This is a genomic window from Thermococcus sp. 5-4, assembly GCF_002197185.1.
Taxonomy (GTDB): Archaea; Methanobacteriota_B; Thermococci; order Thermococcales; family Thermococcaceae; genus Thermococcus; species Thermococcus radiotolerans.
Genome location: NZ_CP021848.1, coordinates 276621 through 329970, shown reverse-complemented (window position 1 = coordinate 329970; position 53350 = coordinate 276621). Strand labels below are relative to the sequence as shown.

At 56.8% G+C, this 53350-nt stretch carries 62 protein-coding genes and 2 tRNA genes (2 of these 64 only partly in view); 32 read left to right on the top strand and 32 right to left on the bottom strand.

The genetic code is table 11. The features are described 5' to 3' along the window. Window positions 1-476: the 3' portion of a 30S ribosomal protein S7 gene (locus CDI07_RS01905; protein WP_088179996.1), read on the top strand. The gene continues 172 nt to the left of window position 1, outside the view; only the last 476 of its 648 coding nucleotides appear in the window; its start codon lies off the left edge, out of view; the stop codon is at window positions 474-476. Window positions 477-528: 52 nt separating this feature from the next. Here CDI07_RS01905 and CDI07_RS01900 read toward each other — a convergent pair whose 3' ends face one another. The 5 genes from CDI07_RS01900 to CDI07_RS01880 form a co-directional block, all read right to left on the bottom strand. After that, window positions 529-1812, bottom strand: a complete 1284-nt coding sequence (locus tag CDI07_RS01900) for an FAD-dependent oxidoreductase (protein ID WP_088179995.1) — start codon at window positions 1810-1812, stop codon at window positions 529-531. A gap of 185 nt (window positions 1813-1997) precedes the next feature. Next, the gene (locus CDI07_RS01895; protein ID WP_088179994.1) at window positions 1998-3122 is read right to left on the bottom strand and encodes an alkaline phosphatase family protein; all 1125 of its coding nucleotides are present in this window, start codon (window positions 3120-3122) and stop codon (window positions 1998-2000) included. A 65-nt stretch (window positions 3123-3187) separates the two neighbouring features. Continuing rightward, complete coding sequence (locus CDI07_RS01890) at window positions 3188-4456, bottom strand: Nre family DNA repair protein (protein WP_088179993.1); 1269 nt, start codon at window positions 4454-4456, stop codon at window positions 3188-3190. Between the two features lie 893 nt (window positions 4457-5349). Further along, a tRNA-Cys gene (locus tag CDI07_RS01885) sits at window positions 5350-5424 on the bottom strand. 21 nt (window positions 5425-5445) lie between these two features. Beyond that, window positions 5446-5531: transfer RNA gene (locus tag CDI07_RS01880), tRNA-Ser, on the bottom strand. 176 nt (window positions 5532-5707) lie between these two features. On the opposite strand from CDI07_RS01880, the gene CDI07_RS01875 reads away from it, so the two are divergent. Beyond that, on the top strand, window positions 5708-5911 hold the full coding sequence (locus CDI07_RS01875) for a MoaD/ThiS family protein (RefSeq protein WP_088179992.1): 204 nt from the start codon (window positions 5708-5710) through the stop codon (window positions 5909-5911). A gap of 58 nt (window positions 5912-5969) precedes the next feature. Here CDI07_RS01875 and CDI07_RS01870 read toward each other — a convergent pair whose 3' ends face one another. Further along, window positions 5970-7169 (bottom strand): pyridoxal phosphate-dependent aminotransferase, encoded by a 1200-nt coding sequence (locus CDI07_RS01870; RefSeq protein WP_088179991.1) that lies wholly within the window; start codon window positions 7167-7169, stop codon window positions 5970-5972. 189 nt (window positions 7170-7358) lie between these two features. On the opposite strand from CDI07_RS01870, the gene CDI07_RS01865 reads away from it, so the two are divergent. From CDI07_RS01865 to CDI07_RS01855, 3 genes are read left to right on the top strand one after another with little or no spacing between them, the layout of a single operon-like run. Next, window positions 7359-7604 (top strand): LysO family transporter, encoded by a 246-nt coding sequence (locus CDI07_RS01865; protein WP_088179990.1) that lies wholly within the window; start codon window positions 7359-7361, stop codon window positions 7602-7604. After that, the gene (locus CDI07_RS01860) at window positions 7601-8182 is read left to right on the top strand and encodes a lysine exporter LysO family protein (RefSeq protein WP_088179989.1); all 582 of its coding nucleotides are present in this window, start codon (window positions 7601-7603) and stop codon (window positions 8180-8182) included. The genes CDI07_RS01865 and CDI07_RS01860 overlap by 4 nt, the downstream gene beginning before the upstream one ends. A 55-nt stretch (window positions 8183-8237) precedes the next feature. Next, a complete protein-coding gene (locus CDI07_RS01855; RefSeq protein WP_226996598.1) occupies window positions 8238-8423 on the top strand; it encodes an HTH domain-containing protein in 186 nt (61 codons plus the stop codon). On the opposite strand, the gene CDI07_RS01850 is transcribed toward CDI07_RS01855, so the two are convergent. After that, a complete protein-coding gene (locus tag CDI07_RS01850; RefSeq protein ID WP_088179987.1) occupies window positions 8405-8980 on the bottom strand; it encodes a hypothetical protein in 576 nt (191 codons plus the stop codon). The two genes, CDI07_RS01855 and CDI07_RS01850, sit on opposite strands and share 19 nt — an antisense overlap. 184 nt (window positions 8981-9164) lie before the next feature. On the opposite strand from CDI07_RS01850, the gene CDI07_RS01845 reads away from it, so the two are divergent. From CDI07_RS01845 to CDI07_RS01805, 9 genes are all read left to right on the top strand, one after another. Beyond that, complete coding sequence (locus CDI07_RS01845; RefSeq protein WP_014012391.1) at window positions 9165-9449, top strand: 50S ribosomal protein L44e; 285 nt, start codon at window positions 9165-9167, stop codon at window positions 9447-9449. A 3-nt stretch (window positions 9450-9452) separates the two neighbouring features. Then, entirely contained in the window at window positions 9453-9650 is a 198-nt protein-coding gene (locus tag CDI07_RS01840; protein ID WP_012571194.1) for a 30S ribosomal protein S27e, read from the top strand. A 102-nt stretch (window positions 9651-9752) separates the two neighbouring features. Then, window positions 9753-10580: a translation initiation factor IF-2 subunit alpha gene (locus tag CDI07_RS01835; protein WP_088179986.1), complete on the top strand. Its 828-nt coding sequence runs from the start codon at window positions 9753-9755 to the stop codon at window positions 10578-10580. Further along, the gene (locus CDI07_RS01830) at window positions 10577-10756 is read left to right on the top strand and encodes an RNA-protein complex protein Nop10 (protein WP_088179985.1); all 180 of its coding nucleotides are present in this window, start codon (window positions 10577-10579) and stop codon (window positions 10754-10756) included. The genes CDI07_RS01835 and CDI07_RS01830 overlap by 4 nt, the downstream gene beginning before the upstream one ends. A gap of 1 nt (window position 10757) precedes the next feature. Further along, window positions 10758-11558 carry a proteasome assembly chaperone family protein gene (locus tag CDI07_RS01825; RefSeq protein WP_088179984.1) on the top strand — a complete coding sequence of 267 codons (801 nt, stop codon included), beginning with the start codon at window positions 10758-10760 and terminating at the stop codon, window positions 11556-11558. 144 nt (window positions 11559-11702) lie between these two features. Further along, window positions 11703-12317 (top strand): energy-coupling factor ABC transporter permease, encoded by a 615-nt coding sequence (locus CDI07_RS01820; RefSeq protein ID WP_088179983.1) that lies wholly within the window; start codon window positions 11703-11705, stop codon window positions 12315-12317. Beyond that, a complete protein-coding gene (locus CDI07_RS01815; RefSeq protein WP_088179982.1) occupies window positions 12314-12562 on the top strand; it encodes a PDGLE domain-containing protein in 249 nt (82 codons plus the stop codon). Before CDI07_RS01820 ends, CDI07_RS01815 begins: the two co-directional genes overlap by 4 nt. Before the next feature lies 1 nt (window position 12563). Further along, window positions 12564-13223 (top strand): energy-coupling factor transporter transmembrane protein EcfT, encoded by a 660-nt coding sequence (locus CDI07_RS01810; protein ID WP_088179981.1) that lies wholly within the window; start codon window positions 12564-12566, stop codon window positions 13221-13223. Next, window positions 13220-14038: an energy-coupling factor ABC transporter ATP-binding protein gene (locus CDI07_RS01805; RefSeq protein ID WP_088179980.1), complete on the top strand. Its 819-nt coding sequence runs from the start codon at window positions 13220-13222 to the stop codon at window positions 14036-14038. The genes CDI07_RS01810 and CDI07_RS01805 overlap by 4 nt, the downstream gene beginning before the upstream one ends. Window positions 14039-14086: 48 nt before the next feature. Here the strand turns inward: CDI07_RS01805 and CDI07_RS01800 are convergent, their stop codons facing one another. From CDI07_RS01800 to CDI07_RS01740, 14 genes are all read right to left on the bottom strand, one after another. Next, window positions 14087-14641: a permease gene (locus CDI07_RS01800; protein WP_088179979.1), complete on the bottom strand. Its 555-nt coding sequence runs from the start codon at window positions 14639-14641 to the stop codon at window positions 14087-14089. Beyond that, window positions 14638-15075 (bottom strand): permease, encoded by a 438-nt coding sequence (locus CDI07_RS01795; protein ID WP_226996597.1) that lies wholly within the window; start codon window positions 15073-15075, stop codon window positions 14638-14640. Before CDI07_RS01795 ends, CDI07_RS01800 begins: the two co-directional genes overlap by 4 nt. Before the next feature lie 119 nt (window positions 15076-15194). Then, the gene (gene glmM, locus CDI07_RS01790; RefSeq protein WP_088179977.1) at window positions 15195-16565 is read right to left on the bottom strand and encodes a phosphoglucosamine mutase; all 1371 of its coding nucleotides are present in this window, start codon (window positions 16563-16565) and stop codon (window positions 15195-15197) included. A 9-nt stretch (window positions 16566-16574) separates the two neighbouring features. Then, window positions 16575-17003: a hypothetical protein gene (locus CDI07_RS01785; RefSeq protein ID WP_088179976.1), complete on the bottom strand. Its 429-nt coding sequence runs from the start codon at window positions 17001-17003 to the stop codon at window positions 16575-16577. After that, window positions 17003-18385, bottom strand: a complete 1383-nt coding sequence (locus CDI07_RS01780; protein ID WP_088179975.1) for a mannose-1-phosphate guanylyltransferase/mannose-6-phosphate isomerase — start codon at window positions 18383-18385, stop codon at window positions 17003-17005. The genes CDI07_RS01785 and CDI07_RS01780 overlap by 1 nt, the downstream gene beginning before the upstream one ends. After that, window positions 18382-19113, bottom strand: coding sequence for a mannosyl-3-phosphoglycerate phosphatase (mpgP, locus tag CDI07_RS01775; RefSeq protein WP_088179974.1), 732 nt, complete (start codon window positions 19111-19113; stop codon window positions 18382-18384). Before mpgP ends, CDI07_RS01780 begins: the two co-directional genes overlap by 4 nt. A gap of 2 nt (window positions 19114-19115) precedes the next feature. Next, window positions 19116-20297 (bottom strand): mannosyl-3-phosphoglycerate synthase, encoded by a 1182-nt coding sequence (gene mpgS, locus CDI07_RS01770; RefSeq protein WP_088179973.1) that lies wholly within the window; start codon window positions 20295-20297, stop codon window positions 19116-19118. Window positions 20298-20379: 82 nt separating this feature from the next. Then, window positions 20380-21744 carry an ADP-specific glucokinase gene (locus CDI07_RS01765; RefSeq protein WP_088179972.1) on the bottom strand — a complete coding sequence of 455 codons (1365 nt, stop codon included), beginning with the start codon at window positions 21742-21744 and terminating at the stop codon, window positions 20380-20382. A 70-nt stretch (window positions 21745-21814) separates the two neighbouring features. Then, the gene (locus CDI07_RS01760) at window positions 21815-22384 is read right to left on the bottom strand and encodes a glucose-6-phosphate isomerase (protein ID WP_088179971.1); all 570 of its coding nucleotides are present in this window, start codon (window positions 22382-22384) and stop codon (window positions 21815-21817) included. Between the two features lie 66 nt (window positions 22385-22450). Further along, entirely contained in the window at window positions 22451-23059 is a 609-nt protein-coding gene (locus CDI07_RS01755) for a site-2 protease family protein (protein ID WP_226996596.1), read from the bottom strand. Between the two features lie 21 nt (window positions 23060-23080). Then, window positions 23081-23260, bottom strand: a complete 180-nt coding sequence (locus CDI07_RS01750) for a KH domain-containing protein (RefSeq protein ID WP_058939157.1) — start codon at window positions 23258-23260, stop codon at window positions 23081-23083. Window positions 23261-23309: 49 nt separating this feature from the next. Then, window positions 23310-23486 carry a hypothetical protein gene (locus tag CDI07_RS10155; protein ID WP_168169229.1) on the bottom strand — a complete coding sequence of 59 codons (177 nt, stop codon included), beginning with the start codon at window positions 23484-23486 and terminating at the stop codon, window positions 23310-23312. Beyond that, window positions 23486-24187, bottom strand: a complete 702-nt coding sequence (locus CDI07_RS01745) for a TraB domain-containing protein (protein ID WP_088179970.1) — start codon at window positions 24185-24187, stop codon at window positions 23486-23488. The genes CDI07_RS10155 and CDI07_RS01745 overlap by 1 nt, the downstream gene beginning before the upstream one ends. Next, window positions 24184-25128, bottom strand: a complete 945-nt coding sequence (locus CDI07_RS01740; RefSeq protein WP_088179969.1) for a ribonuclease Z — start codon at window positions 25126-25128, stop codon at window positions 24184-24186. The genes CDI07_RS01745 and CDI07_RS01740 overlap by 4 nt, the downstream gene beginning before the upstream one ends. 201 nt (window positions 25129-25329) lie before the next feature. Here CDI07_RS01740 and CDI07_RS01735 point away from each other — a divergent pair, with 201 nt between their 5' ends. Continuing rightward, window positions 25330-28329, top strand: coding sequence for a PKD domain-containing protein (locus CDI07_RS01735; RefSeq protein WP_226996595.1), 3000 nt, complete (start codon window positions 25330-25332; stop codon window positions 28327-28329). A gap of 70 nt (window positions 28330-28399) precedes the next feature. Then, window positions 28400-29359: a lipopolysaccharide assembly protein LapB gene (locus tag CDI07_RS01730; RefSeq protein ID WP_088179967.1), complete on the top strand. Its 960-nt coding sequence runs from the start codon at window positions 28400-28402 to the stop codon at window positions 29357-29359. On the opposite strand, the gene CDI07_RS01725 is transcribed toward CDI07_RS01730, so the two are convergent. From CDI07_RS01725 to CDI07_RS01710, 4 genes are read right to left on the bottom strand one after another with little or no spacing between them, the layout of a single operon-like run. After that, the gene (locus tag CDI07_RS01725; protein WP_088179966.1) at window positions 29318-30103 is read right to left on the bottom strand and encodes an ABC transporter ATP-binding protein; all 786 of its coding nucleotides are present in this window, start codon (window positions 30101-30103) and stop codon (window positions 29318-29320) included. The genes CDI07_RS01730 and CDI07_RS01725 overlap by 42 nt on opposite strands. Continuing rightward, window positions 30100-31134: an iron ABC transporter permease gene (locus tag CDI07_RS01720; protein WP_088179965.1), complete on the bottom strand. Its 1035-nt coding sequence runs from the start codon at window positions 31132-31134 to the stop codon at window positions 30100-30102. The genes CDI07_RS01725 and CDI07_RS01720 overlap by 4 nt, the downstream gene beginning before the upstream one ends. Before the next feature lie 5 nt (window positions 31135-31139). Then, the gene (locus tag CDI07_RS01715; RefSeq protein WP_088179964.1) at window positions 31140-32261 is read right to left on the bottom strand and encodes an iron ABC transporter substrate-binding protein; all 1122 of its coding nucleotides are present in this window, start codon (window positions 32259-32261) and stop codon (window positions 31140-31142) included. Between the two features lies 1 nt (window position 32262). Continuing rightward, the gene (locus tag CDI07_RS01710; protein ID WP_088179963.1) at window positions 32263-32958 is read right to left on the bottom strand and encodes an FmdE family protein; all 696 of its coding nucleotides are present in this window, start codon (window positions 32956-32958) and stop codon (window positions 32263-32265) included. 144 nt (window positions 32959-33102) lie between these two features. On the opposite strand from CDI07_RS01710, the gene CDI07_RS01705 reads away from it, so the two are divergent. Further along, window positions 33103-33474, top strand: a complete 372-nt coding sequence (locus CDI07_RS01705; RefSeq protein WP_088179962.1) for a NifB/NifX family molybdenum-iron cluster-binding protein — start codon at window positions 33103-33105, stop codon at window positions 33472-33474. Window positions 33475-33518: 44 nt separating this feature from the next. Beyond that, entirely contained in the window at window positions 33519-34517 is a 999-nt protein-coding gene (gene tdt, locus CDI07_RS01700; RefSeq protein WP_088179961.1) for a tellurite-resistance/dicarboxylate transporter, read from the top strand. 12 nt (window positions 34518-34529) lie between these two features. Here tdt and CDI07_RS01695 read toward each other — a convergent pair whose 3' ends face one another. Beyond that, window positions 34530-35354, bottom strand: a complete 825-nt coding sequence (locus CDI07_RS01695) for a PD40 domain-containing protein (protein WP_168169228.1) — start codon at window positions 35352-35354, stop codon at window positions 34530-34532. Window positions 35355-35358: 4 nt separating this feature from the next. Here CDI07_RS01695 and CDI07_RS10150 point away from each other — a divergent pair, with 4 nt between their 5' ends. Genes CDI07_RS10150 through CDI07_RS01670 form a run of 6 tightly spaced genes read left to right on the top strand, consistent with a single transcriptional unit; the run spans window position 35359 to window position 39062 of the window. Continuing rightward, a complete protein-coding gene (locus tag CDI07_RS10150) occupies window positions 35359-35568 on the top strand; it encodes a hypothetical protein (protein WP_168169227.1) in 210 nt (69 codons plus the stop codon). Next, window positions 35547-36479 carry a cation transporting ATPase C-terminal domain-containing protein gene (locus CDI07_RS01690; RefSeq protein WP_088179959.1) on the top strand — a complete coding sequence of 311 codons (933 nt, stop codon included), beginning with the start codon at window positions 35547-35549 and terminating at the stop codon, window positions 36477-36479. Before CDI07_RS10150 ends, CDI07_RS01690 begins: the two co-directional genes overlap by 22 nt. A gap of 52 nt (window positions 36480-36531) precedes the next feature. After that, the gene (gene hypA / locus CDI07_RS01685; RefSeq protein WP_088179958.1) at window positions 36532-36951 is read left to right on the top strand and encodes a hydrogenase nickel incorporation protein HypA; all 420 of its coding nucleotides are present in this window, start codon (window positions 36532-36534) and stop codon (window positions 36949-36951) included. After that, entirely contained in the window at window positions 36948-37679 is a 732-nt protein-coding gene (locus CDI07_RS01680) for an Mrp/NBP35 family ATP-binding protein (RefSeq protein ID WP_088179957.1), read from the top strand. Before hypA ends, CDI07_RS01680 begins: the two co-directional genes overlap by 4 nt. A gap of 47 nt (window positions 37680-37726) precedes the next feature. Further along, window positions 37727-38206: a hydrogenase 3 maturation endopeptidase HyCI gene (locus CDI07_RS01675; RefSeq protein ID WP_088179956.1), complete on the top strand. Its 480-nt coding sequence runs from the start codon at window positions 37727-37729 to the stop codon at window positions 38204-38206. Further along, window positions 38190-39062, top strand: a complete 873-nt coding sequence (locus CDI07_RS01670) for a GNAT family N-acetyltransferase (RefSeq protein WP_088179955.1) — start codon at window positions 38190-38192, stop codon at window positions 39060-39062. The genes CDI07_RS01675 and CDI07_RS01670 overlap by 17 nt, the downstream gene beginning before the upstream one ends. Here CDI07_RS01670 and mobA read toward each other — a convergent pair. Next, window positions 39054-39638 (bottom strand): molybdenum cofactor guanylyltransferase MobA, encoded by a 585-nt coding sequence (gene mobA / locus CDI07_RS01665; RefSeq protein WP_088179954.1) that lies wholly within the window; start codon window positions 39636-39638, stop codon window positions 39054-39056. The genes CDI07_RS01670 and mobA overlap by 9 nt on opposite strands. A 101-nt stretch (window positions 39639-39739) precedes the next feature. Between mobA and CDI07_RS01660 the strand changes: the two genes are divergently transcribed. The 6 genes from CDI07_RS01660 to CDI07_RS01635 all read left to right on the top strand — a co-directional run bounded on the left by CDI07_RS01660 (window position 39740) and on the right by CDI07_RS01635 (window position 46126). Beyond that, window positions 39740-39964, top strand: coding sequence for a HypC/HybG/HupF family hydrogenase formation chaperone (locus CDI07_RS01660; RefSeq protein WP_014012431.1), 225 nt, complete (start codon window positions 39740-39742; stop codon window positions 39962-39964). Next, entirely contained in the window at window positions 39961-41079 is a 1119-nt protein-coding gene (gene hypD / locus CDI07_RS01655) for a hydrogenase formation protein HypD (protein ID WP_088179953.1), read from the top strand. The genes CDI07_RS01660 and hypD overlap by 4 nt, the downstream gene beginning before the upstream one ends. Before the next feature lie 92 nt (window positions 41080-41171). Then, a complete protein-coding gene (gene hypF, locus CDI07_RS01650) occupies window positions 41172-43490 on the top strand; it encodes a carbamoyltransferase HypF (RefSeq protein WP_088179952.1) in 2319 nt (772 codons plus the stop codon). 48 nt (window positions 43491-43538) lie between these two features. Beyond that, complete coding sequence (gene hypE, locus CDI07_RS01645; RefSeq protein ID WP_088179951.1) at window positions 43539-44549, top strand: hydrogenase expression/formation protein HypE; 1011 nt, start codon at window positions 43539-43541, stop codon at window positions 44547-44549. Window positions 44550-44639: 90 nt separating this feature from the next. Beyond that, window positions 44640-44933, top strand: coding sequence for a hypothetical protein (locus CDI07_RS01640; protein ID WP_058939149.1), 294 nt, complete (start codon window positions 44640-44642; stop codon window positions 44931-44933). After that, window positions 44930-46126, top strand: coding sequence for a cysteine desulfurase (locus tag CDI07_RS01635; RefSeq protein ID WP_088179950.1), 1197 nt, complete (start codon window positions 44930-44932; stop codon window positions 46124-46126). Before CDI07_RS01640 ends, CDI07_RS01635 begins: the two co-directional genes overlap by 4 nt. 49 nt (window positions 46127-46175) lie before the next feature. On the opposite strand, the gene CDI07_RS01630 is transcribed toward CDI07_RS01635, so the two are convergent. From CDI07_RS01630 to CDI07_RS01615, 4 genes are read right to left on the bottom strand one after another with little or no spacing between them, the layout of a single operon-like run. Continuing rightward, window positions 46176-47075 carry a hypothetical protein gene (locus tag CDI07_RS01630; RefSeq protein ID WP_088179949.1) on the bottom strand — a complete coding sequence of 300 codons (900 nt, stop codon included), beginning with the start codon at window positions 47073-47075 and terminating at the stop codon, window positions 46176-46178. Window positions 47076-47132: 57 nt separating this feature from the next. Next, the gene (locus CDI07_RS01625; protein ID WP_088179948.1) at window positions 47133-48263 is read right to left on the bottom strand and encodes an ATP-NAD kinase family protein; all 1131 of its coding nucleotides are present in this window, start codon (window positions 48261-48263) and stop codon (window positions 47133-47135) included. A gap of 4 nt (window positions 48264-48267) precedes the next feature. Next, complete coding sequence (locus CDI07_RS01620) at window positions 48268-49713, bottom strand: potassium channel family protein (RefSeq protein WP_088179947.1); 1446 nt, start codon at window positions 49711-49713, stop codon at window positions 48268-48270. A gap of 32 nt (window positions 49714-49745) precedes the next feature. Beyond that, window positions 49746-50696: a radical SAM protein gene (locus CDI07_RS01615; RefSeq protein WP_088179946.1), complete on the bottom strand. Its 951-nt coding sequence runs from the start codon at window positions 50694-50696 to the stop codon at window positions 49746-49748. 118 nt (window positions 50697-50814) lie between these two features. Here CDI07_RS01615 and CDI07_RS01610 point away from each other — a divergent pair, with 118 nt between their 5' ends. Together CDI07_RS01610 and CDI07_RS01605 are read left to right on the top strand one after the other, a co-directional pair. Beyond that, window positions 50815-51555, top strand: coding sequence for a Rossmann-like domain-containing protein (locus tag CDI07_RS01610; protein WP_088179945.1), 741 nt, complete (start codon window positions 50815-50817; stop codon window positions 51553-51555). A gap of 123 nt (window positions 51556-51678) precedes the next feature. After that, complete coding sequence (locus CDI07_RS01605) at window positions 51679-52923, top strand: MFS transporter (RefSeq protein WP_088179944.1); 1245 nt, start codon at window positions 51679-51681, stop codon at window positions 52921-52923. 6 nt (window positions 52924-52929) lie between these two features. On the opposite strand, the gene cdr is transcribed toward CDI07_RS01605, so the two are convergent. Next, window positions 52930-53350: the end of a CoA-disulfide reductase gene (cdr, locus tag CDI07_RS01600; protein ID WP_088179943.1), read on the bottom strand. The gene runs 905 nt beyond the window's last position; 421 of the gene's 1326 nt are visible here — the last part of the coding sequence; its start codon lies beyond the right edge, outside the window; its stop codon occupies window positions 52930-52932.

The window sequence follows — 53350 nt, the reverse complement described above, 5'->3', positions numbered from 1 at the left end:
AGGCCCAGGTTCACATCGTCGAGAGGCTCATCAACAAGGTCATGCGCAGCGGCGCCAGCGGCCACAAGGTCGGCGGCCACTTCATGAGAAGGGAGCACCGCTCGCTCATGAGCAAGAAGATGAAGGCCTACGAGGTCGTCAAGGAGGCCTTCATGATCATCGAGAGGAGAACCAAGCAGAACCCGATTCAGGTTCTCGTCAGGGCCCTCGAGAACTCCGCCCCAAGGGAGGACACGACCACCATCGCCTTCGGTGGAATCCGCTACCACATGGCCGTTGACGTTGCCCCGCTCAGGAGGCTCGACATAGCCCTCAAGAACATCGCTCTCGGAGCGAGCGCCAAGTGCTACAGGAACAAGACCAGCTACGCCCAGGCCCTTGCCGAGGAGATAATCGCTGCGGCCAACAAGGACCCGAAGAGCTTCGCTTACAGCAAGAAGGAAGAGATCGAGAGGATCGCCCAGTCCTCACGCTGAGGACTGGTTGTTTCCGCCTCTTCTTCATTTCCGCTTTCTGAAAAATTAAAAGTCAGTGGGCCAAGGTTTTTCCGAGCCATTTTGCCAGGGCCACTATCGTCAGTATCGGCGGCAAACCGGGCGCTTTCGGGAGAACGCTGGCGTCGCATACATAGAGGTTTCTTACCGACGTTTCAAGGTGCTCATCAACAACCGTCCCCACGGCCGCTGTGCCACCCAGATGTGCTCCCTCGGGCTTCGAGACAATGAACGAACCCGGATCGGCCCCGATGCCCTCCAGTATCTCCTTGGCTATCGCAACGCCGTCGTCTATCCGCTTTTGATCATTCCTAGTGACACCCTTTGAAACGCTCCCATCGGGATAGACCCTGCCGGTGGGATCGTCGGCCGTCTTTACCATAATCCCCACGAGCTTGTCCGTGGGCATCATGAATCCTTTCCTTCCCGCCTCCATGAACCTGACGGTCCGGTTAATGTTTAGGTAGGGGGACAAAATAAAGCCCCGTTCATCGTGAAACTCGTGGTCAACGAGTGCCATGCTCGGCTCCCTAGCCTGGTGAAGTCCCTCGGCCCTGCCGTAGACGTTCACGAGGATATCAACGAAAAGATTCCATCCGGCACCCTCAACCCCAGAGTTCTGAAGGATTACCGGGGTGCTCAGTGCACCGGCCGCCAGTATGACGTTCTCCGCCTCTATCTCAGTGTATCCATTTTTTCCGCTTCCCCGAACTCCCACGGCCCTACCATTCTCCACGATCACCTCGTTAACCTTGGTCTCGTAGAGCACACCGGCACCGTGGGCAAGGGCATCGTTCAGGTAATCCAGGGCCGTCCACTTCGCACCCTGAAGGCAGCCGAGGGTGCAGCAGCCGCAGCGAACGCACTTCGAGAAGTCCAGAAACTTCGGCATCGGCTCCATCCTGTAGCCTAGGTCGGCAGAGACTTCCAACATCTTCAATGACGCCTCAGCGAGGAGGCTCTTCGGGGTTGGGGCTATCTTCATTTCCTCCTCGGCTTCCCGGAACTCGCTCTCCAGGTTTATCCCCGCGTCATTGAACTCCTCCTGAAGGCACCTTACCCCGTTTGCACATGAAACAACCGTTGAACCGCCCGCCATCATAGCCCTCCACAGAATCACTCCCTCCTTGGAGGTCCTTGGAGTTTTGTATCCAGTAGTCTCGAAGTACCGAAGGGAATCCCTGAAAGTTCCCACGTGCTCCTCGTACTTTCCGGCTTCTACGATTAGAACGTCCTTACCTGCCATACTCAGCTCTCTCGCCAGGGTGGCCCCACCGGCCCCAGAACCAACAACCACATACTCAGCGCGCTTTTTCATAGAAACCAACTCCAAGCCCAAATTGATTGGAGAAGAGTTATTCTCACTCCGTTTTACGCGCCCAAGGTATATATGACTTTGGATTCACATTTAAGCCGGTTTGGTTGCAGCCTGCAATTTACGAGATTGCGTTTATTCCCGGCTCACATGAATCGTTAAAGGAGAGCGGCATACATTTGGGGTTCTCACACTACGAGCAGGCTCTTCCCCACCATGTTCCCAGGCTTCTCTATTCCAAAGAACCCTAAAATCGTTGGCGCTATGTCCATAAGCGAGGGGTTTTCAAGATTAACCTTCTCAAACCCCCAAAGGATCAGTGGGACTCTCAGAACCGGTTCGTTCATCGAGCCGTGCATCCCCCTAACCCAGTGGCTCACTCCCTTTATGCCCTTGCACATCCTGTGGGAGCAGAACCAGTAGCCGGGCTTTGCTGAGACTATCAGCTCCCCGCTGTTCGGGGTGTTGAGGTGCGGCAGATCATCACGGAAGAAGACGGCCTTAACTCCCGGTGCCTTCCTGAGGGCTTCAAACGCTTCTTCGGCATCGTTCGGATTTCTGAGGTACACGTGAACCCCACCACCGGAGGAAACGCGGAGAGTCTCGATCCCGTGCTTTCTCAGGTAGGTCCTCAGGTTCACCCAGGTGTGCACCTCCTCCTGTCCATGGTCCGCAAAGATTATGAAGGCGTATTCGTCCTTCAGCCTCTCCCAGAGGGTTCTCACGGCGGTATCAACCGTCTCGACGGCCTTCAGCGCCCCCTCGCTCAATGGCCCGTGGTCGTGGCTCATGCCGTCAATCGAGGCAAAGTGGACGAGCAACAGATCAGGTCTGCACTCCTCGTAGAGGTACAGAGCGGAGCTGAGAACCCAGGCGTCCTTCCTCCAATCCCTCCCGTGTTGGCGGTACATCTTGTCGCTTGAGAAGAAGGGAGGAAAAATCCTCACGTCGGTGCCGCTGAATGGTGGCATGGTGTATCCGGAGACGCTGGCGGTTCTAACGCCCCTGGCACGGAGAATATCAACCACCGTTTGAGCCTTAATGACCCTGTGGGGATTGAACGCTATTTCGTAGTCGTAGAAATTGACCTTCCTGTCAGCGAGGCGGTCGTAGTAGCCGTTCTCAACGACGCCGTGGTCTTTCGGCCACACACCGGTCATGACGCTCGTGTGAACTAGGTCGGTGAGCGTTGGGAAGATGGAATCAACGATGGCAAAATCACCGTTTTCCGCCAGCTCACTGAGGAAGGGCATGTGACCAAGGTTGTAGACTCCGTTTCCGTCGAGACTTATGAGGGCCAGCTTCTTCCGCATTTCGAAACCTCCAGGTGGTGTCAGCCTGACGTGCACTCATCACATTCAGTGGGATGGAGTGGTCATCATCCACCGGGTTTCTCTCCGCCGAGGCGGTATAAATTCTTTCCGAGCCACTCGTCCAAAGTTTTCTGTCTCGCGAGACTTCCGAGGATGTAGCTTCTCGCAAGGTATTTCTCGAAGGGATGCTCAAGGCGCCTCTTTATGGTATCGAGGGCCTCGTTGAGCGTCTCGAAGCGTCCGATCAAGTTGCCCATCGCCTTCTTCACCCCGAGGCGAATCTGCCAGACGCCGACCGGTGCGTAGTACTCGGGGGTAACCTCACGGAAGACGACCGCTCTCGCCTGCCTCCTCCTTGCCCTGAGGGCTTCGAGAACGCTCAAACGGGCGGCATGATAGGCACCGGCGGTCTCCTTGACGTACTCCTTCCTCCCGCGGAAGTCCTCGTAGTCGTGGATTACACTCGGCTCGCTCGCACCGAAGAGCGAGCCCTTAAGCCAGACCTCAAGGAGTTCGAAGGCGTAAGGCTCCGGCATCAGGAGAACCGCGTAGCGGTTACCCATGAACCGGTAGAAGTAAACCTCGTAGTCGTTTATCTCCGGGTTGTGCAGAATCTCACGCCGCAGGTTCTTTCCAATGGTGTCCTGAACGGCTGTAATGCTCCATCTCGTTGGGACGAGCCTCTTGTCCAAACCCAGAAGACCTGCGGAGAGGAGCCTTATGATGTAGTACTCGTCGAAGCCCCAGTTGTATAGGCGCATTATAGCCGCTTCCGCCTTCAGCTCATCACTCACGACGTAGTCCGTCCTCCTCGGAATCTTGGGGTTCTCAGTGAGTTCGAAATCGAGGAGCTCGGCCTTCGGCCCGATAGGCGGTGCAAACTCACTCGGAAGGACTTTGAGAACCGGCTTCCTCTTGAGGAGTACCTCGCTGTCAACGGGCTTTATCGACATTGCCAGCTCCTGAACCTCGCCGAGGATTCTACCGCTCCGCCTCACGTGGACGTCAGCCTTCGTCTCACCCATGACGAGAAGCGAACGATAGTAGAGGATGTCCTTTATCGTCTTGTCCTCCCACTTCATCGGACTGTCGAGGTGACTGGTGTTTCCCTCAATAGGGGGCACCAGGGGTCCTATGCGGACCTTTGGATAACCGTACTCCCCAACGAAGATACTCGGAGGCGAGGAGCCGAAGAGGTGGCGTTTGTTCAATCTCTGTTCGACGGTGCGGGCTACTCTAAACCTCTCAAGAATCGGACAGGTTGGCCTGCCACAGAGGAGCTTTCTGCCCTTGCAGATCGCACAGAGTTTCGAGTTGAAGACCGGGGCACTCATCGAAGGTAGGTAAGCGGGGAGGTATTTATGGTTTGTTCCCTAGGAAACTTTGCTGGGCAAAGTTTCATCAAAGTTTGTGATTCCCCCACCAAATGCAGCTTGAGGGGTGTTGCAGTCTCAACAAGAATTTCAAGCAGGAATTCACTCTCAAAGAGGCACCTCAAAAAGGAATCACAACTTTTGATCAGACTTTTCGCCAGCAAAGTTCCGGGGTGGGGGGCGTTAGCCCCCCCGGAGGATTAAGAAATAAGGAAGGTGGGGAAACGTAGTTTCCAGGTTTTTAGAGAAAAAACGGGGCGCGGGGTGGAACCCGCATCGGGGGTTTGAGAGTACAGAGCAAGCTTTAACAAAGCTTGACCAAAAGTTCCTTTCCTGTTAAATTGTCACAAGATAAAGCGTGCGCTCTGAAATTCGCCTGTGATAGAGGTTTAACTTTAAAACAGGATGTTGAACGGGTTTCATTTTTATTCTGGCGTCCTTAGGACGCCTCGTGGAGAGTGAAACGTTGTAAAAGTGGCAATTGGAACATAAACCCACTTGAGAACCCAGCACGTTGTAATTGCACGCCATCTTTCCGTCAACACTGAAGCTTTTAGAAAAAGCTTCACCAAAAGTTTGTGATTCGTGGTAAGGCTTCGTTATAGAAGGGATTTCAAGCCCAATCCAGACCCTTAGACAGTTGGGTCAGCGAAAATAAGCTTTTTCCAGGTGGGCTCTACTTGAACCGCGCTCCAAAGGAGCGCCAAAAACGCTTGAACCCTCCTGAAAACACCTCCCGGAATGAATACCCTTTCTACTCAAAAAGTGGTTCTTGAAGAAATCCACTCCAGAGCACGCTTTTCAAAAGGAATCACCAACTTTTGATCAAACTTTTGCCCTGCAAAAGTTTGTTATGGAGCCGGGAGGGGGATTCGAACCCCCGTAAAGCGGATCTGCAGTCCACCGCCTCACCTCTAGGCTATCCCGGCATTTGAACCCCAGAAAGATTTTGGCGCCGCGGAGGGGATTTGAACCCCTGTGGCCAACGGCCACCGGCTTAGCAGGCCGGCGCCCTACCAGGCTAGGCTACCGCGGCACTCCAGTGCCCAGGTTATATGAGCCGGGGAGGGTTTTTAAGTTTTTTGGACCGAGACTCCCCATGAACGGCCGATGCGCTCCGCTCCCTTCGGGCTGAGAGGCTGGCCCAGCATCGAGCGGTGCGGCCGCTCGGTTTATAAAGGAAGATGGGCAACATCGAGCCGGTGGTGAGCGATGATCAGGGTAAAGGTCCTTGGCAGAGGCATCGAGAGGGAAGTGGAATGGCGAAAGGGCATGAAGGTCTCCGACCTGCTCCACGAGATAGGCTTCAACACGGAGAGCGCCATAGCCAAACTGAACGGCCGCGTTGCCCTCGAAGACGAGAACCTCAAAGACGGAGACTACGTTGAGGTAATCCCTGTCGTCTCCGGCGGGTGAAACGCCTAGAACTCAGTCTACTATTTTTAAACGGCTCAAGAAGGTTAAAAGGAAAGGCTCACTCGGAGAGCCTCTTCCTCATGAAGGCCTCGAAGTTGTTCATAGCCTCCTCGAGTATCTCAACCGGCGGCAGGAAGACTATCCTGAAGTGCCACTCGCCGGCGTATCCAAAGCCCGAGCCGTGGACGAAGAGCACGTGGGCCTCGTTGAGGGCGTCGAGGACGAACTCCTTGTCGTTCTTCCACTTCGAGCGCTCCTCAATGCGCGGGAAGATGTAGAACGCTCCCTGGGGCTTGGTGGTGCTTATCCCCGGAATCTCCGTGAGGCGCTTGTAGATGTAGTCCCTCCTCTCCTTGAGCTTGCCCATGTACTCGTCGAGATAGTCCATCGGTCCTGTTAGGCCGGCTATCGCGGCGAACTGGGCCGGCGTGCTGGGGCATATCCTTATCCTGGACATCTTGTCTATCGCTTCCCTGACCTCCTCGAGCTTGCCCTCCGGGTCGACGTAGTAGAAGTAGCCGAGGCGCCAGCCGGTGGCGAAGTAGACCTTGGACATGCCGTTCATGACTATAACAGGGACATCCTTCGTGAGCGAACCGGGGGAAACGTGTTGTCCCTCGTAGGTCATAAGGTCGTATATCTCGTCGCTGATGACCGGAAGGTCGTACTCGCCGGCCAAATCGAGTATCTCCCTCACGGTTTTCTTCTCGTAGAGGGCTCCGGTTGGGTTGTTGGGATTGATGACCGCTATGGCCTTTGTTCTCTCGTTAATCTTCTTCCTCATGTCGTCTATGTCTGGCTGCCATCCGTTCTCCTCAACAGTCAGATACTCGTTGGCGATTCCGCCGTAGAACTTGACGAGGCCAACGTAAGGCGGGTAGCTGGGACTCGGGACGAGGATGTTGTCCCCAGGGTTGAGAAGGGCGCCGAATATGAACTGTAGAGCCTCGGTAACGGCCGCAGTAACGCGAACATCCTCGGGCGTTATATCAACACCGTTCTTCCTCTTTTCCCTCGCGACTATGGCCTCCCTAAGCTCCGGAAGCCCCTCGCTGGGGCCGTAGTAGTTGTGGCCGTCCTGAATGGCCTTACAGTAAGCGTCCCTCATGTGCTTCGGCGGCTGGAAGTCATATTTTCCCGGATCGCCTATGTTGAGGCGGATGACCTTTATTCCCTTCTTCTCAAGCTCCCTTGCAGGCAGAACAACGTCCCTGATGGCGTACTCAATTCCCATGGCCCTTTCGGATGCACGAATCATGTGGATCACCATTTGAATGATGAGAGGTTTGTAGTAAAAAGCTTTGCCCACATAGGTTTAAAAAGAGGCGAGGATAACGGATTACGGGCGATGACGACTAGCAAGCATGCTGAAGAGATGCACCATGATGACGTGAACACCCACCGAGCCCCTCGATACGTTTATTAACCTTCAGAGGAAGGTTTTTGCATGAACATCTTTATCCCACTAATCGCAGGGGTTCTCATAGGCTACGTTCTCCGCAGGAAAGAGCGCAAGGTAAACGTTGACGCCCCCATGAGCATCGCACTTCTGCTACTGATATTCTTCATGGGCGTCGAGGCGGGGAAGGTGAAGATAGACGCCCTGTGGCTCTTGAGCTCATCCATCGTCTTCGCGGCCCTGACCATCGCGGGAAGCGTTGGAATCGCCCTTCTAGTGGGGGGAAGGGGATGAGGTTTCTGGTCTACGTTTTGGTGGCTCTGATTGCCGGCATACTCACAGGCCACTTCTACGCCCCGGAGTTCGGCAACCTCTACGAGGTCATGCTCTACCTGCTGATACTGATAATCGGAATAGATTTGGGCCAGAGCTTCCGGCTTGCGGAGATTAGGAAGCTCGGAAGGCTCGCCATAAAACTGCCTCTGGGGACGCTCCTCGGTTCTCTGCTCGGTGGCCTCGCCGCTTCCCTTCTCCTGGGGATAGAGCTCAGGTGGGGGCTTGCCGTCGCTGCCGGTTGCGGCTGGTACAGCCTCACAGGGCCACTGATCGCCCAGTACTCCGCCGTCTACGGCACCCTAGGCTTTCTAGCCAACCTCACCAGGGAGATATTCACCGTTCTGCTGTACCCCGTTGCCATCGGGAAGATGCGAAAGGAGCTGGCGGTTTCCATGGGCGGTGCAACCACGATGGACACGACGCTACCGATAATGACGAAATTTGGAGGAAGCGAGGTCGCGCTCATAGCCTTCGTCCACGGCTTCGTCCTTACCGCACTGGTGCCCTTCGTTGTCCCATTCATCCTTCAGTTCTAACCAATAATCTTTTAAGTTCAAACATTCTAGGTTCCATGAACAAACCAAAAGGGTGATGAGGATGGCAGAGGTTGAGGTTGTTTTCAAGGTTCTGAAGGAAGCCGGGAAGCCCCTCAAGAGCAAGGAGATAGCCGAGCTCGCCGGCATAGACAAGAAGGAAGTGGACAAGGCCATAAAAGTGCTCAAAACGGAGGGTAAAATCATTTCACCGAAGCGCTGCTACTATGCTCCGGCGGAGTGAGAGTACTTCTCAACGAGCTTTTTGAGGATGGCCTCGTGCTGTTCCTCGTTTCTCTTTATCTCCCTGAGGAGCTCCCTAACAACCGGGTGGAAGGCCCTCCTTGAGAGCCTGTCGTACAGTTTCAGCATGTTCTCCTCAAGCTCGATGTAGTCCCTAAGCAGCTCTCCAATCCTTCCATCGCCGTCCTCTGGCAGGACGACCTCCGTCGGGAAGTCCTTGAGGTACTCCTCGATTATTTCCTCAGGCGGGACTCTGGCACCAATCGCACCGAAGCCCAGGGGCATCACCATCGTCGGCAGACCCGGGATGAGAGCCACCTCCTCCGCACCTTCATCGGTTCCGTACTCCTCGATCAGCCTCACGGAGTCGTGGTATGCCTTCTCAAGGGCCTCCATCAGGTGTTTGTGGAAAGCCGCGTCTATGGCCATCCTAAGGATGAGGGCCCTGAGGTCCGCGTATTCCGGATCGCTGAGCCTCTTGAGGAGCTTTCGGTACTCCTTCTCGGCCTTCTCCTCCAGCCTTTTCAGCTCCTCCACGGTTGTTATCATCCGCTCCATGGCCCTCACCCCCGGAGCACTTTAATAACATTTGGTTATTTAAAAATTTTGGTTCAAACCGCAAAAACTTTTTTAAAGCCTCACGCTTACCGAAGCCTGCAGGCACTATCATGCCTCACGGCTCGGGGGTGTCCGAGGCAGGGGCGAGTAGGAACCCACCGGGCCTCTGCGTGGAGGTGAGAGAATGAAGTATCCGAAGCAGATAAGGACTTACTGCCCCTACTGTAAGAAGCACACAATCCACAAGGTCGAGAAGGTCAAGAAGAGACCGAGGAGCGAGCTCAGCCAGGGTCAGAGGCGCTTTAGGAGAATCATGAAGGGTTACCGCGGTTTCCCGAGGCCGAACCCGGCCGGAAGGGAGAAGCCGGTCAAGAAGCTCGACCTCCGCTTCAGGTGCACCGTCTGCGGCAAGGCCCACACCAGGGGACAGGGCTTCCGCGTTAAGAAGTTCGAGCTGGTGGAGGTGTGAAGCATGGCGCTCCCGAAGAACCTCATCCCGATGCCGAGGAGCAGGTTCCTCCGCGTCAAGTGCATTGACTGCGGCAACGAGCAGATAGTCTTCAGCAACCCGGCGACTACCGTCCGCTGCCTCGTCTGCGGCGCGACCCTCGTCGAGCCGACCGGCGGAAAGGGCGTCATCAAGGCCAAGATACTCGAGGTTCTCGAGTGAACATTTTCCTTTCCTTTGCCTCCGTTCCCGGAGGCTTCTGCTAAACTTTAAATACCTCTTTTCGTAACTTACCCCGGCAGAGAAAATTTTGAGGTGGTTAAAATGCCGAGGAAAGCCAAGGAGTACCCCGAAGAGGGAGAGTTTGTGGTTGCCACTGTCAAGAGCATTCACCCTTACGGTGCGTTCCTCAAGCTTGACGAGTATCCAGGCAAGGAAGGATTCATGCACATAAGCGAGGTCGCCTCCACCTGGGTCAAGAACATCAGGGACTACGTGAAGGAGGGCCAGAAGATAGTCGCCAAGGTCATCCGCGTCGACCCGAGCAAGGGGCACATAGACCTCAGCCTCAAGCGCGTCAACCAGCAGCAGAGGAAGGCCAAGCTCCAGGAGTACAAGCGCGCCCAGAAGGCCGAGAACCTTCTCAGAATGGCGGCCGAGAAGATAGGAAAGGACTTCGAGACGGCCTGGAGGGAGGTCTGGGTTCCCCTCGAGGAGGAGTACGGCGAGGTTTACGCCGCCTTCGAGGACGCGGCCCAGAACGGGATGGACGTTCTCAGGGGGCTCATCGGCGATGAGTGGACCGAGGCCCTGAGGCCGATAATCGAGGCCTACGTCGAGATTCCGACCGTTACTATCGACGCCGAGTTTGAGATAACCGTACCCAGCCCGAACGGGGTTGAGATTATCAAGGAAGCCCTGATAAGGGCCCGCGACAGGGCCAACGAGGAGAAGGAGATAGAGGTCAAGTTCTCCTACCAGGGAGCGCCGAGGTACAGGATAGACATAACCGCCCCGGACTACTACAAGGCCGAAGAGGTTCTTGAGGACATAGCCGAGGAGATACTGCGCGTCATAAAGGAAGCGGGCGGCGAAGCGACGCTCATCCGGAAGGAGAAGAGGATCAAGAAGATAAAGAGGAGAGGGGCATGAGGTTCCGCATAAGGAAGTGTCCCGAGTGCGGGCGCTACACCCTCAAGGAAACCTGTCCAGTCTGCGGGGCTAAAACAAAAGTAGCCCATCCGCCGCGCTTCTCGCCGGAAGACCCGTACGGCGAGTACAGGAGAAGGCTGAAGCGCGAGCAGCTGGGCATCGTCGGGAGGGATTGAGATGAAGGAGTCAGTTATCCACGTCTACGAGAGGCCCCAGCTCAGGGACCCCGTTTTCATTGAGGGGCTGCCCGGCATAGGCCTGGTGGGAAAGCTCGCCGCCGAGCACCTCATCCAGGAGCTCAACGCGGTCAAGTTCGCGGAACTTTACTCACCGCACTTCATGCACCAGGTTCTCATCAAGAAGAACTCCGTCGTCGAGCTGATGAAGAACGAGTTCTACTACTGGAAGAACCCCGACGAAAACGGCAGGGATATCATAATCATCACCGGCGACCAGCAGGTTCCGCCCACAGACAGCCCCGGCCACTTCGAGGTCGTCGGGAAGATGCTGGACTTCGTCAACGAGTTTGGCGTTCGCGAGATAATCACGATGGGCGGCTACCAGGTGCCGGAGCTTCAGGGGGAACCGAGGGTTTTGGCAGCGGTTACCCACGAAGAGCTCGTTGAGTACTACCAGAAAAAGCTGGAAGGCTGCGGCATCGAGGTTATCTGGCGCGAGGACGAAGGGGGAGCGATAGTCGGCGCCGCCGGCCTTCTGCTCGGCATGGGCAAGCTCCGCTCGATGTACGGGATAAGCCTGCTCGGCGAGAGCCTTGGCTATATCGTTGATGCGAAGGCTGCAAAATCCGTCCTCCTCGCGGTGGCGAAGATACTCGGCCTCGAGCTCGACATGACCGCCCTCGAAGAGCGCGCCAAGGAGACCGAGGAGATACTCAGGAAGGTTCAGGAGATGCAGAGGGCCATGCTGGAGCAGCAGATGCCCCCCACCCCGGAGGAGGAAGACAGGGGCTACCTCTGAGCCCATCCCATTTCTTTTCCGTAAAGAGCCTCACAATCACCCTTCTCAACCTTTGGTTGGTAATACGCGGTTTAAAAAACACTTTTATTTCGTGTTACTCGTTATTCAACTGATAACACAACAAAACCACCGGAGGTGTTTGGGTTGCATATCCCGGATGGACTGTTGAGCACTCCTGTGATAGTCATAACCTACGCGATAACGATAGCAGGAATAGCCTACGCGGTACGGAAGCTGAGGGACTTCCCAGAGGAGAAGATACCGCTCCTCGGGCTCTTCGCAGCCGGAATCTTCGCGGCGCAGATGGTCAACTTCCCGATAATAGGCGGCGTCAGCGGACACCTGCTGGGGGCAACGCTGGTTGCGATAATGCTCGGACCCTACGCGGCGGTAATAGTCATGACCGCGGTTCTGCTCATCCAGACTCTCCTCTTCGGTGACGGCGGAATAACGGCAATCGGCGCAAACATCCTCAACATGGGGCTGATAGGGGCATTCATAGGCTACGGCCTCTACACCAAGCTCAGGAACATCAACGAGACCTTTGCAATGGGTTTTGCCGCCTGGCTCTCCGTCGTTCTAGGAGCTGCCCTCGCATCGGTCGAGATAGGCCTCAGCCACAGCCTTCCGTTCCTCAAGGTCCTCACCCTGATGGTCGGCTACCACTCGATAATCGGAATCGGTGAGGCTGTACTCACCGTCCTGATAGTCTACGCCGTAAGGGCAAAGCTTCCGTCGGTGGAGGGGGTGCCCGCATGAGGACGGTTTTCAAGGGTCTGATCGTTATAGCCGTCGTACTGGCTCTTGTGCTGCCGCTGGCCTCAAGCAACCCAGATGGACTTGAGGCAACGATGGAGAAGGTCGGCCTCGAGGAGAACCCCGTCTACCACGCTCCCCTTGACTACGGAGAGACCTGGGGCCAGAGCGTGGTGATGGGTCTGCTCGGCATAGCACTGGCGTTTGGAGTCGGCTACGGTTTAGCAAAGCTCGCAAAGGGTGCCTGAGGTGTACCTGCCCTTTATTTTCCTTTATGCGATTGGAGTTGTGACGAGAGAGAGCCTAACGGAGTTGGCCTACTTTGGACTCCTCTTCATCGTTGTTGTCCTCACTATGAGGCCGAAGAGGGGGGTTTTCAAAAAGCTCGGCTTCCTCCTCGGCTTCGAGGGACTTCTGTTCATGATGGCGCTCTTCAACCCGGGGCAGCCACTTCTGGAGACCCCCCTCGGCCCGATAACCCACGAGGGAATTTACTCATTCTTCATGCTCCTCGGAAAGGCCTTCCTCTCCGCGGGAACCGCCGTCGTCGTGACGAGCTCGGTGGGTTTCTCAAGGATTCTCGCCGAGATGGAAGCTCTGAGGTTCCCGCGGATACTCACCCTTACGCTGGCGTTCACCTACCGTTACCTCGACCTCTTCGCCGATGAGGCGACGAGAATGAAGCGCGCCCTCGACTCAAGGGCCTTCGGCATAGGCAGGAGGGAGTACTACGGAAAGCTCGGCTCCCTCATCGGCGAGATATTCGTCAGGGCCTACCTCAGGAACGGAAGGATATACCGGGCCATGCTCGCTAGGGGCTTTGGGGAGTTCCCGAGCCTGGAAGAGCCAAGGCCAAACGTCCAGACGGCGATGCTTGCCCTGCTCGCTCTGGGGGGACTGCTGCTATGATAGAGCTAATGGACCTTCACTTCTCCTATTCAGGCAGGGAAGTGCTCAGGGGAATAAACCTCACGATTGAAAGGGGAGAACTCTTCGGCTTCCTCGGTCCGAACGGCGCCGGAAAGAGTACCCTCATGCTGCACCTCAACGGAATCCTCAGGCCACAGAGGGGTAGGGTTCTCGTGGACGGTCTCGACCTGAGGAAAAAGCCGAGGGAAGTCAGGAGGAAGGTAGGGATAGTCTTTCAGGACCCCAACGATCAGCTCTTCTCGCCGACCGTGTTCGAGGACGTGGCCTTCGGTCCCTACAATTTGGGCCTGAGGGGAGAAGAGCTGAGGGAGCGCGTTCTCTGGGCGCTTGAAAAGGTGGGAATGCTCGAATACGCCGGAAGGGAAACCAAGGAACTGAGCTTCGGCGAGAAGAAGCGGATAGCGATAGCGACGGTTCTGGCAATGGAGCCGGAAGTTATAGCCTTCGATGAGCCCTTCGCCAACCTCGACTTCAAAGGCAAAAGAATTATGAGGGAACTCATCATGGGGCTGAAGGGCGAGGGAAAGACCGTGATTCTGGCCTCCCACGAGGCGGATTACCTGGCCATGTGCGACAGGATAGCCCTGATGGACGGGGGAAAGATAGTAACCGTCGGAACGCCAGAGGAGATACTCGGAAACCCGGAGCTTCTGAGGAGGCACAACCTGGATGTTCCGCCCCTCGTTGAGCTGTTTCTCAGCCTAAACATGGGCGTTCCAAGGAGCCTCGAGGATGCCAGGGAAAAAATAATCAACCTGCTAGGCAGTTCAGCTCAAAAGCCAAAGGAAAAGTAGAAGAACACGAGATGCCGCACCTCCAACTTACAGGGAAACTCGGCAGGTTTAGGAAGCCTGTCCCTGTTCCTCCGTCCCCTCGCTCCACAGGATTATCCGTTCTATCGCCATTCCCATAATAATCACAAAGAACACGGTCAAAAGGAGCCTCGTTATCATGAACTTCAATCCAAGGAACTGGAGCTCTACTAGCTCCTGGGGAATCTTGATACACGCCCACGCCGAGAGGAAGACAATAATGTTGGAGATACGAGCGCCCTTTTTAAGCAAAGTTGCGGCTATTGGGAAAGACACATAAAGGGGACCCGTAGGAAACGCCCCTAGGAGTATGGCGATGAACATGCCCTTTATCCCGGAGCTCCTTCCAAGATACCTTACTATTACATCGTTTGGGACGAATACCGCAAAAAGCCCCATCAAAATCATCACGGCGGGCAGTATCAGAATCATTTCCACAAAGAATCCTTCCGAGGAGGAAACTACAGGCTCCCTCTTTTCGGGAAACATTAACAGCAGGACCCCCGCAACCACTAACACAGCCGCCAGAAAGAGTATATCTTTTACGAGTCCCTTTTCCTGTTTTTCCTTCGGCATCTTTTTCATAATATTGCCCCCATGAGAAGTCCTATAATGATCGCAATGATAAAGCTCAATCCGTTTCTAAGCAACGCCATCTTTTTCCCCAGGATTCTTATCTCAAGGGGCAGGGTGACCATTCCAATCATCGTCAGTGTGGTTATGAAGACTGCCACTGATGTGACCGACGCCCCCTTTTCAAGGAGAGACGCCGCCAGCGGGAAGGATATCAGCGAGGGGATGTGCAGTATCGCCCCCAGAACTGCAACGGTGAGAACTCCTTTAAACCCGGCGTTTTCACCGATGATGCCGGAAATCCAGCCTTCCGGCACGAAACCAAAGAGCAGGCCTATGATGACTATTATGGCAAGCATCGTGGGCATGATTCTGAAGAACGACCTCAAGGCTATCTTTAACGCCCACTTCGTTTTTGTGCGGTCTTTTATCAGGGCAAGGCCCAAGCACAGGGCAGTTAAAGCGTTTATAAATATTGCAGTCGTACTCATTGAAATTCCCTCCGTGACAGGAAAAGATTCGAGGTATACACCATAAATTTTGGGATAAGAAAAGCTTGGAGAGATTACCCCTCCAACACCCCTTCCAAAAGGCTCAATCCCAGCTCAAGGTACTCCTTAGCTTTCTCCTCGCTCTTGGCCTCGCTGAAAATCCTGATTATCGGCTCCGTCCCGCTGGCCCTGACGAGAACCCAGCCGTCCGGGAAGAGCACCTTCGTCCCGTCGGTGGTGTCAACGGTGTAGCCTTTGGCCCTGGCAAGCTCGGCTACCCTGGAGACTATCGCCTTTCTGTCGCCCTCGACTTTCCTCTTCGTCTTGAACTGATAGTATTTCGGCAGTTCGTCAATCAGCTCGCTGAACTTCTTGCCTGATTTTGCGAAGATCTCGACTATCTTTGCCGCCGTCATCGCCCCGTCCCTGCCGAGGACGAAGTCCGGGAAGATAACGCCGCCGTTCTCCTCTCCTCCTATCGTCCCGTTGTGCTCAAGGAGAGCCCTCGCAACGATGAGGTCGCCGACCTTTGTGCGCATGACTTCCGCGTTGTTCCTCTTCGCTATATCGTCGAGAAGGTTGGAGGTGGCTATCGTCGTGACGAGAAGCCCCCCGCCGTTCTCCCTCAGAACTGCATCGGCAACGAGCGCGAAGGTCTTGTCGCCCTGGATGAACCTGCCGTTCTCGTCTATGAACACCGCCCTGTCGGCGTCGCCGTCCTGGGCAACCCCAAAGTCGGCACCGAGGGCTTTCACAATCTCCATGAAACCCTTCAGGTTCTCCTCGTTCGGCTCGGGATTTCTGGCCGGGAAGTGGCCGTCCGGATGGGCGTTGACGCTGACGACCTTGCAGCCGAGCTCGCGAAGGAGGTAGGGGAGCGTTAGGCTTCCGGCACCGTTGGATGTGTCCACGACCACGAAGGGTCTCCGTTTTTTGATGGCCTCAACGTCAACCCTGCTCTTTATCGCCTCGATGTAGGGCTTGATGACGTCCTCCTTCCTGACGTCGCCTATCTCGTCCCATCTGGCCCTGTCGAAGTCTTCGTTGAAGAAAACCTCCTCCACAACGGCTTCGCGCTCCTTCTTCAGCCCCATGCCGTTGGGTTCGAGCAGCTTTATGCCGTTGTACTCGGGCGGGTTGTGGGAAGCGGTTATCACAGCGCCGCCGTCGGCACCGAAGTGTGCCGTTGCGAACTGTATTGCTGGGGTTGGGGCTATTCCGACGTCTATGACGTCGCAGCCGGTGCTGAGAAGGCCGCTTATAAGAGCGCCCTTGAGCATCTCCCCGCTGACACGGGTGTCCATGCCAACCACTACGAGGGGCTTCTCCCTCCCCTCGCGCTTGAGCATCGTTCCAAAGGCCATTCCCATCCTGAGGGCAAAGTCCGGGGTTATCATTTCGTTGGCTATCCCCCTGACGCCGAAGGTACCGAAGAGCTTCCCCATGCTATCACCTCACATCAGAGCGCTGGCAAAGTTGATTATCATCATCACGAAGATGTAGAGCCCGTAGACGAACGCCCCAGCCTGAATCAGAGAGACGAGTATCTTCAGCGGCTTCCACTTGCCGGAGAGCAGGGGCACTGGGATGCCGATCAGTATCGCCGCGAAGAGGTATATCACCGCGTTCTTTATGGCGGCGTAGTCCACAGGTATGTTTATCTGCGGGTAGGTTATGGTGACCTCCTGTCCCTGGACCGTGAACGTTATATCCGCGTTCTGAAGGCCCACGACGATTATGTAGGACATTATGAGCACGAAGAGCAGCGTGGGCAGGAGACTGAGCGAAAGGGAAGATATCGAGCTGCTGAACCGCTCCCACTCATCCCCACAGTTCTTGACTTTCTCCTTCTTTTCCTTCTTTTCAGATTCTTCAGCCATCATCACTCCCTCCCAAAATCGTCCGCAAAGCGGACTATATCATCCTCACCCAGGTACTCCCCGATCTGGGTCTCGATGACCTCAAGAACTACCTTGCCCGGGTTCTCAAGCCTGTGGATGACGCCGGCGGGTATGAACGTGCTCTCGCCCGGCCGGAGGAGGATTTCCTTCTCCCCGACGCGGACCTTTGCGGTACCCCTGACCACTACCCAGTGCTCCGAGCGGTGATAGTGCATCTGAAGGGAGAGCTTCTTGCCGGGCAGAACCGTCAGGCGCTTTATCTTGTAGCGATCGCCCTCCTCCAGGACCGTGTAGCTTCCCCAGGGCCTGTATGCAGTTCTGTGGACCATGACACGCTCATCGTTCATCTCCTTGAGGCGCCTGTAGACCTCCTTCACCCTCTGTCCCTCGCCGCGGTGGGCGACGAGTAGGGCATCGTCGGTGTCTATGATTATCAAATCCTCAACACCAACCGTGGCCGTTAGGCGGCTCGTCATCACGAGGTTGTTGCGCGAGTTAACACCGATGTGGTAGCCCTTCTTGCCGCCGACCTTGACGGCGTTTCCACTATCGTCCTTCTCCATTACCTCATAGATGGCGTCGAAGCTGCCCAAGTCGTTCCAGTAGGCGTTGAGCGGAACCACCGCGGCCCTGTCGGTTTTCTCCATGACGCCGTAGTCAACCGAGACCTCGGGAACTAGCTCGTAGGCCTTCTCGATGGTATCCGCCGTTTCAAAGGCCTCGTAAACGTCGGGGGCGTGCCTCTTCACCTCCTCGGTGAAAACCTCCGTGTCGAACATGAACATGCCACTGTTCCAGTAGTAGCCGTTCTCGACGTAGCGCTTCGCGGTCTCAAGGTCCGGCTTCTCCTTGAATTCTGCCACCAGATAGCCGCCCTCGAGCTTCTCCCCGGGCTTTATGTAGCCGTAGCCGGTGTGGGGCTTGGTCGGCTTTATCCCGAAGGTCACGAGGTAATCCCTAGCAAGTTTCTCCGCGTTTCTGAAGGCTTTTACGTAGTTCTCGTCGGCCTCTATCAGGTGGTCGGAGGGGAGCACCGCGACTATCGAGTCTCCAAAGGTCTCCTCGATTCTCTTTATTCCCCAGAATATGGCCGGCAGGGTGTTCCTTCCCTTGGGCTCGAGGAGGATGTTGTTCTCGGGCAGCTCAAGGCCGAGCTCCCGCAGGTCGTCGAGAACGCGGAAGCGGTACATATCGTTGGTGACCACGAAAATCTCCTCAGGCTTTGAAAAGGTAAGCGCCCTCTGGACGGTTTTCTGGAAGAGGGAGTACTCGTCGAACATCCTTATGAACTGCTTGGGCATCAGCTCCCTGCTGAGGGGCCAGAGCCTCGTTCCCTTTCCCCCGGCAAGAATCAGCGTCTTCATAACACCACCTCCAGTAGTTCGGTGGCCGAGCTTATATTTTTAGCCCTCCGATGTCTGAGGCTTCCAACGATGAACGGATGGTCAACGACGTCCAAGAGGGGGAAATCGTTCTCCCCATCCCCCAAAGCGTAGCTCTCGACCCGCTTCAGGCGGGAGTAGAGGTTCAGCAGCTCCACCGCGGCCCGTCCCTTGTCGGTGTCTCCTGTAACGCCCAGGAATCTGCTGCCCCTCGACACCCTCAGGCCCATGCCCTCGAGTGCTTCCTCGAAACCTGAGCTTTCCCACTTGAATATTGTCTCGCTGTAATCGCGCTCCATCGCCAGCCTCGCCAGGCTCTCCGGGAGTCCCGTGAAGGCCACGACCTCTTCAAGCGTGCAGTTGCCGTAGTACTTGAGGCCGTATTCCCCTGCGAGACCATCGAGGGCAGCCTTTATCCTGCCGTATTCCTCCCCCAGCTCGACGATAACATATTCCCCCCGCTTCCTTCCGTTGACCTCGAAGGGGAAGTAGCCCTCGGGAATCACGATAGCACTTCCGTTCTCGACTATGAACGGACCCTTCAGCCCCCAGGCCTTCCTGTAGTACTCCTGCTCCGCGAGGGTCTTCGAGGAGTTGAGCACAACCTCAAAGCCCGCCTCGAGAAGTGATTTAAGGACCGGCCTGGCCGGTTCGGGGGAGTAGTCGTCGCCGAGCAGTGTTCTGTCGAGGTCGAGGAAGAGCACCCTCATCGTCACACCTCGAAGCGCAGGAGCGTTTCGGCGTTGTCCTCCAGGGTCTCCATCCACCGGTTCACGTCTATGTTCTCTATGGGGGGCATGATCCTCGGACTCGGCGGTTCCTCGTTCTCACCCAGGAGACCGTGGAGACGAAGCTCCTTAAGTATCTGGTTCCTCATGGATTCCGTCGCCAGCTTGGAGTGGTATATCGTCCCCAGGGAGCTGAGAATCATGTTAACGACGTGCTCCTGTCCCTTGTCCTCGTGCAGGTGGGGATTCAGCGTTTCTATCTGGAACACCTCAACTCCCTGGTCGTAAACGTCAGTATGGGGATCCTCTCCCCACCTCCCGAAGGTCTCGAAGAGGTACACCAGCTCAAAGGGCTCTATCGAGTAGCCCGTCGAAAACGGCATTATCTCGGCCAGCTTTATGCTCATCGCGTGCTCGCCGGCGTTTCCCGTCACTATGATGCTGGTCTCAAAGTTCGTGGCCACGCCGAAGAGGGCGTTCATGTAGCGGTTCGTTATCTCGCTCACGCGGCCCCACTTTCTGAAGTACAGCCCCTTCGTGCTGACTTTGGGCTTGTGGCGCCAGCTCAGGCGAACCATCGCGTATTCGCTCTCGCTCATCAGAAAGCCAGCCGCGTAGTCCTTCACGTACTCGTTGACGGAGCCAGGGATGTAGTTGTCGGCATCAACGAAGCCCACGTACTTGGCCCCTATAGCCTTCGCCAGGAGGATTCCTATCAGCATCCCCTCGCCCTTTCCACTCCGCACGCTTCCGTTTTCGTCGAGGATGTCCGTGTACCCCACCTCACGGAAGGCCTCGGCGACCCCCACGTCCTTCTGGTGGACCATTATTATGCGCGAGTGGGTGAGGTTGTAGAAGTGCTTTACGAGGTCAACCTCCTGCTTGAAGAGGTTTGGCCCCTTCCTCTTGCTGTTCGAGACGATTATTATCGGGCACTGGTGCGGTATGGCCTTCAGAACACCGTCGACAAGCTGGAGCTTCTCGTTCTTCATCGGGACGACTATCGCGATGTTCTCGAGAATCCCGTAGATGTCCTCGCGGGGCACGTTCGTGACGGTGAAGCTCCCCACGTCTCGCGTCTGGGTGTCCAGCTTGATGACCTTCTGAACCTCGTAAATCTCAACCGCTCCAAACAGCTCCTTGTAAACCGGAGCCTCCAAAAGCAATTCAACCACCCCTTGACAATTTTCGAAGATGAAAAGGAAACCCCGTAAAAAATTTGGGAACACGAAAATAAAAAGGTTTGTTTTACGGGCGCAGTGCGAACTCACCAACGAAGGCCGAACTCGATATGGTGTCGCCGATTCCGACGGTGCTCTTTGGCCTCGCCACTATCTTCGTCGGGGCGAAGGAGAGCTGATAACCGTCTATCTCAGCGATGCCGTCCTTCATGCCGTACTCCCCGGTAAGTCTCTCCTCCACCGCCCCAGCCTTCTCGTTCACTGGGACGTCTATGGCCTTGACCACGTCGTCTATCGAGCGGACGTCGCCGAGCTTCGCCTTGGCGGCGGCAGCCAGTGCCGCGAAGAGCAGCGCGTCGCGGACGAAGTCCCCCCCGTAGTCGGTCAGGGCGAGGTAGTAGCCGTAAGTGTGGAAGTGTATCCTCTTAACGCCTGTTCTCTCGGCGAGCTTGAGTATGGCCTCGGTTACCGCGACTGGATCCACTGGGTCGTCGGCGAGGAGCTTCCCGGCGAGGCCCTTCTCACCCATGACCTCCATTATCGAGGCGAGCTCGACCTCGTTGAGGCCGACGCTGTGGAAATTGCCCAGGACGTCAATCAGGGCCCTTCTTACGGTCTCATCCGCGGTGAAGGCGAACTCAAGGTGAACCGGAACATTTCTCGCGTTCAGAATTTCGAGGTGCCGCACCATCTCCTCGAAAGGCTCGCGGTAGTTCTCCCTCGTCAGGGTCTGGAGACCGCTGATGATTCCCAGCTCGGCTTTTTTCGCTATCTCCTCAAAGTGTTCAGTGAACTCGGGCCTTATGTAAACGTTTGGGTTGTAGTCATCGGCGGCGCCAATGAAGCGGTTCTCGCGGGGCGCCTCGAAGTCAAAAACCCTGAACCCGCGCGGGAACTCGTAGATGTAGTGGATGCAGTTCTCCTCGTCGGCCCGGAACTCCTTCGGATGGACGAGGTTAAGCTTCCCATTCTCGAGCTTAGGGACGTAGATCGGTCCGTCCTTGAAGAGAGCCGCCTGAAGCCTCGAAATCTGGGGAACGTGGGCTATTACCGGAACGTTGTAAACGCCGCCGAGGAGGTTGGCCATTATTCCGACCTGACCACCCATCCTGAGCTCGTCCCAGCCCCACTGCTTCATGTAGAACCTGACGGTGCAGCTCTCCACGAAGAGTTCCGCCGCCTTACCCCGGCGAATGCTCCAGAGAATCCCGCCGAGGAGATGTTCAACGGAGGTTATCTTCTCCGGAAGCTCCTCGGAGTACCTCAGAACCCCATCCTTTCCGACCCGCTCTATCCTCCGCTCCAGATCCACAGAGTCAAGGTACTTTATGGCGTCGATGTTCGTGTTGTACGCGAGGAGAACCCCATCGATTTTCCCGATGTTTTCGCGAACTTTATCGAAGGCCGATGAGTAGAGAGCGTCCCAGGACATTGTATCACCGGGAGTGATGTAACTACTGAAAGTTAATAAGGGTTGCGGTGAGGAGAGAAAAATCAAAGGCTCACTCCTTCCACTTCGGGTTGTCAACGATTCTGACCTCACCGTTCTCCTCGACCACGAGTTTGGAGAAGCCCTTCTCGGCTATGCTGCCGTAGTCGTGGCCGGCGTCGGCGGGATAGACCGCCAGGAAGATGAAGGGCTCGTCGCCCGTGTTAACGGTCCTGTGCGCCCAGTAGGGGGGAACGTAGACAACCGTTCCGGGCTTCATCTCTATCCATTCGGCCTTTCCTTCGGGCGTCTGAAGGAGCATTCCGCCCTTCCCCTTAATGCCGTAGTATATCTCCGCCCTGTCCGCCTTGGAGTGATAGTGCCCCTTGGTGAAGAAGAACTCCCTTCCTACCTTACCCGGGTGGAGGACGGTGGTTGCGAAGTTGAGGTCGCCGTCCTTCTCATCCTGCTCAATCGCGTAAACCTCGTAGACAACCGGGTCCTCCTTGAGAAGCTCTTCGTAGGCTTTTTCATCGACGAAGTACCCCTTCAGATCGCTGAGCCTTCTGACGAGCTTTTTGGCCCCGGGAATGACGCCGGTTTCGAGGTCAATATCAACACCCAGCGGGTTCTTGTACTCCATTGGAATCACCGTGATAGAAGTGAGGGCGAGCCTATTTAACCTTTCCCTTCTGTATCACCGAAAGTGTTACAGCAGTCTGAAGAGTAGATAGGCGACGCCGATGGAGACCGCCCAGTAGCCGGCGTTCCAGCGGACGACCTTGGAACCGTCCAGCGGGGGGAACGGGAGCAGGTTGAAGAACGCCAGCCACAGGTTGACCGTTGCCGTAGTCTTGATGACCCACCAGACGGGCGTGAACGGAGCCACTGCCCTCAGGGCCACCAGCGCGGCAGCGCCGACGGCTATGTTGGTAAGCGGACCCGCGAGGGCTATCTTTCCGAAGGCCTCCCGGGAATCCACAGCGTAGGGAGCGTAGACCTGAACGGCGCCGAGGGCGGCGAATATCCACGTCGTTTCTGTGAGAAGGCGCGTCGCTACCCCCATGAGGAGCGCCAAGAGTATTCCCGTGTCCCAGCGTTTGTAGTACGCCCTGTAACCGTAGTGCCGCGCCACCTGCCTGTGGGCTATTTCGTGGAAGATGAAGGCCGTCAGAACGGCGATGATGGAGTAGGGAATCGCGTAGGGGTCAAAGTTGGAAAACAGCAGAGCGAGGACTAGAAAAGAAATCAGTAAATCCTCGATCTCCCTCCTTCCCATGCCGCTCCTGTGAACTCCCTTCCACGGTTCGTAGCCCATCGGAACGCCCCGCGGGGAGGCTCACTTGCCCTTTACTTCAATCTTCTTGCCGATTACAAGCTCGGCGGCTTTAACGGCGGCACCGCCGCTTCCCACCGCTATCCTCACCTGATCCTCCGGAACGTAAACGACTATCTTGTCCTCAAGCTCCTCGATTTCAAGGATCTTGACGTTGAGCATCTTCTCGAGTCTGTCCTTCATGGTGAATCCCCAAGAATGCTGTGGCGGTTCTAAATATAAAAGTAACGAATCAGTCGAAGTCCCAGATGGTTCTCCCCTTGTGAAACATCATGACGTAGCCGCAGTTCCTGCAGATGACTATCTTAACCTTGTGAGCCGTAAAGCCCCATTTACTGTCTATCTTCCCCTCCTCAACCTTGAAATCCATTCCGCCGCATAGCGGGCAGACCAGATGCTTTCTCTCCATCACATCACCCCCGCAGTCCAGTAGGGTGAGAGAAACCTCCGCTCCTTTGCCCTGTCGAGGAGGTGCTCTATCCCGGGCTTGTGGCCAAGGCCAACCACGGCTATAACCTTCGGCCTCTTAACCCCCCTGAGCTTAAGATTTTCAACTATAGAGACGAGGTTCCTCGCCATGACCTCATTCCTCTCCTCGACCAGAACGCGGTAGAGGTATGGATAGCGGCGCTTGAACCCCACCATCATGACCCTGTACTCCGCCATTGGGTCGGAGGGCTCGCCGAGCCTAACGGGCAGGAATATCCCCAGGGCTTCCAGGGCCATTAGGAGCTTCTCCCTCCCAGGGGCAGCGGCTATCTTGGAGAGTATGACGTTGATATCCTCATCTATGAGGTAGAGGGGGACGCCGAGGGCTTGGGCGGCGCTTATAGCCGCTTTCATCTCCTCGCCGGGCTTCATCCCAAACTCTTCTCCCAGTTTCTCCTCGACCTTCGCGAGTGCGTAGTTTATCAGCCCCTTTCTGCCGAAGCGGAGGGCCTCCTCGAGGGTCATCTTCCGGTTCTCGTTCATGGCAAGGAAGCGCGCCCTGTCGAGCTCTATCGCAACGGCATGGGGTCTCTCATCGAGTATCGTTCTGATGACCTCTTCCCTGCTCTTCGGCGAAACATGCATCGTGCCTATGAGCTTGACGTAGCGAAGATAGCTCATCCTCTCTCCTCCAGAAGGTTTCTCACACTGAATTTGCCCGATTTAAACTCCAAGACGTCGAAGTCCCTCGGGACTATGAACTCCAGTCCAAAATCGCGGCATATCCGCGAGGCTTCGCTCAGGTATTCATCGTAGGTGTAGCGGAAGGCCCTGTGGAAGAGTGCCAAAAGCTTAACCTTGGCCTTCTTAGCGACCTCGCAGGCCTCCTCAACAGTCGAGTGATAGCTATCTCCCCTATCCTCAGAATTCAGATAGGTCGCCTCGTGGATGAGGAGGTCGGCGTTTTCGGCGAAGAGCCTCACCCTTTCACACGGCTCCGTGTCGCCGGTGTAGACGACCTTGAGGCCTTTCCTCCTCGGCCCGGTAACGTCTTCGAGGCGAATTATCCGGCCGTTCCACTCGATTTTACCTTCTCGCTCAAGCTTTCCAAGTATCGGCCCCTCGCTCAGCCCGTACTCGGCGAGTTTCTCCGGGAGAAACTTTCCACGCCTGTCCTTCTCCCTGAAGACATAGCCTAGGGCGGGAACGCCGTGCTCGACCTTGAAGCTCCAGATTTCGTAGTCCCCGAACTTCAGCCTCGTCTCGCCGAGCTCGTGGACGTGTATATCGAAGCCCGGCCTGAAGAAACCGCTCTGGAGAAAGTGCTGAACGAACTCGAAGGTGTACTTGGGACCGTAGATGTGGAGGGGCTTTTCCCTGTCCCAGAGGTTCATCGTCTGTATCAGGGCGGCCAGGCCGAGGTAGTGGTCGCCGTGGAAGTGGGTGATGAAGATTTTCTCCACCTTCATCGGACTGAGCTTTGCAGTGTTCATCTGCCTCATCGTGCCCTCTCCGACGTCGAAGAGTACAATCTCACCCTTGTAGCGGAGCGCAATGGCTGGAACGTTTCTCTCCCTGGTGGGCATTATGCCGCCGGTGCCAAGGAAAATCACTTCAATCATGTTATCACCTCCGAGGAGAAGTTTAAAAAGCTCCCGGGGCCTTCACCGCCGGAGACTTTCTGAAAATTCTTCTAGTTATCCACCAAAAATGTAAGATATATTTATGAAAATCGTTTTATATTTTGAAGTGTAATAAGTATTGGGTTTACGTAGGTTACCATTCTGGGAACCTTCGTGGGCTCAGCTTGAGGGGGCATTTGTATGAAACGAAAGACTGCTTTGTTTGTTATCCTGCTTCTGGCCTTTTCGGTATTCCTCATGCCGGGTCACAGGGTCACCGCGGAGGAATCCGACCTCGTTGACGGTTATGGTGGTATGGTCATAGCCGACGAGGAGATAATCATCGGTGACCGTGACGACTACTTCTGGGCATATGAGAACGAGAGTGGGAACGTCATCGGGAAATTCCACACCGGATACGAAAAATGGGACGAGATGGCGGCCTGTGACGTTAACGGCGATGGGAAGGCCGAGATAATCCAGGGCGACAGGAGCACGGACAAGATATACATCTACACGATGGAAGGAACCGAGCTGGGCAAGCACGACGTCAACTTCGAGGCCGGGGACGACCTGGCCTGCGGAGACCTCACCGGCAACGGGAAGGCAGAGATAGTCCATGCAGACAGGAACAACTGGATACACATATTCGACGAGAACTTCAACCTCCTGAACCAGTTCAAGGTCGATGACTTCGCGGATGGCGATTCAATAGCCGTCGGCGACCTCGACGGCGACGGAAAGGCCGAGATAGTGCACGCTGACGTGAGTGCAAACATCATAACGGTCTATGACATGAACGGCAACGTCAGGGGAAGTCTCACAACGGAGGACTACTTCGAGCTGACGTCGAGGGACGAGATAGCGATTGGGGACGTCAACCTCGACGGACTGAACGAGCTGGTCGTGGCCACCCAGGATTCGGACGACTACCAGGAGAGGGGCATGCACGTCTTTGGCTTCTCAAAGAAGGGCGCCCAGCTGGAGGGGAGCGAGTTAGCGACCTTCGTGATGCCCTTCCAGAAGGGAGACAGGATGGCCGTTGGGGACGTTAACACCGACGGGCTCGACGAGATAGTCTGGGCCTCTCAGGACGGCTACGTGAAGGTCTACAACCTCGGAGGCGACCTGCTGAACGGACCGAAGGGCCTGAAGACGGAGTTCAGTTACGGAGCGGGCCTCGCAGTTGGCGACGTGAACGGCGACTCGATAGTAGTCGGACCGCCAAGGAAGGGAAGGATGCACGTTGAGAACCTCGTGATAGCCGTGATAAACGCCCCGCCGGTCGACTACGACGTCATAAACAAGACGGGGGTATTCTACTCGGAGTTCACGACCGAAAAAACCCAGGCAACGAAGTTCTCGGTGAAGTCCACCCACGACGTCAAGATGAGCCTCGGAATGAAGGCGGTCATGGGCAACAAGAAGGTCGCCTACGCTGAGGTCAACCTGAAGGTGAGCATGGGGTTCCAGCTCCAGAGGGAGAGGGGACGGAGCTACGAGGAGAGCATAACCTATGGACTGACGTCCGACATGGGCGACGGGGCGCTCTACGTGACCACGGACTACGACGTCTACGAGTTCCCGATAATAAGCCCGCCGGAGCTTGCCGTCGTGAACGGCGAGCAGCAGTACATACTCGTGACGGTTCCCAAGGGGCCACCCCACGTCCACTTCCAGAACTACAAGTCGGACCTCCACGAGATTGGAGATATAAACACCTACCCCGAGAACCTGAACGAGCTGAAGAACTACGAGCCCGGAAACCTTCTCGACATGTTCACCATAGAGGTTGGCCAGGTGGGGAGCTCCTACGAGAGGTCCGTCAAGGAATTGAGATGGACAAAAAGCAAGAACACCTTCAACGTCGGCGTTTCCATCGGTATCGGAGGTGGCTACACATCACCCACGTCAAGCCTCGACCTGAAGATGGAGGGCAGCTACGGATACGAGAAGGTAACGACCCACGAGGTGACCGTTTCCAACGAGACCAGCGTCAAGGTTGTCTACGAGGGCGGCATAAGCGACCCGAGCATGTGGTACAACGCAACCGGCGTTATCTACCTCGACGGTGAGGACGGACACTTGGTTCTCGACTTCCTCGTGCCGAGTAAGGGGGAGCACTACGAGGCGAGGAGCGGAAGCCCGATACTGATAAACTTCGGCTTCTTCACGATAGACTACCAGGCCCTAATACTGATGAACAAACCTCCGGAGTGCTCGATTTCAGCTTCTCCAAGCTCCGGGAAGCTTCCGCTCGAGGTGGGCTTCGCCCTGAACCTAAACGACCCGGAGAACGGCTCCATGAGATGGGAGATTGACTTCGGGGACGGTTACTCCGCAGAGGGCAACGGCACTGAAGTTGGCCACGTCTACCGCGAGGAGGGGAACTACAAGGTCACCCTGACGGTCTACGACCCCTGGAACGCCAACGCCACCTGCAAGGCATCCGTAAACGTCAAACCCAACGAGAAGCCAACGGCGCTCTTCAGCTACTCGCCCGCCGAGATCAAGGCCGGGGACGAGGTGCTCTTTACCGACAGCTCCACGGACCCGGACGGAAGCGTTGCCAAGTGGAGCTGGAACTTCGGCGACGGAAGCACTTCAACCGAGAGGAACCCGAGGCACACGTACACGAACCCCGGCTCCTACACGGTTATGCTGACCGTCGAAGACGAGAGCGGACTGAAGGGAACCTACTACAAGGAGATAACCGTGGAACCGCGGAACTATCCTCCGACGGCTGACTTCACGTTCCTGCCAAAGGAGCCGAAGGCCGGGGAGGAGATAAGCTTCGCGGACAAGTCCTACGACAAAGACGGAGACATAGTTGGCTGGAGCTGGGACTTTGGAGACGGGAGCACATCCAGCGAGGCTGAACCTGTTCACACCTACTCAAGCGCCGGCAACTACACGGTGACCCTGAAGGTGAGGGACGACGGTGGCGGAGAGGACGTCAGGAGAATCACCATCACGGTTGGAGCCGCGGAGAGCCCCTCGCCAACCGAGACGACATCAACCGAAGCCCCAACTACCACCACACCATCCGAAACGACGTCGAGCACACCGAGTGAGACAACCGGTTCTCCGAGTCCAAGTTCCTCCAGCGCCCAGCCATCCCCGACCGAGTCAGGGGGCACGTGCGGACCGGGAATAGTCGTCATCCTAGCGGCACTCGTTGCCCTTCGGAGGAGACGCTAGTCTTCTCCATTTAATTTTGACCAAAGCGTTAAATACTCCCGGACGGCTAATTATTCTGAGGTGTTCTGAGATGGAGGAGATTCTGAAGGCAATCGAGGAAAAGGATTGCAAAAAGGTTGCAACCCTTCTGTACCACAGGGTTGACGAGCTGGGCGACGAGGAGCTTAAGGAGGCCCTCGAAAAGGCCGAAAAGCTCGCCCTGGAGTGTGGTGATTTCGAACTGTACAAGCTCACCGTTTACTACTTCCACGAACTCCTCGGTGTGGACAAGCTGAGCGAGTTCGAGAAGATGGCCGAGGAGAAGGACACATTTGAGATAAAGTTCGAGCTGGCCGACCTCTACTACCTCATCGGGGAGCTGGAGAAGAGCCTCGATCTCTACAGGGCCCTCCTCGAGGAGGAGACCGAGAAGGGCAACAAGGGGAACATAGCGAAAATCTACTACGCCATGGCGCTCATCCACGAGGAACTTCAGGAGTACGAGAAGGCCATCGAACTCATGGAGAAGGCCGAGGAGATACACCGCGAACTCGGAAACAAGGATGAGGTTCTGAGGATAGCCATCCACAAGGCCTACGTGCTCTTCGAGTCCGGTGAGACCTACGAGGCAAAGGCCATGCTCGCAGGCCTTCTCCCGAAGGTTCTGGACAAGAGCGACCTCCTCGTTGAGATACACCTCAGCTTCGAGGAGATATTTGAGGAGGACGAGAACTACGACGCGGCTTTGCAGGAGTGTCTCTACGCCCTCGTCCACGCGAAAGGAAGCGACTACGAGGACATAGCCTTCGGCTCGCTGATGGACGTCCTCTGGCAGCTGTTCCTCGAGGACGATTTCGAAACGGTTTACCTGCACATGGACATGTTCGCAAAGGCCCTTCCGGAGCTGGCGGACTTCTTCGAGGCCGTAAAAGCGATAGCCCTCTACAAGGACGGCAAGATTGAGGCGGAGGAAGCAGGAAAGGCCATAGAAAGCGTCAAGGACCCGCGCCTACTCGACCTGCTCGAGTTCCTCGGCGAGGCTGAGATGTGAGAGGGGAACCACGACGGGGATTCCCCCCACCTCTTCTATTCTAACCTTCACGTCATAGACCTCCTCGAAGAGAGCCGGCTTCAGTATCTCCCTCCCACCGTCGGCCACGATTCTTCCATCCTTCATGAAGACGAACCTCCTGGCGAAGCGAAGGGCCAGGTTGACGTCGTGCATAACCACGATCGACGTTCCCCCTTCCTCCGCGAACTTCCTCGCCGTTTCCATGACCTCCAGCTGGCTCTTGATGTCGAGGTTGTTGGTCGGCTCGTCCATGAGAAGTATTCTGGGCTCCTGAGCCAAAGCCCTCGCGATGCTCACCTTCTGGAGTTCTCCACCGCTCAGCTTGTTGGTGGGCTTCAGCGCAAGGTGACCTATGCCCATCATCCTCAGAACCCTTCTCACGGTCTCAACGTCTCGCTTCGACGGCCTCAGCCCCATGTAGGGCCTCCTGCCGAGCAGAACCGTATCAAAAACCGTCATGAAACCCGGCTCGCACCTCTGGGGCACGTAGGCGAGAACCCTCGCCAGCCCATCCCTGGAGTAATTCGCTACCGGGCGTTCAAGCACTTCAACCGCCCCGCAGTCCAGGATGCCCCCCACGCACTTGAGGAGGGTTGACTTTCCGGCACCGTTCGGCCCGAGTATCGCCACGAATTCCCCCTCTTCAATCTCCAGATCAACGCCCCTGAGGACCTCCGAGCCGTTGTAGGTGAAGTGGAGGTTCCTTACCCGTACGGCCTTCATCTCCGTCCCTCCATCCTTATCAGGAGGTATATGAACGCTGGGGCACCGAGAAAAGAGGTCACTATGCCAACCGGAAGGATCATCGGAGACAGTACCAGCCTGGCGATCGTGTCCGCGGCCACCAGTAGCAACGCGCCGGCAAGGGCCGACAGGGGAATGAGGAAGCGATAGTCGCCACCGGCGACGAGCCTGATGGCGTGGGGCGCTATGAGGCCAACGAAGCCTATGACACCGACAAAAGCAACGCTTACGGCTGTTATCAGCGCCGCCAGGAAGGTCGAGATAAGGCGAACCCTCTCAACGTCAACCCCAACGCTCTTGGCGACGTCGTCCCCCATAACGGAGGCGTTCAGATCCCAGCGCTTAACGACGAAGTACGCGAAGATTGGAACGAACACAACGAGCATTATCGCGTTTTCCCGCCAGGTGGCCCTTCCGAGGTCCCCAAAGCTCCAGTAGACCATGGCCGCCAGCTGAAGCTCGTCAGCGAAGTACTGAACGAGGGTCGTTAGTGCAACGAAGAGTGAGCTCATTGCGACTCCGGCCAGAATTATGGCCTCGGGGCTGAGTCCCTTCAGCCTCGCCAGTGCAAGGATCACAGCCGTAGCGCTTATGGCGCCGATGAATGCGAAGAGCACAACGGCGTAGGGGTTGTCAAGCGAAATCCTGCCGGAACTCTCGGCGTAGCCTGCCCCCAGGAGGATCGCGAGGGAAGCGCCGAACATCGCCCCGTGGGAGACGCCCATTGTGAACGGCGTGGCCAGCGGATTCCGCAGAAAGCCCTGCATGACGGCACCGGCTATGGCAAGGGAGGCACCGACCAGAAGACCGGCAGCTATCCTCGGCATCCTTATGTTCCAGACTACCAGCCTGGCACTATCCGTTCCACCGCCGAGGAGTGCATCAACGACCTCCCTCACCGAGAGGAAGTAAGCGCCGTGGGAGAGGGAGTACAGGCTAACCGCGAGAATGGAAAGAAGAAGGAAAATGCCGATGGACAGTTTCCTGGCCACGTAGCCCTCGTAGTCCATTCCCATCACGGTGAGGTCGGCAGTGAGTATTTAATCGTTCCGTTGGAGAGGTCTATCTTTCCGAAACCGCCGAACTGTTCCTTCATGGTGCCGTAAACCGGCTTTCCGAGCAGGAAGGCGTATATCTCGTCGGCCTTCTTCGCCGGGTCAACGTCGCTGAACCTCTCGGGATAGAGCACCTTTCCGATGAAGTACGCATCGGCCAGGGCCGTTCCAACGTTGGTGGTGTAGAAGTTGTAGGGGAGTATGCCGTAGACGTTGCCTTCCTTGACGGCCTTAAGCGAGGCGTAAAAGTCCGGGTTCTTTGAGTAATCGTCGAGGATTAGCTTAAGACCGCCCTCGTCGATAAATATGTACTCAGGCTGCCATTCGAGAAGCTTCTCCTTGTCGATGAACTGGTGGCCGCTCCCAAGCTCGTCGGCAACGTTCTTGGCGTGAACGACGATGAACGGCGGATAGCTGGCCTCCGTGCTCTCAATCCCGTGGGCGCCCTTGTAGCCGATTCCGCCGACGAAGACGGTCTTCGGTTCAACGTCGGCCGTGCGCTTCATCAGGTCATTCTGGGTTGCATTGATGAAGTTTATGACCTCCCTAGCCCTATCCTCCCTTCCGAGTATCCTGCCCGCCAGTTCGAGGGACTTGAAGAGCTCTTCGTCCTCGAAGGTCGCCAGCTGGCCGTAGCTGAGGACGATGACGGGGATTCCGGTCTTGGCCTGTATATCGTCGGCCGTCTTCTTGTCCACGTAGGTTATGAAGATAACGTCGGGCTTCAGCTCTATGAGCGCCTCGAAGTCCGGCAGCTTGCCCGGTCCGCCCGGCCCGACGGTCGGCAGCTCCCTGAGTTCGGGGTGGGCTATGATGTAGGGCCTTCCGAAGTTGTAGCGTTTCTCGAAGTCCTCAACCCCTACCACCATATCGCTCGCGTTCAGGTAAACCACTAGCCGTAGCGCCCCAGGGCCGACGGCAACGACCCGGTTCACCTTCGCCGGAACCTCGACGCTCCTCCCAAGGGCGTCCGTGACGGTTATCGTGGCCTTTTCGGTTTCCCCCGTTCCGGTGTTGCTTCCAATGCAGCCGCTTATTGAAACCACAAGCAGGATTAGAAACAGGGCAAGGAACCTCCTCATCTCAGCACCCCCTCGGCGAGACTTTCACTATTCCTCTCCCGATTACCGCACGGTAGGATTCCCCCGCGCAGCGGAGGCAGAAGGGCTCGTCGTTTATGTAGACGGCCCTGGTTTCCATAACCAGCTCCCCGCACTTCGAGCAGCGGACGCTCTCCACTATCGGCGCCTGCTCTATCGGGGGAACCTTAACCCGTTCGATCTTGAACTCCTCCCTCGGGAGCTCCAGCATGGTGTATGCTATCTCCCCCCAGAGTTCCCAGAGGCGTCTCCGCTCCTCTTCGGTTCCCTTTCTTTCCCTCACGACCCTGTTGAACAGCTCAGTGGCTCCGGGAGGGTAGTACTTCTTCAGCCTCTCGGCATCCGCGTAGACCCTGACGCCTTCCCAGGTGGAGCGCTTGACGAGGGTCAGGGCCGTCTTTCCGAGGTCGAGGTAGACGAGAGAGTTGTTTCCCAGGGTGCAACCCGTCGTCACCTGAACACCGTCGGTGAAGCAGCTGTTGATCTCGACTATGGCGAGAATGGACTCGTCAACGCTTCCAGAGTAGTCGAGCCTCCCGACGCCGAGTTCCTCCATGGCTATAAGCGACGCCCGGATTCCGAGCGCCAGGTAGGGACAGACGTGACCGTGGAACTCCCTGGCGTACTCCAGGATTCCCCGGGCGTCACCCTCATCCACCAGCCTGTTGAGAGCGAGCATTGTATCACCAAAGGCGGATTGGGTAACACACTTTTAACGATTTTTTGAGCTAGGTGTTATTAACCTTTGGTGTTGGTGTTCCAGAAAAGCGTGCATATGCACAAGCTTTATATGTGAAGGCTTTTTCATGATAGTGGTGGTTTCATGAGAATCGCGGTTCCCCTAAAGGACGGGAGAGGCCTGGATAGCGAGGTCTGTGAGCACTTCGGTCGGGCAAAATATTTCGCGTTCGTTGAGGTCACAGATGGCACCATCAATGGCACCGAAGTCGTCGAGGTTCCCTTCGAAGAGCACGGCCCGGGCGATATTCCAAACTTCGTGAAGGAGCACGGAGGGGAAGTTGTACTTGCCTACGGAATGGGCAGGAAGGCCATGGCCTACTTTGAGAGCCTAGGAATAACCGTCGTCACCGGGGCCTACGGAAGGGTTAAAGACGTCGTTGAGGCCTTCATACACGAGGTTCTCGAGGTCGACCCCCACTGGAGGGAGAGGATAGAGGCGACGAAGCACCAGTGAAAAAGTTTTTAAATGAAATTTTTTTCATTTAATTTGGTGGTCGTATGGGAATCAAAGACTTCGCGCCGAGCTGGTTCGCGAGCGTTATGGGAACCGGCGCCCTGGCCCTCGTGAGCAAGGCCTACTCCGGCAAACTCCCGCTACTCGGAAACTTCGCGGAGTTCCTGACTTACCTCAACACGGTTTTGTTCTTCATCCTGCTGGTGCCCTGGGTTCTGAGGTGGCTCAGATACAGGGAAGACGCCCTCAGGGACCTTCACCATCCAGTCCTCGGCAACTTCTACGGCACCATCGCGATAGCCATGCTGATACTGTCCGCCGATTACCTCCTGGTTCTCAAGAACACCACGCTCGCGTGGGCGTTCTGGCTGGCCGGCGTTCCGCTGACGGTATTCTTCGCGTTCCTCATCCCGTATCTCTTCTTCACCTGCGAGGGCATAGACACCAAGGCCATAACCCCAGCGTGGTTCATCCCGCCCGTGGGCCTGATAGTCATCCCGATAAGCGGCGCCAAGCTGATGACGCTGGCGAGCGGAACGGCGAGGGAAATCATGGCCCTCATCAACGTCTTCGCCTGGGGCTCCGGCTTCTTCCTCTACCTGGCCCTGTTCGCGCTGGTGATGCTCCGCTTCATTCGCCACGAGCCGATGCCCTGTGGAATAGCCCCCTCGATATGGATAAACTTAGGACCCATCGGAGCCGGGACGAGCACGCTCTACGCGCTAATAAAGGCGAGCGACTTCATAACGGTGAAGGAGCCTTTCCTGGCCTTCGGCCTGCTCTTCTGGGGCTTCGGCGTGTGGTGGCTCGTCATGGCGATCCTGATGACGCTCCACTACGTCAGGAAGCTCAACCTCCCCTACAGCCTCGCCTGGTGGGCCTTCATATTCCCGCTCGGGGCCTACGTCAGCGCGACCTTCAACGTGGGGACCACCTTCGGGATAAACGCCATCACAGACTTCGGATTCGCCCTCTACTGGCTCCTCTTAGTGATATGGCTAGTCACGGGGGTAAAAACGGTGAGGCACTTCCTCCTGGGCTGACCCCCCCATGCCTCAGCTTTTCTTCCTGTAGGCAACGTAGATGTCCGCCTCTATCATCTTCATGTCCTTCGTAAAGAAGTGGTGCACGAAGTATACGTTCCCCTCGGCGTCCAGTGCCGGCTCCCCGGCAAAGTTCGAGATGATTTCCTCAGGTTTGCCCCACCCGCTGCCGTTCCACACCGAGCGGAATATCGCTGGACCCGGATAACCGAGCCTGCTCTGCCCCGTAAACCATAGCTCCCTGCCGTCGGGCGTTATGAAGGGCTGGTCCTCGTTCAGCTCGCTGTTTACGTTCGGCACCTTCCTGGGGTTCACCCACGAGCCGTTCACGTAGTCCATCATGCATATGTCGCCACCGCATCCGTAGTACATCGTTCTGCCGTCGGGGCTGATGCAGAGCTCCCCCACATCGTAGATTTTGTTCAAAAGCTCACCGGCGTTTTTTACGTCCGTCCACCGGCCGTCCTTGAACCTCGCCGTGTAGATGTCCACCTCCCCGTAGTTCCCCCTTCTGACCGAGGCAAACCACATCGTGTCGTTCAGTATGAAGACCGCCCCGTCGAGGGATTCCGTACTCCCCAGCACAACCCTTACAGGCTCAGTCCATTTCCCGTTAACCTTCCGCGACCACCATACCCCCGTGACCCCGTCCACGAGCTGTTTCTGAGGCGGAACGTTGACGTCGGGTGTAAAGAAGAAGTAGAGATTTTTCCCATCCGGCGTCACGAAGGGTGAATCCTCAGCGCCGGCGGTGTTTATGGGACCTTCCAGCGGAACCGGCTTTTCCCACTCGTCGGAATGGATAACCGGAGGAAAAGCGTCGGTTTGGGGTGTCATTTTAATGGCCCCCTGTGGGATGGAGGCCAGCCGATCGGGGCTTGGGGTTGTGGTCTGCGACTGGCCCGAGCCGATGCACCCGGACAGGAACACCAAGAGAATGAGGACAACCACGGCTGAAAATATTCTCATGTGCAACCCCATATCCCTTCCGGGAGCAAGGTATAAATGTCTATCCCTCCAAGTTAAAGCATGGAGCGGAAGACCAAGGTAGCTTTAATCCTCTCGCTGGTCTCACCCATCTTCGCCGAAGTGCTGAGCGGTTCGACTCCACCGCTTGAAGTCCTCACGAACCCCCTCTCGTTTCCGTTCCTGTGGGCCTACTACGGTGCCGGTGTTCTCCTTGTCAGGGAGGCGTGGGTTAGGTGGGGGAGGAACTACGTTAGGCTCATGCTCCTAGGCTTCGTCTACGGCATCGTGGAGGAGGGGCTCGTCATAAAGTCGTGGTTCAATCCGGAGTGGCCGGACCTGGATGTTTTCAGCGTTTACGGGCGCGTCTGGGGTGTGAACGCAGTCTGGGCGGTGTGGCTGACGATATTCCATTCCCTGATGAGCATAGCGATACCGATAATGGTCGTCGATGCCCTCTATCCGGAGTTCTCGAATGAAAGGCTCCTGGGAAGAAAGGGGATAACGATAGCGCTCGTATCCTTCGGCGTCTCCGCGGTGGCGTTCTTCCTCTTCCTCGCCCCCTACCGCCCGCCCGCACTCCAGTATTTCCTCACCATCGTCCTCACGGCACTTCTGCTGCTCCTCTCAAGGCGGGTAAAAAGGGAGGCCATCTTCAAGCGCGGCATTCCGAAGGGACATCCCTTCGTCTACGGCTTCGGGGTTTCCTTCGCGTTGTTCTTCATATTCACGGCCTTCCCCCACTCATCGGTACATCCAGTTGTGCCTTCCATCCTCGGACTCCTGGTGGCCCTCCACTTCTACTCCACGCCGGCCCGCCTGGACGAAAGGGGGAAGTATGCCCTCGCCATTGGCTTCCTGGCCTTCTGGTTCGTGCCATATGACATAATCCTCGAGCTCAACGGCGCGAGGGGTGAGGCCCTCCTCGGCGTGGCCACCTTCGCAGTTCTCGCCTGGAAGCTGAGGAAAATGGGAGTCAGTGAACCCAAGGTTTGAAACCCGCCCATTTTTAAGCGCCGGGGGCTAAAATCTAAACGGAGGGATCGAGATGCACGAGTGGGCACTCGCCGATGGGATAGTTAGAACTGCCCTGGATTACGCGCAAAAAGAGGGCGCATCCAAGCTCCTCGCCGTTCAGGTCGTTCTCGGCGAACTCCAGGATGTTAACGCCGAGATAGTCGAGTTCGCGATGAAGGAGCTCCTCAAGGGAACCATTGGAGATGGCGCGGAGATAGAGTTCATCGAGGAGGAGGCGGTTTTTAAGTGCCGTGACTGTGGCCACGAGTGGAAGCTCAAGGAAGTCAAAGGAAACTTCGACGAGCGCATAAAGGAGGACATACACTTCATCCCCGAGGTGGTTCACGCGTTTCTAGCCTGTCCGAAGTGCGGCAGCAGGGACTTCGAGGTGGTCAAGGGGAGGGGAGTTTACATAAGCGGCATAAAGATCGAGAAGGAGGGGGAGGCATGATAAGCATAGACCCGCGCGTCAAGGGCATAGAGGGCAGGCTTGAGAAGGTGAAGCGCATAATCCCCGTCGTCAGCGGGAAGGGTGGGGTCGGAAAGTCGCTCGTCTCAACAACTCTAGCCTTGGCTTTGGCGGAGAAGGGCTACAAGGTCGGCCTCCTAGACCTCGACTTCCACGGCGCGAGCGACCACGTTATCCTCGGTTTCGAGCCGAAGGAGTTCCCCGAGGAGGAGTACGGCGTAATCCCGCCGACGGTTCACGGGATAAAGTTCATGAGCATCGTCTACTACTCCGAGGACAAACCCACACCCATGAGGGGCATGGAGATAAGCGACGCCCTCATAGAGCTTCTCGCCATAACACGCTGGGACGAGCTGGACTATCTCATCATAGACATGCCACCCGGCCTCGGCGACCAGTTCCTGGATGTGCTGCGCTTCCTCAAGAGGGGTGAGTTCCTCGTCGTTGCAACGCCGTCGAAGCTCTCCATGAACGTCGTTGAAAAGCTCCTAACACTGCTGAAGGAGAAGGAGCACAGAATCCTCGGAATCGTCGAGAACCTCAAGCTGGACGATGAGAAGGGCATAGAGGAGCTGGCGAAGAGGTTTGACGTGCCCTACCTAACCGGCATACCCCTGTACAGGGACCTAGAGGACAAGATAGGGAAGCCCGATGAACTCCTGAAGACGGCCTTCGCGGAGAGGATAAGGGAAGTCGTGGAGAAGATTTAGCGAAGGGTTTTTCTTTTCTTCATCCTAAACTCGCTAAAGGTGAAACGATGGAACTCCCCGAACTCCTCAGAAGGGCCAGACGGGTCGTCGTCTGCGGAATAGGGAACGAGGTTAGGGGGGACGATGCATTCGGCGTCCTCGTTGCCGAGAGGCTGAAAGAACTGGTGGAGAACCCAAACGTCCTCGTTCTCAACTGCGGAGAGGTGCCGGAGAGTTACACGGGAAAGATAACAAAATTTGAGCCCGATCTGGTGATCTTCGTTGATGCGGTTGACTTCGGCGGGGAGCACGGTGAAGTCATACTCGCCGATCCAGAGGGGACCCTCGGTGAGGCCGTCTCGACCCACAGCCTGCCGCTCAAGGTTCTGGTAGGATACCTGAAGACGCGCCTCAACGCGGAGTTCGTTCTCCTCGGCTGCCAGCCGGCCGTCCTGGGCCTCTTCCAGGAGCCGAGCGAGGTTGTGGTTGAAAGGGCCGAGGCCCTCGCAGAATCCATGGCCGGTGTTCTCAATGAAACTGAGGGTTAGGGAAGCCACCATCTGGGACTGCCAGAGGATAGTTGGCATATACCTCTCCAACTCGCCCTGGAAGGACTCGCCCTACGAGACCTACCTCCAAGTCGGCCCCTGGGGTCTGGAGGAGACCTGCGCAATCCACCTGAACAACCTCAAACTCGCCGGGGGAATAGCGCTCGTGGCTGAGCTGGATGGAAAGATAGCTGGAGAGGCCGAGGTCTTCATAAGCGATGAGGTCTGGGACGGGGAGCTCGTAAAAACCGCACACCTCAGCGTCATCGAGGTGGCGCGGTGGTATCAGGGGAAGGGCGTCGGAAGGGCCCTGCTGGAGCGCGTGGTGGAGCTGGCCGAGAGGGAGGGTTGCGACCTCCTCACGGTGACCCCCGAGAAGAAGGCCCTCGGGTTCTACAGAAAGCTTGGATTCGACAGAACGGTCTACCACGGGGTTATCGCAGACATCTCAACGGACGCCGGGAGGGGAGCTCCAAAGGTTGCCGAACTAACCCCCGACTGGAACGACCTGAGGGGACTGCCCCTCAGCCTGGGGCAGTTTCAGAGCTCCTACAACCACTGGTTCTCAGAGTTCGTTGACAGGGTCGCCGACGTGGACGGGAGGGTTCACTTCGAGAGCGGGAGGATCGAGGGCGGCTTCTTCGTGCTCGAAGGGAGCTTCTTCGACAGAAAAACCGCAACGGCGTATTTCTGGGGAGAGAACGGCCTGGATGGCTTGAGAGAGCTCGTAGCCCTCGCGAGGAGCAGGGGCTTCAAAACCCTCAGGACGAGCCTCAGCAGGGAACTGGTAAGCGGCAGTCTGGAGTTCAGCATAACGCCCCTGGACGAGGTTCTCATACTCGCAAAGTCACTCTGACTTCCTTTCGAGAAGTTTTCTGAGGTCACTCCGCCGGTTAACGTTGAAGAAGCCTTCCTTCCAGAGGGACGGCAGCTTCTCCACATTCAGGTAGCACACATCGGCGGAGCGTATCGCACCGTTCAGCGAGTAGTCCCCGCTGCGTATTCTCTCCTCAAGGACCCTGCGGAACGCCTTTGAGTAGGCCGCATGGAGGGGCTCGAGGTATCCATTGGCCCAGCGGGGGACGCAGGCTAGCTTTTCGCTCCCCCGGAATTTCTGGATCATGAGGTCAACGAACTCCGGGACTATGAGCGGCATGTCCCCCGCGACGACGAACGCATCACCGAGGCCCAATGCAGTATAAACCCCGCCTATGGGTCCGATGGAGAGTTCGTCAACCACCACCTCGTAGCCGAGGCTTCTGAGCCTCCCGGCGTTGTCGGCAGATGCCACGATAACGACCTCCTCGATAAGCAACGCCGACTCAATTCTCTCGATGGCGTACGAAATGAGCGGCCTTCCACCTATCCTGAAGAGAAGCTTGTCGCCCCCGAAGCGCTTACTCCTGCCCCCCGCGAGAACCGCACCGAGCATAATATCCGTTGGATTCCGGGCTTTTAGGGTTGACGGTTGAAAACCAGAGGTTTAAAAAATCCCTAAAAAGGCCTGTGAGAACTAATCACAGGTGAGAGAAAATGTGCCTAGCGATTCCGGGAAGGATAATCGAAATCACAGGAAAAACCGCGGTTGTAGACTTTGGAGGCGTGAGAAGGGAAGTTCGCCTCGATCTGCTCCCAGAGGTCGGGGTCGGGGACTACGTCATAGTCCACACGGGCTTCGCAATAGAGAGGCTCGACGAGGAGAGGGCGCTGGAGATACTCGAGGCGTGGGCAGAGGTCGAGCGGGCGCTGGAGGGATGAACGTGACCGACGTCCTGAACGCCTTCAAGGACAGAGAACTGGCTCAGAAGGTCGTGAGGAAGATACGCGAGGAGGCAAAGGGCCTCGATGAGCTCCGCTTCATGCACGTCTGCGGAACGCACGAGGATACCGTAACCCGCTCCGGGATACGCTCCCTCCTGCCGGAGAACGTCAAGATAGTCAGCGGGCCGGGCTGTCCGGTCTGTATAACCCCCGTCGAGGACATCGTCAAGATGCGCGAGATTATGAAGGAGGCCTACGCTGAGGGGGACAGGATAATCCTGACCACCTTCGGCGACATGTACAAAATCCCCACTCCCCTCGGGAGCTTCGCGGATTTGAGGGGCGAGGGCTACGACGTGAGAGTGGTTTACTCCATATTCGACACCTACAAGATAGCCAAGGAGAACCCGGAGAGAACCGTCGTTCACTTCAGCCCCGGCTTCGAGACCACCACCGCCCCCGCGGCCGGAATGCTCAACGCCGTCGTTGAAGAAGGCCTCGAGAACTTCAAGATATACTCCGTCCACCGCCTGACTCCTCCGGCCGTTGAGGCCCTCGTGAAGGCCGGAACGCGCTTCCACGGGCTCATAGACCCGGGTCACGTCTCAACGATAATAGGCGTTAAAGGCTGGGAGTACATAACGACCGACTACGGCATACCGCAGGTCATAGCGGGCTTCGAGCCGGTGGACATGCTGATGGCAATTCTGCTCCTCGTACGGATGGTCAAGAACGGCGAGGTGAAGATACTCAACGAGTACACCCGCGCCGTCAGGTACGAGGGCAACGTAACGGCTCAGAGGCTCATCGAGAAGTTCTTCGAGGTTACGGATGCCAAGTGGCGCGCCCTCGGAACCATACCCGAAAGCGGGCTTGAGCTGAGGAAGGAGTGGAGGGAGCTGGAGATAAGGACGTACTATGATCCAGAGGTTCCCGAACTCCCGGACCTCGAGAAGGGCTGCATCTGCGGCGCAATCCTTCGCGGTCTGGCGCTGCCTCCGCAGTGCCCACACTTCGGCAAGACCTGCACGCCGCGGAGTCCAATAGGGCCGTGCATGGTCTCCTACGAAGGAACCTGCAGCATCTTCTACAAATACGGAGCTTTGTTTTGACACCAAAGGTTGAAAACTCCTCCCCGGTTTTTAACTTTTGGTTTTAGAAACCTATAAAGGCCCGGATTACGAAGAAGAAACCGGTGAGAGGAATGAAGGCTTACCGACTTCACGTTCAGGGCATCGTTCAGGCCGTCGGATTTCGGCCCTTCGTCTACAGAATCGCCCACGAAAACAACCTGCGGGGCTACGTCAAGAACCTCGGCGATGCGGGGGTTGAGATAGTAGTCGAGGGCAGGGAGGAGGATATAGCGGCTTTTCTGCGAGACCTCAGGGAGAAGCTTCCCCCACTCGCGCGGATAGAGATGATAAGGAAGAAGGAGCTCCCTCCCCAGGGCTTTGACCGCTTCTACATCGAGAAGAGTTCCCAGGGCGGGGAAGGCGGGGACTCGATAATCCCACCCGACATAGCGATATGCGACGACTGCCTGAGGGAGCTCTTTGACCCGACGGACAAGCGGTACATGTACCCCTTCATCGTCTGCACCAACTGCGGGCCCAGGTTTACAATCATCGAGGATTTACCCTACGATAGAATCAACACCACGATGAGAGAGTTCCCGATGTGCGACTACTGCGAGAGCGAGTACAGAGACCCGCTCAACAGGAGGTATCACGCCGAACCCGTCTGCTGTCCGGTCTGCGGACCGAGCTACCGGCTCTACACGAGCGATGGAGAGGAGATCATAGGGGACCCGCTGAAGAGGGCGGCCGAACTCATAGACAAGGGCTACATCGTCGCCATCAAGGGAATAGGAGGGATACACCTCGCCTGCGACGCAACCAACGAAGAAGCGGTTGCAGAGCTGAGACGGAGAACCCACAGGCCCCAGAAGCCCTTCGCCATAATGGCGAAGGACGTCGAGACGGTGGAGGAGTTCGCCTTCCTAAGCAGAGAAGAACTCGAGGAGCTGACTTCATACAGGAGGCCGATAATAACCCTCCGCAAGAAGGAGCCATTCCCGCTTCCCGAGAACCTCGCACCGGGGCTTCATACCATAGGCGTCATGCTGCCCTACGCGGGAACGCATTACATACTCTTCCACTGGAGCAAGAGCAAGGTTTACGTCATGACATCCGCGAACTACCCGGGAATGCCCATGGTCAAGGACAACGACCGGGCCTTCGAGGAGTTAAAGGATGTCGCCGATTACTTCCTCCTCCACAACAGGAAGATACTCAACAGGGCCGACGATAGCGTCATCAGGTTCGTCAACGGGAGGAGGGCGGTGATAAGGCGCTCCCGCGGCTTCGTGCCTCTGCCAATAGAGATACCCTTCAACTACCGCGGCCTGGCCGTCGGGGCGGAGCTTCTCAACGCCTTTGGCGTCGCCAAAAACGGGAAAGTCTACCCCAGCCAGTACATCGGGAACACCTCAAAGGTCGAAGTCCTCGAGTTCATGGAGGAGGCCATAGAACACTTCAAGAGAATCCTCCGGGTGAACGAGTTCGACCTCATCGTTGCAGATCTCCATCCAAGCTACAACACGACAAAGCTCGCCATGGAGATGGCCAACGAGCTAAACGTGGAGTTCCTCCAGGTGCAGCACCACTACGCACACATAGCGAGCGTTTTAGCTGAGAGGAAGCTGGACGAGATGATAGGCATAGCCGTTGACGGCGTCGGCTACGGGACGGACGGCCACACCTGGGGCGGCGAGGTGATATACCTGAGCTACGAGGACGTCGAGAGGCTAGCTCACATAGATTACTACCCGCTCCCGGGCGGAGATTTGGCCAGCTATTACCCGCTGAGGGCCCTGATGGGTATCCTGAGCAAGGTCTACGGCGTCGAGGAGCTCGAAGGAATCATCGAGAGGTGCTGTCCGAAGGCCATCGAGAGCCTCCGCTACGGGAGGGTGGAGTTCAACGTCGTGCTGACTCAGCTGGCGAAGGAAGTTAACACAGGCTACGCCTCCTCAACCGGCAGGGTTCTCGACGCCATCTCGGTTCTCCTCAACGTGGCGTACAGAAGGCACTACGAGGGCGAGCCGGCAATGAAGCTGGAGAGCTTCGCGATGCGCGGGAAGAACGACCTGAAGTTCGAAGTCCCTGTTGACGGAGAGCTGATAAGGGTGGAGGAGCTCTTCGCACAGGCACTCGACGTCATTGACACAGCCAGTCCGGCGGACATAGCCTACTCGGCCCACCTCGCCCTCGGGCGGGTTTTCGCGGAGACGGCGATAGATAGGGCGAGGGAGTTCGGGGTTAAGAACGTTGGAATAAGCGGCGGCGTCGCCTTCAACGAACTCATAGTAAAGACCGCCAGGAAGATAGTCGAGGCTGCCGGCCTGAAGTTCCACACGACCCACGAAGTTCCGCGCGGCGACAACGGGATAAACGTCGGTCAGGCCTTCCTCGGCGGCCTGTACCTCGAGGGATACCTCACGAAGGAGGACCTGATGCTGTGAGGAAAGGTTAAATTCAGGTTTGCTGCACGGTTATCCGGAGGGAGAAACATGAAGATAAAGCTCGAACACGGGGCAGGCGGAGAGATAATGGAGGAGCTCCTAAGGGACGTCGTACTGAAGAGCCTGAGCCTGAAATCTGCCGGTGGAATCGGATTGGATGCCCTCGACGATGGGGCGGCGATACCCCTCGGCGATAAGCACCTTGTGTTCACGATAGACGGCCACACGGTCAAGCCACTCTTCTTCCCGGGTGGAGACATAGGGCGCCTGGCCATCAGCGGGACGGTGAACGACCTGGCCGTTATGGGAGCCAAGCCTTTAGCATTAGCCAACTCCATGATAATTGGCGAGGGTTTCGACGGTGAGGAACTGAAGAGAATCCTCCGCTCGATGGACGAGACTGCCAAAGAGGTGCCGGTTCCCATCGTCACCGGCGATACCAAGGTTGTTGAGGACGGTATAGGCATCTTCGTCATAACGGCAGGAATTGGAATCGCGGAGAGGCCTGTAAGCGACGCCGGAGCGGAAGTTGGCGACGTTGTTCTCGTCAGCGGGACTGTCGGAGACCACGGGATAGCGTTGATGAGCCACCGTGAAGGTATAGCCTTCGAGACCGAGCTCGAGAGCGACGTTGCCCCTATATGGGAGGTCGTCGAGGCGGTGGCTAAAGCGATAGGCTGGGAGAACATACACGCCATGAAGGACCCCACGAGGGGCGGCCTAAGCAACGCCCTCAACGAGATGGCGAGGAAGGCCAATGTCGGGATACTCATAAGGGAGGCCGACGTGCCCGTGAGGCCGGAAGTAAGAGCAGCGAGCGATATGCTGGGCATAAACCCCTTCGATGTCGCCAACGAGGGCAAAGTGGTCATGATCGTTCCACGAGAGCACGCGGAGGAAGCGCTGGAAGCTATGAGGAGCACCGAAAAGGGGAAGAACGCGGCGATAATCGGCGACGTCATAGAGGACTACCGGGGCAAGGTTCTCGTGGAGACGGGCATAGGCGGAAAGCGCTTCCTTGAGCCGCCGGCTGGAGACCCGGTTCCGAGGGTCTGCTGAGCCCCTTTTCACGATTCCCACTTTTGTCCTTAACCTTCGGTTTGGGAAAGCCGTATAAGGCTCTTTTTCCAATTTTGACCGGTGGGGGAGATGATAATCGCAAAGCCCTGCGTAACGATGAAGGGAGTCGTCATAAGCGGCTACTCGTGGGACAGGAAGGTGAAAGTTGACCTCACGAGAACCGCCCAGTGCCTGAAGGAGAAGGGTTACACCGTGAAGAAGCTCCTGCCGGGGATGATGCTCATTCTCGAAATGGAGGGCTACGAAACGAGCGTCTATCCGAGCGGCAAGATAATAATCAAGCTCCTTGAGGACTCAAAGAAGGGTGAGGAGCTCGCTCGAATAATCTACGACTGCGCTGGAGTTCTGGAGGTGGTTTCATGAGGATTCCAGAGGACGTTAGGAAGGACATTCCGCTGACCGAGGAGGTAATATACTTTGACAACACAGCCACTTCGCTCACGCCGAGGCCGGTTATAGAGGCAATGGACGAGTACTACCTCAAGTACCGCGCCAACGTTCACCGCGGCATTCACAGGCTCTCCCAGATGGCGACCCACAAGTACGAGGAGAGCAGGAAGGTGACGGCGGATTTTCTCAACGCCAAGTTTGAGGAGATAGTCTTCACCAAGAACACGAGCGAGAGCCTCAATTTAGTTGCTCTCGGCCTTGAGCACCTCTTCAAGCCCGGCGACAAGATAGTGACGACGCCCTACGAGCACCACTCGGATTTGCTCCCATGGCAGAGGCTGGCCAAAAAGCTGGGGCTGAGGCTCGAGTTCATAGAGGGTGACGACGAGGGCAACCTCGACCTGAGCGATGCAGAGAGGAAGATTAGAGACGCGAAGCTGGTGGCCGTTCAGCACGTCTCCAACGCCCTCGGAGTTATCCACGAGGTCGAGGAACTCGGAAAGATGGCGAAGGAAGCGGGGGCGATATTCGTCGTCGATGCCGCCCAGAGCGCCGGTCACATGGAGGTAGACGTGAAGAGGCTCCACGCGGACTTCTTGGGGTTCTCGGGCCACAAGGGGCCGATGGGGCCGACCGGGATAGGCGTTCTCTACATCAACGAGGAGTTCTTTGAGGCCTTCGAGCCGCCGCTGATAGGCGGGGGGACGATAGAGGACGTCGAGCTGGAGGACTACAAGCTGACCGAGCCGCCCGAGAGGTTCGAGGCTGGAACTCCCAACATAGGCGGTGCGATAGGCCTCGCCGCAGGGATAAGGTACATCGAGAAAATCGGGATAGACAGAATCGAGAAACAGGAGCACAAGCTCGTCAAGCGCATAACCGAGGGACTCGACGAGCTCGAAGTGCCCTGGTACGGGCCGAGGAACCTGAAGAAGCACGCCGGTGTCGTCAGCTTCAACGTTCCACCGCTCCATCCCCACGACGTCGCGGCTATACTTGACGAGCACGGCATCATGGTGAGGAGCGGCCATCACTGCGCTTTACCCGTGATGAAGAAGCTCGGGATAAACGGCACCGTGAGGGCCTCATTCCACGTCTACAACAGCGTGGAAGAGGTCGAGAAGTTCCTAAGCGTCATGGAGGAGCTGGTGAGGAGCCTGAGGTGATCCCCTATTCTTTTTCCTTTTGAACGGCTGTCGTTCGGGAAAATGTAAATCAGAGGGGCAGCTCACCCCACTCCACGTTTATCGTCTCCGGGGTGCGGTAGATGAAGGCCGCCTCCCCCTTGTGGACGTGCTTCCTCATTGGGCCCGGTGGAACGCCGTTCGTCTCGTAGATGACGCTCTGGGTATCTGGGTCGTGGTAGAGGACCAGGCTCGGGCCGGCCAGGTTCATTATCGAGTCTATCGCGTACTGCGTCGCGAGAACCGTCACCCTCGCCCGAATGGGCCTCGTTATCAGAGGTATGGCAGCACCGCCCGCTGTGGTGTATGCCAGGACGGCGGCATCGTTGACGCCTATCATGGTGTTCCTCCTGTGTCTAACCACCGCACCCACAACCAGAAAAGCTATGCCCGCTATGGTTATGCTGTAGGTCTCACCCAGCTCCACCAGGATGTTCTTCCCGAACTTCGGCGGTTTCCCTGAGTAGAAGGCCTCGTCCAGAGGCGTGTAGCTCTCCTGGATAACCTCGGCGTATTTTCCGTCCGACTTCATGGCCTCGGGAACGCTCTTCACCTTTCCGGCAAGGAAGTCGGCGTAGAGCCTGTCCGTCAGGGTTCTGTCGAGCCCGTAAACGGTCTGGACTATCGTCGCCGCGGTGTAGCCGTCGAGAAGGCCCTCCCTCGCGAGGGCTATTGGGTCGAGGCCAGTTCCCTGGCCGTCCTTCACCCTGATGATGGTGTCAAACCCCTCCTCCGGGAAGTCGCCCTCCGTGTCGAAGATAACTACCCCGTAGTCAATCTCCCTGTACCTGTCCGCCAAGTACTTCAGGGCCTTTCCCGGCCATTCGTCCATTCCAAAGACCTTGAGAGTCCTACCGTGGTAAACGGGGTCGTAGAATGTGTCCTCCCCCTCCCTCTCAAAGAGCCTAACCGCTATACGGCTGTACTTCATACGGTTCACCGATTGAGAATAGGGAAAGGTTCTATAAACGGCTTCTGGTTCGCCCGCCTAAACGACCTTCACCATCCTCTCCATCCAGGGGCTGACGCGGACGCGGATGTAGCCGCGCAGTTTGTCGTCAACCTCCCTGTCGCCGGTGTAAACCCTAACAAAGCCGTTCCTGAGCTTGGAAGGCGTCGCCACAACGATTATGTTCTCCTTGGGAATCCTCCGCAGAACCTCTGCCGAGAACTGCTGGTTTCCCCTGCCGAAGAGGAATCCAAGGCCCCCGATTATCGTTACAACGATTCTGGTGTTCTCTCCCGCGAACCTCAGCAGGTCTTTCTCCGCGGCATCTTTGACGAGGAGTCTGGCCTCGCCGTTTTTAATCTCAACGATGTCAACGCCTAGGAGCGTTCCGTTTATTCCCAGCAGGTCTTTGAGCTTCTTGACCGTCGAGCCAGCGCCGAGGAAATATATCCCATCCTCAAGCTCCTCGGCCAGGGCCTCTATTATGGCATCCACATCCTCGGCCTCGTCCGTCTTCGTAGGCTCCTTCGCACCCTGAAGGAGGAGCTCGGCATAGGGAGTCAGTGCCTTCCCGTAGTGCTTCGGCCTCACCTCGTCGTGCCTGAAGGCGTTCTCATCCAAGTCCATGACATCCCGCTCTACAAGCTTGGCGTTCCCGTTGAGGAACTCGACTACGAGCCTCGCCGCGTCCTCGGGGGATGCCGCGAAGACCCCGGAGAACATCTTAACGCCCGTTGGAACACCGAGTATCGGAACCTCTCTCCCGGCGACGCTGAAAACGTCCCTCGCGGTTCCGTCGCCGCCGGCGAAGACTATCAACTCAACCCTGCCGAGCATTCTCTTCACGAGTTCCTTCGTGTCGTCGCTATCCGTATCCGGAATCCTAACGCCGAGGACCTCGCGGTAGCGTACATCCCTGTGTCTGGTGACCTCGTAGGGGAAGTCGAACTCCGCCAGAACCTCTTCCCCCAAACCATTGGGGCCGGTTAAGAACTCGATATCCTTTCCCTCCGCGTAGTTGCTCAGCTCGTGGAGGAAAAGTCTCGCAACGTCGGCCGCGATGGGCCTTGCACCCCTATTTATGGCCTCCTCAACAACGCCGTCCGTGCCCTTCAGGGCCACCTTACCGCCCATTCCAGCTATGGGGTTGATTATCAGTCCAACGCGCATGCCATCACCTCATGTACTTCCTCGCGAACACCGTCAGGAAGACCGCCCACATGAACATGCCAAACAGGGCCTCGACCGAGGCTATAACCCTCCCAACCCCAACGGGGTGATAGTCACCGTATCCCAGGGTCGTCGCGGTGACAACGCTGAAGTACTCGTAGTCGAGGAAGCTCATAGCTCCGGAGATGCCTTCGACGCTCCGCGTCAGGAAGAACAGGATTGGGAAGAAGACGTTGACCGCGCCGAGCCATATGAGTATGGGCCTCTTCCAGTCGGTGCCGTACTTGCAGGTCAAATCCGCGAAGAGCCACTCGAAGGCGGACTCCATCCTCATGAAGAGCCGCTTAATCCCCTTCCTCCTGCCGCTCAGCCGGGAGTTCCTCTTGGCCACCATCTCCAGGTAGTAGTAGCGGTCGGCCCTCTCGAAGTCCCCGTTCCGCTCCCAGCTTATCCTGGCGAGGCGGTAGAGCACCTCGGCAGCGCGGTGGCTGTTGAACTTGCAGTCCTCGACCTCAACGAAGCCCTCGACGTTGAGTTCCACCGGGATGTTGGGCAGAACCGTGGAGTTCCAGGCGAAGTCGCCGTGGAAAGACACCTTCCGGAATATCAGGTTGCCCATGACCCTGGTGTGCACGAACTCGGGATTCCTGAGCCAGCTTCCAAGGATTTCGGCGTGGCCGAAGACGTTGAGGTTCTCGAGCACGAGGTTGCCGTGGAACCGCCTTATGCTGAGCCTGACCTGCCTCTTGAAGCGCGCCGACTGGTCGAAGCCTATGTCCCGGAGAACGAGGGCGGTGGCCTTGACGGCCCTCTCGCGCGATTCGGATGGCTTTACCCCATGTTCCTCAAGGATTTTTCGCAGGAGGGGATAGCGGACGTTTATTCCAATCCTGCGGACTTCACTCAGGTCGCTCAGCTCTATCCTCCCGGTCGCGGTTCTGCGCTCCCCGTACTCCTTCTCGCCCTCCTCTCCCCTGCCGGTATACTCGGTCGAGTTTATCATGACGTAGCGAACGCTCGAATTTCTGATGTAGACCGAGTTGGAGAACCCAACGCGGAGCAGGTTCAGGCCGAAAACGTGGGAGCCGTGAACTGTGAACGTTCCAAGCTCGCTCTCAAAGACGACCAGTCGACCCACCGTGGAGTTGTAGAAGGTTACACCCGGCACGTTAACGCCGTCGAAGAGTATCGTCCTGATCTGAGAGTTTTTAAAGACTATCGGCTTCTCGGCTTTGAAATCGCTTATTTTGACGTCGTAGAGATAAACGCCCTCAAAATAGGTCTGCCCTGCCCTGAGCCTCTTGAGAAAAGCCTCCTCCTTTACCCTCTTTATCTCATCCCCCAAAAGCCTCTCGCCCTCGTCGTAGGGGATGTGGAGGGGACAGTAGGCGGAGCCCTCGATGGGCTTCAACCTGCACCTCTGCCCGTTCTCGTAGGTGTACTCGCACATGGCTCTCCCCGGTAAACTAGTTTCCCGAATAATTAAGGTTTTCTCCTGCTCGGAAGAGCGCGCATGTAGAAGCGCCTTCCCCCGTACTCGAGTTCTATTAACTTTCCGTCCCTGAGGAGTCTCTCCACCACGTCCCAGTCGGCCCCTGCTTTTCTCAGGAGCTCCCTCACGGCTTCTTCCCTCATCGGGTGCACGGCGGTTATGCTCAGCAGGTCTTCCTCGACGTTCCCTGTTGAGGCAAAGGCGTTCCCCTCGTAGCCTATGAGGTATTCGACCCGGTCCCCACCGAGCCTCTCCGAGAACAGCTGGTAGGCGAGGTGTATCGTCTCCTCGCTCGCAGGTTCGACCCACGGCTCGGCAGGAGGCCTCGTGGGGATTCCTATGTACGCCTTGTCCGGCCCGAGCTCCGCCAGAAAGTCTGCAATTTTCTCAAGTTCTCCATCGTAGTCAACGTTTATCAGCATGGTCTCGGTAACGAGCTTCCCTCCGAAGCCGTCCGCGAAGGTCAGCATGCCGTCGAGGATTTTCTCAAGCGAGAGGCTCCTGTGGGGTCTGTCCACCCTGCGCCATAGGGATTCGCTCACAGCGTCGACCTTCAGGGAGACGAAGTCGAACTCAAAAAGCTCCTCCCTGACGTCCTCCCGCCATATCAGCGAGGAGTTCGTGAGTATCGCAAGGGGTATCCCGAGGGTTTTCAACATCTCCACCTCTCTGGACAGGTTAACGTCGAGCGTCGGCTCCCCGTCGGGAACGAAGGTGATGTAGTCTATTTTCTCCCCGGCCGCTTCGGCTTCCTCTACCTTCCGTGAAACCTCCTCGAAGATCAGTTCCGGCTCGTAGAAAGCTCTCCTCTCAACCTCCATCCTCAGGGTTCTGCCTATCTGGCAGTAGACGCAGGCGTAGGAGCAGACCTTGTCGGGTATGTTGTTTATCCCAAGACTCTTGCCGAGCCTCCTCGATGGAACCGGACCGAAGGCTATCATGTCACCACCAGAATTAGGTTAACCTAAAAGCGTATAAGGTTTGCCCAAACGGAAGGTTCAAAATCAGAAAGAAAGAAGGGGTAACAGGGTAACCAAAGCTGGGGAGTGAGGTGTTCGCATGCTGCTGACCAAATTCAAGAAAAAGGCCCTGAGGCTCATCGATGAGGAGCTCAAAGTTCTGGACTTCTCCTTTGGCCTGCCCTACACCTACGTGCTGATTGAGGGGAAGAGGGGAAAAGCCCTCGGCGTTGCCATGACCCTCCCCGAGGAGATAGGGAGATTCGACAACTCCATCGAGGAGCCCACTCTGGAGGCGTTCATTGAAAGGGCCGATAGCCTCAACCTCATCGAGAGGTCCCTAGGCCTGGCGGCGATAAACGCGGTTTCGCAGTACTACATCGACTTGAGTGATGCAAAGTGGATTGACGCCGTGGAACTGCTCGACGATGACATCGAGAAGGTAGCGGTCATCGGAAACATGCCGCCGATAGTCAGGGCCCTGCGGGAGAGAGGCTTCGACCTCTACGTCTTCGAGAGAAACCCGAAGCTATGGGATAGGGAAACGCTGAGCGATTCCCTGGAGTACTGGCTCCTGCCGGAGGTTGAGGCAGTTATGGCGAGCGCCTCCTGCATGATCAACGGAACCCTCGACATGCTCCTCGACAGGGCAAAGAACGCCAGGATTTTCCTCCTGACCGGCCCTACGGGACAGGTTCTCCCGGAGTTCCTCAGGGGCACCAGGGTAACCCACGTGGCCTCGATGAAGGTCGTGAAGGTTGAAAGGGCGATACTTCAGCTAAAGCTCGGCTGCTTCAGGGGCTTCTCCGACGAGAGCAGAAAATACGTCCTCGAAATATGAGGATTTCTTCTTCCTTCTTTATTCCGGGCCCACTGAATGAACCATTCTGAACATTACGGTATGCCCTGCGTCACGAATCTTTTTAAACCAAACCGGCCTCCCGGAGGCCTCAAGGTGAGAAAAATGAGCCAGAGAGTTGCCGTCGCGGTGAGGAACGCATCGGTCGCAAACCGCTACCGCTACATCCCCAAGATGCCTAGGTGGTTCTACTCCTTCGTGCCGTTCAAGGTGGCCACCGGCGGAAGCTCCGCTCTGGTGAGCCTCTACCTCCTGGAACTCGGGGGAAACGCCTCAACCGTTGGATTGACCTTCGCCCTCGCGAGCCTAGCCTCGATGCTCGGCGCGCTGTTCTGGGGCAGGGTGAGCGACAGGACACTGCGGAGAAAGCCGTTCATACTCCTTGGCTTTGCCAGCGTTCCGCTCTTCCTTACAGCGATGGCCTTCGTGAAGACCCCGGCTCAGCTCATCGCGGTAAACACGGTATACGCATTTTTCCTTGCCTCAACCCTATCGGTTCCCATAGCCCTCGTGCTGAGGAGCGTGAGGAAGCACAGCTGGGACCACGCCATCGGCAAGTTCAACGAGATAAGCGGCTGGGGGTGGGTCCTCGGACTGGTTCTCGGTTTTGGCCTGTCGAGGTTCCTGACCATGCCCCAACTGTTCATAGCCTTCGCCATCCTGGGCCTGCCCTCGGTCTTCATGGGGGAGCGGATGATACGGGAGGCTCCGATATACATCAACAGGCGGGCCATCAAAGCCTTCGGCAACTACGTCGTCGAAAAGGCCCGCTACTTCCCCAGCTTTATACTACACACCAACTTCAGCCTTCCAGAGGGTCTGAGGAGGTTCTACATAGCCTTCCTGCTCTTTTGGATAGCTGCGGGCCTCTACTTCCCCCAGATGCCGGTGCTCCTTACGAGTGAGGGCTACACGAGGGAGATTGTGTACCTGGCACTCATAGCCAACTCCGCGGTCTCGGCGATGAACTATACCCGCGTCGGGGCCACGATGGGAGGAGGGAAGGAAGGGGTCCTGAGAAAGGGACTGCTCCTCCGCGCCGGGGCCTTCGCCACGATGGTGCTCGGAACCCTGCTCTCCCCGGTGCTGCTTCCACTGGCCTTTGCCTCCTACATTCTGGCGGGCTACTCCTGGGCCTTCATCGGAATATCCTCGACCGCCATAGTCAGCGAGAGAGCCGGAGAAAAGGAGAAGGGCAGCGCAATGGGGACTTACAACGTCGTCAGCTCGGCGGGGTACATTACGGGCAGCGCCCTCGGCGGCTTTGCCGCTTCCACCGTCGGCTTTGTCCCAATTTTTGGAGCAGGACTGCTCCTGCTGGGCACCAGCATCGCCCTACTGAAAAAGTGAGAAGGGTCAGAACTTTAGAACCCTGGCAAGGACTATGAGCGGGTCCCAGACCGGAGCGAAGGGCGGTGCGTACGCCAGATCCGTGAAGAAGACATCCCTGGTCGTGAAACCCGCGGTGAGCATGGCCGCCGCGGTGTCTATTCTCGACAGTATCTCCGCACCGACGGCCTGAACTCCAAGGAGTCTGTTCGTCTCGTTGTCCACAACTCCTTTCAGCCATATCGGCTTGGCACCTGGATAATAATGCGGCCTCGTGCCGGCTTTTATGAATGCAGTCCTGACGTCGTAGCCCTCCCTTATCGCTTCGGCCTCCGTCAGGCCGGTCTTGCCTATCTCAACGTCGAAGAACTTGGTCACGCTCGTTCCCAGGACGCCCGGGAAGTGCACTTCCCTCCCGGCTATGTTGCTTCCGGCAACGTAGCCCATC

Bases quoted from the DNA above. Each gene is read 5' to 3' on its own strand.
- CDI07_RS01840 (WP_012571194.1), top strand. From the start codon at position 9,453: ATGGCGCTCCCGAAGAACCTCATCCCGATGCCGAGGAGCAGGTTCCTC.
- CDI07_RS01630 (WP_088179949.1), bottom strand. From the start codon at position 47,075: ATGAAGTACAGCCGTATAGCGGTTAGGCTCTTTGAGAGGGAGGGGGAG.
- CDI07_RS01610 (WP_088179945.1), top strand. From the start codon at position 50,815: ATGCTGCTGACCAAATTCAAGAAAAAGGCCCTGAGGCTCATCGATGAG.
- CDI07_RS01605 (WP_088179944.1), top strand. From the start codon at position 51,679: ATGAGCCAGAGAGTTGCCGTCGCGGTGAGGAACGCATCGGTCGCAAAC.
- CDI07_RS01755 (WP_226996596.1), bottom strand. From the start codon at position 23,059: ATGGGCTACGAACCGTGGAAGGGAGTTCACAGGAGCGGCATGGGAAGG.
- CDI07_RS01705 (WP_088179962.1), top strand. From the start codon at position 33,103: ATGAGAATCGCGGTTCCCCTAAAGGACGGGAGAGGCCTGGATAGCGAG.
- CDI07_RS01660 (WP_014012431.1), top strand. From the start codon at position 39,740: ATGTGCCTAGCGATTCCGGGAAGGATAATCGAAATCACAGGAAAAACC.
- CDI07_RS01695 (WP_168169228.1), bottom strand. From the start codon at position 35,354: ATGACACCCCAAACCGACGCTTTTCCTCCGGTTATCCATTCCGACGAG.
- CDI07_RS01800 (WP_088179979.1), bottom strand. From the start codon at position 14,641: ATGAAAAAGATGCCGAAGGAAAAACAGGAAAAGGGACTCGTAAAAGAT.
- CDI07_RS01870 (WP_088179991.1), bottom strand. From the start codon at position 7,169: ATGATTCGTGCATCCGAAAGGGCCATGGGAATTGAGTACGCCATCAGG.
- hypF (WP_088179952.1), top strand. From the start codon at position 41,172: ATGAAGGCTTACCGACTTCACGTTCAGGGCATCGTTCAGGCCGTCGGA.
- CDI07_RS01715 (WP_088179964.1), bottom strand. From the start codon at position 32,261: ATGAGGAGGTTCCTTGCCCTGTTTCTAATCCTGCTTGTGGTTTCAATA.
- CDI07_RS01785 (WP_088179976.1), bottom strand. From the start codon at position 17,003: ATGATGGCTGAAGAATCTGAAAAGAAGGAAAAGAAGGAGAAAGTCAAG.
- CDI07_RS01735 (WP_226996595.1), top strand. From the start codon at position 25,330: ATGAAACGAAAGACTGCTTTGTTTGTTATCCTGCTTCTGGCCTTTTCG.
- hypE (WP_088179951.1), top strand. From the start codon at position 43,539: ATGAAGATAAAGCTCGAACACGGGGCAGGCGGAGAGATAATGGAGGAG.
- CDI07_RS01835 (WP_088179986.1), top strand. From the start codon at position 9,753: ATGCCGAGGAAAGCCAAGGAGTACCCCGAAGAGGGAGAGTTTGTGGTT.
- CDI07_RS01615 (WP_088179946.1), bottom strand. From the start codon at position 50,696: ATGATAGCCTTCGGTCCGGTTCCATCGAGGAGGCTCGGCAAGAGTCTT.
- CDI07_RS01675 (WP_088179956.1), top strand. From the start codon at position 37,727: ATGGAACTCCCCGAACTCCTCAGAAGGGCCAGACGGGTCGTCGTCTGC.
- CDI07_RS01780 (WP_088179975.1), bottom strand. From the start codon at position 18,385: ATGAAGACGCTGATTCTTGCCGGGGGAAAGGGAACGAGGCTCTGGCCC.
- hypD (WP_088179953.1), top strand. From the start codon at position 39,961: ATGAACGTGACCGACGTCCTGAACGCCTTCAAGGACAGAGAACTGGCT.
- CDI07_RS01720 (WP_088179965.1), bottom strand. From the start codon at position 31,134: ATGGACTACGAGGGCTACGTGGCCAGGAAACTGTCCATCGGCATTTTC.
- CDI07_RS01740 (WP_088179969.1), bottom strand. From the start codon at position 25,128: ATGATTGAAGTGATTTTCCTTGGCACCGGCGGCATAATGCCCACCAGG.
- CDI07_RS01890 (WP_088179993.1), bottom strand. From the start codon at position 4,456: ATGAGTGCCCCGGTCTTCAACTCGAAACTCTGTGCGATCTGCAAGGGC.
- CDI07_RS01635 (WP_088179950.1), top strand. From the start codon at position 44,930: ATGAGGATTCCAGAGGACGTTAGGAAGGACATTCCGCTGACCGAGGAG.
- CDI07_RS10155 (WP_168169229.1), bottom strand. From the start codon at position 23,486: ATGGAGAGAAAGCATCTGGTCTGCCCGCTATGCGGCGGAATGGATTTC.
- CDI07_RS01760 (WP_088179971.1), bottom strand. From the start codon at position 22,384: ATGGAGTACAAGAACCCGCTGGGTGTTGATATTGACCTCGAAACCGGC.
- CDI07_RS01625 (WP_088179948.1), bottom strand. From the start codon at position 48,263: ATGCGCGTTGGACTGATAATCAACCCCATAGCTGGAATGGGCGGTAAG.
- CDI07_RS01710 (WP_088179963.1), bottom strand. From the start codon at position 32,958: ATGCTCGCTCTCAACAGGCTGGTGGATGAGGGTGACGCCCGGGGAATC.
- CDI07_RS01750 (WP_058939157.1), bottom strand. From the start codon at position 23,260: ATGAAGGACAGACTCGAGAAGATGCTCAACGTCAAGATCCTTGAAATC.
- CDI07_RS01845 (WP_014012391.1), top strand. From the start codon at position 9,165: ATGAAGTATCCGAAGCAGATAAGGACTTACTGCCCCTACTGTAAGAAG.
- CDI07_RS01765 (WP_088179972.1), bottom strand. From the start codon at position 21,744: ATGTCCTGGGACGCTCTCTACTCATCGGCCTTCGATAAAGTTCGCGAA.
- CDI07_RS01855 (WP_226996598.1), top strand. From the start codon at position 8,238: ATGAGGATGGCAGAGGTTGAGGTTGTTTTCAAGGTTCTGAAGGAAGCC.
- CDI07_RS01745 (WP_088179970.1), bottom strand. From the start codon at position 24,187: ATGAGCTATCTTCGCTACGTCAAGCTCATAGGCACGATGCATGTTTCG.
- glmM (WP_088179977.1), bottom strand. From the start codon at position 16,565: ATGGGGAAGCTCTTCGGTACCTTCGGCGTCAGGGGGATAGCCAACGAA.
- tdt (WP_088179961.1), top strand. From the start codon at position 33,519: ATGGGAATCAAAGACTTCGCGCCGAGCTGGTTCGCGAGCGTTATGGGA.
- CDI07_RS01865 (WP_088179990.1), top strand. From the start codon at position 7,359: ATGAACATCTTTATCCCACTAATCGCAGGGGTTCTCATAGGCTACGTT.
- CDI07_RS01690 (WP_088179959.1), top strand. From the start codon at position 35,547: ATGGAGCGGAAGACCAAGGTAGCTTTAATCCTCTCGCTGGTCTCACCC.
- CDI07_RS01620 (WP_088179947.1), bottom strand. From the start codon at position 49,713: ATGTGCGAGTACACCTACGAGAACGGGCAGAGGTGCAGGTTGAAGCCC.
- CDI07_RS01640 (WP_058939149.1), top strand. From the start codon at position 44,640: ATGATAATCGCAAAGCCCTGCGTAACGATGAAGGGAGTCGTCATAAGC.
- hypA (WP_088179958.1), top strand. From the start codon at position 36,532: ATGCACGAGTGGGCACTCGCCGATGGGATAGTTAGAACTGCCCTGGAT.
- CDI07_RS01730 (WP_088179967.1), top strand. From the start codon at position 28,400: ATGGAGGAGATTCTGAAGGCAATCGAGGAAAAGGATTGCAAAAAGGTT.
- CDI07_RS01670 (WP_088179955.1), top strand. From the start codon at position 38,190: ATGAAACTGAGGGTTAGGGAAGCCACCATCTGGGACTGCCAGAGGATA.
- CDI07_RS01860 (WP_088179989.1), top strand. From the start codon at position 7,601: ATGAGGTTTCTGGTCTACGTTTTGGTGGCTCTGATTGCCGGCATACTC.
- CDI07_RS01900 (WP_088179995.1), bottom strand. From the start codon at position 1,812: ATGAAAAAGCGCGCTGAGTATGTGGTTGTTGGTTCTGGGGCCGGTGGG.
- CDI07_RS01725 (WP_088179966.1), bottom strand. From the start codon at position 30,103: ATGAAGGCCGTACGGGTAAGGAACCTCCACTTCACCTACAACGGCTCG.
- CDI07_RS01825 (WP_088179984.1), top strand. From the start codon at position 10,758: ATGAAGGAGTCAGTTATCCACGTCTACGAGAGGCCCCAGCTCAGGGAC.
- CDI07_RS01850 (WP_088179987.1), bottom strand. From the start codon at position 8,980: ATGGAGCGGATGATAACAACCGTGGAGGAGCTGAAAAGGCTGGAGGAG.
- mobA (WP_088179954.1), bottom strand. From the start codon at position 39,638: ATGCTCGGTGCGGTTCTCGCGGGGGGCAGGAGTAAGCGCTTCGGGGGC.
- CDI07_RS01805 (WP_088179980.1), top strand. From the start codon at position 13,220: ATGATAGAGCTAATGGACCTTCACTTCTCCTATTCAGGCAGGGAAGTG.
- CDI07_RS01895 (WP_088179994.1), bottom strand. From the start codon at position 3,122: ATGCGGAAGAAGCTGGCCCTCATAAGTCTCGACGGAAACGGAGTCTAC.
- CDI07_RS01680 (WP_088179957.1), top strand. From the start codon at position 36,948: ATGATAAGCATAGACCCGCGCGTCAAGGGCATAGAGGGCAGGCTTGAG.
- CDI07_RS01830 (WP_088179985.1), top strand. From the start codon at position 10,577: ATGAGGTTCCGCATAAGGAAGTGTCCCGAGTGCGGGCGCTACACCCTC.
- CDI07_RS01875 (WP_088179992.1), top strand. From the start codon at position 5,708: ATGATCAGGGTAAAGGTCCTTGGCAGAGGCATCGAGAGGGAAGTGGAA.
- CDI07_RS10150 (WP_168169227.1), top strand. From the start codon at position 35,359: ATGGCCCCCTGTGGGATGGAGGCCAGCCGATCGGGGCTTGGGGTTGTG.
- CDI07_RS01815 (WP_088179982.1), top strand. From the start codon at position 12,314: ATGAGGACGGTTTTCAAGGGTCTGATCGTTATAGCCGTCGTACTGGCT.
- mpgP (WP_088179974.1), bottom strand. From the start codon at position 19,113: ATGAGGGTGCTCTTCCTCGACCTCGACAGAACACTGCTCGGCGACGAC.